The sequence below is a fragment of the Candidatus Binatia bacterium genome (assembly GCA_029243485.1).
Classification (GTDB): Bacteria; Desulfobacterota; Binatia; order UBA12015; family UBA12015; genus VGTG01.
Genome location: JAQWRY010000047.1, coordinates 1 through 57,671 on the forward strand (window position 1 = coordinate 1; position 57,671 = coordinate 57,671).

At 65.8% G+C, this 57,671-nt stretch carries 46 protein-coding genes, 1 tRNA gene and 2 pseudogenes (1 of these 49 running past the window's edge); 34 read left to right on the forward strand and 15 right to left on the reverse strand.

What is annotated here, in order from left to right; genetic code table 11:
- The first annotated feature begins 56 nt into the window (after positions 1–56).
- A complete protein-coding gene (locus tag P8R42_12960; GenBank protein ID MDG2305526.1) occupies positions 57–1,181 on the forward strand; it encodes a hypothetical protein in 1,125 nt (374 codons plus the stop codon).
- 18 nt (positions 1,182–1,199) lie between these two features.
- On the opposite strand, the gene P8R42_12965 is transcribed toward P8R42_12960, so the two are convergent.
- Both P8R42_12965 and P8R42_12970 read right to left on the reverse strand, forming a co-directional pair.
- Positions 1,200–1,811, reverse strand: coding sequence for a carboxymuconolactone decarboxylase family protein (locus P8R42_12965; protein MDG2305527.1), 612 nt, complete (start codon positions 1,809–1,811; stop codon positions 1,200–1,202).
- A complete protein-coding gene (locus P8R42_12970; protein ID MDG2305528.1) occupies positions 1,808–3,415 on the reverse strand; it encodes a FadD3 family acyl-CoA ligase in 1,608 nt (535 codons plus the stop codon). The genes P8R42_12965 and P8R42_12970 overlap by 4 nt, the downstream gene beginning before the upstream one ends.
- A 62-nt stretch (positions 3,416–3,477) precedes the next feature.
- On the opposite strand from P8R42_12970, the gene P8R42_12975 reads away from it, so the two are divergent.
- The 13 genes and pseudogenes from P8R42_12975 to P8R42_13035 all read left to right on the forward strand — a co-directional run bounded on the left by P8R42_12975 (position 3,478) and on the right by P8R42_13035 (position 17,379).
- Positions 3,478–4,665 carry an acyl-CoA dehydrogenase family protein gene (locus P8R42_12975; GenBank protein ID MDG2305529.1) on the forward strand — a complete coding sequence of 396 codons (1,188 nt, stop codon included), beginning with the start codon at positions 3,478–3,480 and terminating at the stop codon, positions 4,663–4,665.
- Between the two features lie 20 nt (positions 4,666–4,685).
- A complete protein-coding gene (locus tag P8R42_12980; GenBank protein ID MDG2305530.1) occupies positions 4,686–5,639 on the forward strand; it encodes an acyl-CoA dehydrogenase family protein in 954 nt (317 codons plus the stop codon).
- Between the two features lie 25 nt (positions 5,640–5,664).
- The gene (locus P8R42_12985; protein ID MDG2305531.1) at positions 5,665–6,681 is read left to right on the forward strand and encodes a ferredoxin--NADP reductase; all 1,017 of its coding nucleotides are present in this window, start codon (positions 5,665–5,667) and stop codon (positions 6,679–6,681) included.
- An 11-nt stretch (positions 6,682–6,692) separates the two neighbouring features.
- A pseudogene (locus P8R42_12990) lies at positions 6,693–7,955 on the forward strand (aromatic ring-hydroxylating dioxygenase subunit alpha).
- A complete protein-coding gene (locus P8R42_12995) occupies positions 7,952–8,296 on the forward strand; it encodes a hypothetical protein (protein ID MDG2305532.1) in 345 nt (114 codons plus the stop codon). The pseudogene P8R42_12990 and the gene P8R42_12995 overlap by 4 nt, the downstream one beginning before the upstream one ends.
- 45 nt (positions 8,297–8,341) lie before the next feature.
- Complete coding sequence (locus tag P8R42_13000; protein ID MDG2305533.1) at positions 8,342–9,082, forward strand: 3-oxoacyl-ACP reductase FabG; 741 nt, start codon at positions 8,342–8,344, stop codon at positions 9,080–9,082.
- Positions 9,083–9,202: 120 nt separating this feature from the next.
- Entirely contained in the window at positions 9,203–9,871 is a 669-nt protein-coding gene (locus tag P8R42_13005; protein MDG2305534.1) for a TetR/AcrR family transcriptional regulator, read from the forward strand.
- A gap of 31 nt (positions 9,872–9,902) precedes the next feature.
- Positions 9,903–10,337 (forward strand): nuclear transport factor 2 family protein, encoded by a 435-nt coding sequence (locus tag P8R42_13010; GenBank protein ID MDG2305535.1) that lies wholly within the window; start codon positions 9,903–9,905, stop codon positions 10,335–10,337.
- A gap of 28 nt (positions 10,338–10,365) precedes the next feature.
- Positions 10,366–12,681 carry a TonB-dependent receptor gene (locus P8R42_13015; protein MDG2305536.1) on the forward strand — a complete coding sequence of 772 codons (2,316 nt, stop codon included), beginning with the start codon at positions 10,366–10,368 and terminating at the stop codon, positions 12,679–12,681.
- A 301-nt stretch (positions 12,682–12,982) separates the two neighbouring features.
- Positions 12,983–13,936, forward strand: a complete 954-nt coding sequence (locus P8R42_13020; protein ID MDG2305537.1) for a TIGR03564 family F420-dependent LLM class oxidoreductase — start codon at positions 12,983–12,985, stop codon at positions 13,934–13,936.
- A 28-nt stretch (positions 13,937–13,964) separates the two neighbouring features.
- Complete coding sequence (locus P8R42_13025) at positions 13,965–15,182, forward strand: amidohydrolase family protein (protein MDG2305538.1); 1,218 nt, start codon at positions 13,965–13,967, stop codon at positions 15,180–15,182.
- A 70-nt stretch (positions 15,183–15,252) separates the two neighbouring features.
- Positions 15,253–16,590, forward strand: a complete 1,338-nt coding sequence (locus tag P8R42_13030; GenBank protein MDG2305539.1) for an amidohydrolase family protein — start codon at positions 15,253–15,255, stop codon at positions 16,588–16,590.
- 21 nt (positions 16,591–16,611) lie between these two features.
- Positions 16,612–17,379, forward strand: a complete 768-nt coding sequence (locus P8R42_13035) for an SDR family NAD(P)-dependent oxidoreductase (GenBank protein ID MDG2305540.1) — start codon at positions 16,612–16,614, stop codon at positions 17,377–17,379.
- A gap of 62 nt (positions 17,380–17,441) precedes the next feature.
- Here the strand turns inward: P8R42_13035 and P8R42_13040 are convergent, their stop codons facing one another.
- Entirely contained in the window at positions 17,442–18,620 is a 1,179-nt protein-coding gene (locus P8R42_13040) for an epoxide hydrolase (GenBank protein ID MDG2305541.1), read from the reverse strand.
- Positions 18,617–20,026: an MFS transporter gene (locus P8R42_13045; GenBank protein MDG2305542.1), complete on the reverse strand. Its 1,410-nt coding sequence runs from the start codon at positions 20,024–20,026 to the stop codon at positions 18,617–18,619. Before P8R42_13045 ends, P8R42_13040 begins: the two co-directional genes overlap by 4 nt.
- Here P8R42_13045 and P8R42_13050 point away from each other — a divergent pair.
- Positions 20,007–20,486 (forward strand): VOC family protein, encoded by a 480-nt coding sequence (locus P8R42_13050; protein MDG2305543.1) that lies wholly within the window; start codon positions 20,007–20,009, stop codon positions 20,484–20,486. The genes P8R42_13045 and P8R42_13050 overlap by 20 nt on opposite strands.
- Here P8R42_13050 and P8R42_13055 read toward each other — a convergent pair.
- From P8R42_13055 to P8R42_13065, 3 genes are all read right to left on the reverse strand, one after another.
- Positions 20,473–21,549: a Zn-dependent alcohol dehydrogenase gene (locus P8R42_13055; protein MDG2305544.1), complete on the reverse strand. Its 1,077-nt coding sequence runs from the start codon at positions 21,547–21,549 to the stop codon at positions 20,473–20,475. The genes P8R42_13050 and P8R42_13055 overlap by 14 nt on opposite strands.
- A 261-nt stretch (positions 21,550–21,810) precedes the next feature.
- On the reverse strand, positions 21,811–22,593 hold the full coding sequence (locus P8R42_13060) for an iron-containing redox enzyme family protein (GenBank protein ID MDG2305545.1): 783 nt from the start codon (positions 22,591–22,593) through the stop codon (positions 21,811–21,813).
- A gap of 17 nt (positions 22,594–22,610) precedes the next feature.
- Entirely contained in the window at positions 22,611–24,095 is a 1,485-nt protein-coding gene (locus tag P8R42_13065; GenBank protein MDG2305546.1) for an aldehyde dehydrogenase, read from the reverse strand.
- Between the two features lie 230 nt (positions 24,096–24,325).
- On the opposite strand from P8R42_13065, the gene P8R42_13070 reads away from it, so the two are divergent.
- Genes P8R42_13070 through P8R42_13080 form a run of 3 tightly spaced genes read left to right on the forward strand, consistent with a single transcriptional unit; the run spans position 24,326 to position 27,787 of the window.
- Entirely contained in the window at positions 24,326–25,705 is a 1,380-nt protein-coding gene (locus P8R42_13070; protein MDG2305547.1) for an alpha/beta hydrolase domain-containing protein, read from the forward strand.
- Between the two features lie 55 nt (positions 25,706–25,760).
- The gene (locus tag P8R42_13075) at positions 25,761–27,047 is read left to right on the forward strand and encodes a cytochrome P450 (protein ID MDG2305548.1); all 1,287 of its coding nucleotides are present in this window, start codon (positions 25,761–25,763) and stop codon (positions 27,045–27,047) included.
- Complete coding sequence (locus P8R42_13080) at positions 27,044–27,787, forward strand: SDR family NAD(P)-dependent oxidoreductase (GenBank protein MDG2305549.1); 744 nt, start codon at positions 27,044–27,046, stop codon at positions 27,785–27,787. The genes P8R42_13075 and P8R42_13080 overlap by 4 nt, the downstream gene beginning before the upstream one ends.
- A 59-nt stretch (positions 27,788–27,846) precedes the next feature.
- Here the strand turns inward: P8R42_13080 and P8R42_13085 are convergent, their stop codons facing one another.
- From P8R42_13085 to P8R42_13100, 4 genes are read right to left on the reverse strand one after another with little or no spacing between them, the layout of a single operon-like run.
- On the reverse strand, positions 27,847–28,245 hold the full coding sequence (locus P8R42_13085; protein ID MDG2305550.1) for a nuclear transport factor 2 family protein: 399 nt from the start codon (positions 28,243–28,245) through the stop codon (positions 27,847–27,849).
- On the reverse strand, positions 28,242–29,618 hold the full coding sequence (locus P8R42_13090; protein MDG2305551.1) for an SRPBCC family protein: 1,377 nt from the start codon (positions 29,616–29,618) through the stop codon (positions 28,242–28,244). Before P8R42_13090 ends, P8R42_13085 begins: the two co-directional genes overlap by 4 nt.
- Positions 29,619–29,624: 6 nt before the next feature.
- The gene (locus P8R42_13095; protein ID MDG2305552.1) at positions 29,625–31,283 is read right to left on the reverse strand and encodes an NAD(P)/FAD-dependent oxidoreductase; all 1,659 of its coding nucleotides are present in this window, start codon (positions 31,281–31,283) and stop codon (positions 29,625–29,627) included.
- 20 nt (positions 31,284–31,303) lie between these two features.
- On the reverse strand, positions 31,304–32,359 hold the full coding sequence (locus P8R42_13100) for a cyclase family protein (protein ID MDG2305553.1): 1,056 nt from the start codon (positions 32,357–32,359) through the stop codon (positions 31,304–31,306).
- Between the two features lie 194 nt (positions 32,360–32,553).
- Here P8R42_13100 and P8R42_13105 point away from each other — a divergent pair, with 194 nt between their 5' ends.
- The 7 genes from P8R42_13105 to P8R42_13135 all read left to right on the forward strand — a co-directional run bounded on the left by P8R42_13105 (position 32,554) and on the right by P8R42_13135 (position 43,620).
- Positions 32,554–33,795 (forward strand): amidohydrolase family protein, encoded by a 1,242-nt coding sequence (locus tag P8R42_13105; protein MDG2305554.1) that lies wholly within the window; start codon positions 32,554–32,556, stop codon positions 33,793–33,795.
- 28 nt (positions 33,796–33,823) lie between these two features.
- Positions 33,824–34,726, forward strand: a complete 903-nt coding sequence (locus tag P8R42_13110) for an SDR family NAD(P)-dependent oxidoreductase (GenBank protein MDG2305555.1) — start codon at positions 33,824–33,826, stop codon at positions 34,724–34,726.
- A 65-nt stretch (positions 34,727–34,791) separates the two neighbouring features.
- A complete protein-coding gene (locus P8R42_13115) occupies positions 34,792–37,254 on the forward strand; it encodes a TonB-dependent receptor (GenBank protein MDG2305556.1) in 2,463 nt (820 codons plus the stop codon).
- Positions 37,251–38,453: a cytochrome P450 gene (locus P8R42_13120; protein ID MDG2305557.1), complete on the forward strand. Its 1,203-nt coding sequence runs from the start codon at positions 37,251–37,253 to the stop codon at positions 38,451–38,453. Before P8R42_13115 ends, P8R42_13120 begins: the two co-directional genes overlap by 4 nt.
- Positions 38,454–38,466: 13 nt before the next feature.
- Positions 38,467–40,203 (forward strand): hypothetical protein, encoded by a 1,737-nt coding sequence (locus P8R42_13125; GenBank protein MDG2305558.1) that lies wholly within the window; start codon positions 38,467–38,469, stop codon positions 40,201–40,203.
- 6 nt (positions 40,204–40,209) lie between these two features.
- Positions 40,210–41,373 carry a hypothetical protein gene (locus tag P8R42_13130; GenBank protein ID MDG2305559.1) on the forward strand — a complete coding sequence of 388 codons (1,164 nt, stop codon included), beginning with the start codon at positions 40,210–40,212 and terminating at the stop codon, positions 41,371–41,373.
- Positions 41,374–41,409: 36 nt separating this feature from the next.
- Positions 41,410–43,620: an acyl-CoA dehydrogenase gene (locus P8R42_13135; GenBank protein MDG2305560.1), complete on the forward strand. Its 2,211-nt coding sequence runs from the start codon at positions 41,410–41,412 to the stop codon at positions 43,618–43,620.
- A gap of 22 nt (positions 43,621–43,642) precedes the next feature.
- Here the strand turns inward: P8R42_13135 and P8R42_13140 are convergent.
- The 3 genes and pseudogenes from P8R42_13140 to P8R42_13150 all read right to left on the reverse strand — a co-directional run bounded on the left by P8R42_13140 (position 43,643) and on the right by P8R42_13150 (position 47,596).
- Positions 43,643–45,973: pseudogene (locus P8R42_13140) on the reverse strand (xanthine dehydrogenase family protein molybdopterin-binding subunit).
- A 15-nt stretch (positions 45,974–45,988) separates the two neighbouring features.
- On the reverse strand, positions 45,989–46,822 hold the full coding sequence (locus P8R42_13145; protein MDG2305561.1) for an SDR family oxidoreductase: 834 nt from the start codon (positions 46,820–46,822) through the stop codon (positions 45,989–45,991).
- A gap of 33 nt (positions 46,823–46,855) precedes the next feature.
- Complete coding sequence (locus P8R42_13150) at positions 46,856–47,596, reverse strand: TetR/AcrR family transcriptional regulator (GenBank protein ID MDG2305562.1); 741 nt, start codon at positions 47,594–47,596, stop codon at positions 46,856–46,858.
- A 147-nt stretch (positions 47,597–47,743) separates the two neighbouring features.
- On the opposite strand from P8R42_13150, the gene P8R42_13155 reads away from it, so the two are divergent.
- The 8 genes from P8R42_13155 (at position 47,744) to P8R42_13190 (ending at position 56,571) form a co-directional block, all read left to right on the forward strand.
- Positions 47,744–48,628, forward strand: coding sequence for a TauD/TfdA family dioxygenase (locus P8R42_13155; GenBank protein MDG2305563.1), 885 nt, complete (start codon positions 47,744–47,746; stop codon positions 48,626–48,628).
- Positions 48,629–48,631: 3 nt separating this feature from the next.
- A complete protein-coding gene (locus P8R42_13160) occupies positions 48,632–49,426 on the forward strand; it encodes a glucose 1-dehydrogenase (protein MDG2305564.1) in 795 nt (264 codons plus the stop codon).
- Positions 49,427–49,435: 9 nt separating this feature from the next.
- Positions 49,436–51,091 (forward strand): amidohydrolase family protein, encoded by a 1,656-nt coding sequence (locus tag P8R42_13165; GenBank protein ID MDG2305565.1) that lies wholly within the window; start codon positions 49,436–49,438, stop codon positions 51,089–51,091.
- A 10-nt stretch (positions 51,092–51,101) separates the two neighbouring features.
- Entirely contained in the window at positions 51,102–51,845 is a 744-nt protein-coding gene (locus tag P8R42_13170) for an SDR family oxidoreductase (protein MDG2305566.1), read from the forward strand.
- Positions 51,846–51,875: 30 nt separating this feature from the next.
- Positions 51,876–53,102, forward strand: a complete 1,227-nt coding sequence (locus P8R42_13175) for a cytochrome P450 (GenBank protein ID MDG2305567.1) — start codon at positions 51,876–51,878, stop codon at positions 53,100–53,102.
- A 505-nt stretch (positions 53,103–53,607) separates the two neighbouring features.
- Positions 53,608–54,483, forward strand: coding sequence for a hypothetical protein (locus P8R42_13180; protein MDG2305568.1), 876 nt, complete (start codon positions 53,608–53,610; stop codon positions 54,481–54,483).
- A 134-nt stretch (positions 54,484–54,617) separates the two neighbouring features.
- On the forward strand, positions 54,618–55,577 hold the full coding sequence (locus P8R42_13185) for a hypothetical protein (GenBank protein ID MDG2305569.1): 960 nt from the start codon (positions 54,618–54,620) through the stop codon (positions 55,575–55,577).
- 908 nt (positions 55,578–56,485) lie between these two features.
- Positions 56,486–56,571: transfer RNA gene (locus tag P8R42_13190), tRNA-Leu, on the forward strand.
- A 14-nt stretch (positions 56,572–56,585) separates the two neighbouring features.
- Here P8R42_13190 and P8R42_13195 read toward each other — a convergent pair.
- Positions 56,586–57,335, reverse strand: a complete 750-nt coding sequence (locus P8R42_13195; GenBank protein MDG2305570.1) for a lysophospholipid acyltransferase family protein — start codon at positions 57,333–57,335, stop codon at positions 56,586–56,588.
- Positions 57,336–57,411: 76 nt separating this feature from the next.
- Here P8R42_13195 and P8R42_13200 point away from each other — a divergent pair, with 76 nt between their 5' ends.
- Positions 57,412–57,671 carry the start of a hypothetical protein gene (locus P8R42_13200; GenBank protein ID MDG2305571.1) on the forward strand. 301 nt of this gene lie beyond the right edge of the window, so 260 of the gene's 561 nt are visible here — the first part of the coding sequence; its start codon is at positions 57,412–57,414; its stop codon lies off the right edge, out of view.

The following is a 57,671-nucleotide window of genomic DNA, read 5'->3' on the forward strand; positions in this document are numbered from 1 at the left end:
AGCTCGTCGATCGCGTATCGGTCGGACCGCCCAGCGACCCGCGGAGGAGGAGAACCATGTCCGAAAAGGATGACGAGAAGTTCGACGAGTTCCTGAAGATTCGCAAGCCGGGGGCCCACCTCGAGGAAGAGGTCGTGGAGGACGAGTTCGTCAGTCAGCTCGGGGTCGATCTGAACAACTACCCCAAGTTTCCTCGCGTCGACGACGACGTCACGTACCCGAAGACGAACCTGGACATCCGCGACGACGTCGACACCGACTCGGGGGCCGAACTTCCGGACTACGCCGGGCCGTACAAGGCGGACCTTCGCTTCACCGACTTCTCGAAGGAGGCACTGGCGTCGAGGTTCCTACCGTGGAGCGAGGCGTACATGGTGCTCTGCGTCGACGGCTGGGCGGACGAGGTCGCGAAGCGATACGGGGCCGAGACGATGGCCGAGATCGAGTGGGAGGCATGGACCTCGCAGGTGTTCCCTGAGATCGAGCGGATGACGAAGGAGTTCCTGCCGCCCGGAACGGTCTACAACGATCCCAACCTGGGCGTCCCGGAAGGGGCGCGGCCGACGACGCGCGTCCGGTATACGGGATTGTTCACGCCCGATCCGAGTACGAACGATTGCTCCAAGCCCGAGTTGGTCCGATGGTTCCTCGGAAGCCACGAGTACTTGCTGCAGTGCATCGAGGCGTGGGCCACCCAGATCACCGTTCGCTACGGCCTCGACGAGATGTTCGCGATTCAGTGGGCGCTCTGGGGCGAGTCCGTCCTGCCGGGCGTGAAGAAGCTGAAGGAGAGTTACCTGGGCATCACGGGCAACACCGTCGCCGACTGGATGAAGGATCTGCAACTCGATGCGACCGCTCTGCCGGGGAAGGCGTTCGATCTCACCTTCGACATGCCCGAACCCGACGTGGGCACCATGCAGTTCAACCGCTGCGTGGCCGTCGACCAATGGGAGTCCATGGGGCGACCCGACATCTTGGAGAAGAACTGCCACTCGACGTGCCCGAAGTCGATGATCGTGACGACCAAGATGTACAACCCGAACATGAAGGTCGACATCCTCGCCATCCCGCCTCGCAAGGATCCCGGCGACGTCTGCTGCAAGTGGCAATTCAGCATGCGAACGCCGGACGATCCGGAATACGTACCGACCGATCCGGCCAAGAAGCAGACGAAGTAGGACGCGGAGTCCGCGCCGTCACTTCCTTTCGAGGGGAACCGGCATCACCGGGGACATGGCAGGATCGAGATCTGGGTCGAGTTCGAGGCCGAAGCTGTTGAACGCCATCGCGAGGCACGTGTAGCTGCCGACGACGAATACGAGTTCCATGAGTTGCGCCGGCTTCAGCTCTTCGGCCAGGCGAGCCCAGGTGCTGTCGTCGATGCAGTGGTGGTCCATCAGCTGATCGGTCGCGGCCATGAGGTCCGTTTCGAAGGACGTCCACGACGGGGCGGGCTCACCGCGGGAAATCGCCTCGATCTCTTCGTCGGTGATTCCGAGGGGCTTTCCGACGCGGACGTGCTGCAACCACTCGTAGTTGGCGCGGGCGCGCCAGGCGACGCGGAGGATCATGAGCTCGCGGTGTCGCGGGTCGAGGGTGGGCGCGCCCAGGAGCACGCTGTTGTAGCGGAGCCAAGGCCCGGTGAGGGCCGGATTGTGCATCAGCGTGGCGAGCACGTTCGGAATTCGGGGGGCGTCTGGGTTTTCGGACAGAAAGACGTCGGCGGCACCCGGCATGCCGTCGCGAAGCGCGGCGCGCGCGTCGTCGTTCCACTCTTCCACGGGAAGGGGTTCCAATCTCGGCTTCATCGTTCCTCCGTGCCTCGGTCGGGCCGGCCCGCCGCAGCGGCGCGGGCTCGCAGGATCTCTTTTTCGATCTTCCCGGTCGCGTTCGTCGGAAGATCGTCGACGATCTCGACCGCGCGGGGGACTTTGTAGTTCGCCATCTCGTCGCGCGCCCACGCGATGAGAGTCTCCGGCTTCAGATCGGAATCGGGCGTGGTGACGACGAAGGCCATGCCGACCTCTCCGAGTCGTTCGTCCGGCATGCCCACGACGGCCGCGCGCGCGACGGCGGGGTGGCCGAGCAACAGGTTCTCGATCTCGGCGGGATATGCGTTGAAGCCGCCCACGATGAACATGTCTTTGATCCGCCCGACGATGCGCAGGTTCCCCTCTTCGTCGAGGACGCCGAGATCGCCGGTGTGGAGCCAGCCCTCGGGGTCGACCGCACGCTTCGTTTCCTCGGGGTCGTCGAGGTAGCCGCGCGTCACGCTGTAGCCCCGAACGAGCACCTCACCGGCCTCGCCCATTGGTTGGGGTTCGCCCGCGTCGTTCGCGATGGTCACTTCGAGGCCGGGGCGGGCGCGTCCGACGGTCGTGGCGACGGTCGCGGGATCGTCGTCGGTCGACGTGCCGCTCACGGTGCCTGCTTCGCTCAAGCCGTAGCCCGTGATGATCGTGCGGAACGGCAACTCTTCCCGTATCCGGCGGATGAGCTCGACGGGAATGTCGGCGGCACCGGTGACGGCGACCCGAAGCGAGCGTAGGTCGAAGCGGTCGCGTTCGCTGTGGTCGAGGAACGACTGATACAACGTCGGAGGCCCGGGGAGGACCGTCACGGACTCGGTGGCGACGGTCTCGAGAACGTCGTCCACGTCGAACACCGCCTTCGGCAGGATCGTCGCGCCGGCCATGAGTGAGGCGAGGCAGCCGGCTTTGTAGCCGAACATGTGGAAGAAGGGATTCACGATCAGGTAGCGGTCGCCGGTCACCAGGCCGGCCATGTCGCACCAGTCGGAGAACTGCCGAAGCGTCTGCGCGTGCGTCATGAGTACGCCCTTGGGCGCGCCAGTGGTGCCGGACGTGAACAGAACGTCGCAGATGTCGTTGGCCGTCGTTTTGCCAATGCGGGCATCGACGCCGTCATCGCTCAGCGCATCCCCGAGGTGCCGGAACGAGTCGAACGAGTGGTCGGCGTCCGAGGCGTCGTCGAAGCCGACCACCATGCGGAGATTCGGGAGCAGAGGGCGGAGCTCGGAAACCGTCGCGGCGTAGTTCGTTCCGAGGAACTCGCCGGCCGTGAACACGACGCGAGCCCCACTGCGCTCGAGGACGTGCCGGACTTCGCTGCCCTTGAAGCGTGTGTTCACCGGCACGACGGCGGCGCCGGAACCGAGGATGCCTAGAGCGGCGACCAGCCACTCGTATCGGTTGGGTGCCCAGATCGCGACGCGATCGCCGCGCTCGATTCCGGAGGTGGCGAGTGCGGCCGTCACTCGCCGGAAATCGCCGGCCAACTCGATGAAGCTCACGCGGCGCGGGCCGTCGACCACGGCTTCGGCGTCGCCGAAACGGGTCGCCGCGTCGATGGCCATCTCGGGGATGGTCGACCACAGCAGGTCGCCTCTCATTTTTTCAAAGCCTCGTCGTTTTCGCTGGTGCCGTGCGGAGAATGGCGTTACATCACAAGAGAATGCCTTTATCAAATTCGAGCATCCTCGATTCTCGCGAGGTCGAGGGCATCGCGGAGTACCGAAGCCAACTCCACGCTTGGCTCGACGCTCATGCCGACGAGCTCGAACCGCGGTATGCGCCGCCGGCGACGCTCGACGACCAGATCGCTCAGATGCAGCGCGTAAAGTCGATCCTGTTCGAGGCGGGCTGGATGCGATTCGGCTGGCCGGAGCGGGTGGGCGGGTGGGGCGGCGCGCCGGTGCTCCGAACCGAGCTGGGCGCGGCCATCTCGGAGCGGGACCTGGTGAATCCGGGGCTCTTCTCCCTGGTCGAGGTGCTCGCGCCGACCCTCATCGACTTCGCGTCCCCCGAGCTCGCGGCCGAGGTCGTGCCGCGGCTGCTCGCGGGCACGGAGATGTGGTGTCAGGGCTTCTCGGAGCCGAACAGTGGGAGTGATCTCGCGTCGCTCGGCTGCCGGGCGACACCGGACGGCGACGCGGAGACGGCTTCGCGCTGGGTGATCAACGGCCAAAAGGTCTGGACGAGTCTCGCGCAGTACTCGGAACGATGCGTTCTGCTCACGCGGACCGGCCCGGGTGACTCGCGCCACCGGGGCATCACCGCGTTCTTCGTCGATATGAATACGCCGGGCATTACCGTGAGGCCGCTCGAGATGATCAACGGCATGCACGAGTTCGCAGAGGTCTTCTTCGACGACGTCGCGGTTCCCGCGGGCCGGATGCTCGGACCTCTGAATGGCGGTTGGGGCGTCGCGATGAGCATCCTGCCCTACGAGCGCTCCTCGTGCTTCTGGCAGCGGATCGCGTACCTGTATGCGCGGCTTCAGAAGCTGCTCGACGTCGCTCCCGACGACGATCGTACCGCCGAGGTGGTCGGCGAGGTTTTCGTGCAGCTCCACGCGCTTCGCGCTCGCTCGCGCGCTACCCAGCGCCGCCTCGCGGCCGGAGAGACGCTGGGCGCCGAGACGTCGATCGAGAAGGTGCTCTTGTCGACGGTCGAGCAGGCGTTGTACGACGCTGCCCGCCGGCTCCTTCCCGGTGTGCTCGAGATGGACGACGGCGCGGCGGCCGAGGAGTGGCGGACCGAATACCTGTACTCGCGCGCGGCCACGATCTACGGGGGGACCGCCGAAGTGCAGCGGGGGATCATTGCGCGTCGCCTTCTCGACCTCGGGAGTGATCAGTGATTGCTGCCGCGGAGCGAGCGATGCTCGAAGACAGCGTGCGCACCGCCCTGACCCGCGCGCGCGAACGCGCGAAAGGGAGCGGCGTGATCGACGCGGCCCTCGCGGAGCTCGGCTGGCTCGAGCTGCTCCGCGCAGAGCCGAGCGACGCTGTCGACATCGTCTTCCGCGCGCTCGGTACCGCCGATGCGACGGCGACCGCGCTCGACGACGTGGTCGTCTCGGCGCTCGGTGAGACGCCTCGCTCCGACCTGGCCGTGCTGCTCCCGGGGTTTGGTGCTTCCGACCCGCCGGGTCGCCGCACGGGGGAACGGGTTCAGGCGGCCGGCGTCGCCACCGCACGCGCGGACGGGGCGCAGGAGATGCTGGTGGTTTGTCGGACGGACGGGGCGCCGTGTCTCGCCACCGTCCCGATTGCGGCCACGCAGGTGCGCGCGGTCCGCGGCATCGATCCCGACGGAGAGCTCCGGACCGTCTCGCTCGAGGCGGACGTAGGCACGGCGATCCCGCTCGACCCCGCCGCATGGGAGTCCGCCCTGGCGCTCGGCCGACGGGCGGTGGCGCAGCAGACGGCCGGCGCCTGCCGGGAGATGCTCGAGTTCGCGCGCAGTCACGCCTTGGAGCGAGTGCAATTCGGCAATCCCATCGCTCGGTTCCAGGCGGTGCGTACCCGGCTCGCCGACGCGCTGGTCGCGGTCGAAGCACTCGACGCGAGCCTTGCCGTGGCATCGGAAGAGCCGGGGGCCGAAACAGCGGCGCTCGCCAAGGCCGTGGCGGGGCGGACGGCGCGTACCGTGGCGAAGCACGCTCAGCAGGTCCTCGCCGGGATCGGCTTCACGACGGAGCACGCGTTCCACCGGTACCTCAAGCGCACCATGGCGCTCGAAGGTCTTTTCGGTTCCGCGGACGGCATCGTCCTCGCGTTTGGTCGCCATCTGCTTGCAACCCGAAGCGTTCCGAGGCTCATCGAGTTGTAATGGCCCGGCGATGGACACTCGGTCGATGAACCAGGCCCGCGATTATCAACCGCTCGCTGTGCTCGAGGTCATCGAGGAGACCGCCGACACGAGGTCGTTCGTCCTCGAGATTCCAAGCGCGCTCCAGGAAGCGTTCGCATACGTCGCCGGGCAGTTCTGTACGTTTCGAGCCACGATCGACGGCGAGGAGGTCGTGCGCTGCTACTCGATGTCCAGCTCGCCGGACACCGACGAGCGCTTCATGGCTACGGTGAAGCGCGTTCCGGACGGGAAGATGTCGAACTGGATGATCGACTCGCTTGCCGCCGGCGACACGCTCGACGTGATGCGTCCGGCGGGGTTGTTCGTACTGCGGGAGACGGAGGCTCCGATCGTCGCGTTCGCGGGGGGGAGTGGAATCACGCCGATCCTCTCGATCGTGAAGAGCGCTCTCGCCACGTCGAAGCGCGAGATCGCACTCGTGTATGCCAACCGCGACGCAGACAGCATCATCTTTCGAGACGAACTCGAGCGCCTCCGCGCATCGTCCCAGGGGCGGCTCTCGGTGCATCATCACCTCGACGCGGAGCGCGGGTTCCTCGATGCTGCGGCCTGCGCCTCGCTCATCGGAGAGCGGACGGGCCGTGATTTCTACGTCTGCGGTCCGGGTCCCTACATGGAGGTCGTCGAAGCAGGCCTCGACGATCTGGGGATCGCGCGAACCGAGCTCTTCATCGAGCGCTTCGTCGTGCCCGACGAGACACACGACCTCGACGAGGGCTCGGCCACCGAATCGGTCACGATCAAGATCGAAGGCGGCGAGCGCACGGTCTCGTACCGATCTGGGGACACGATCCTCGAGGCCGCCCGCCGCGGAGGACTTGGCCCCCCCTCGTCGTGCCTGTCCGGGAACTGCGCGACCTGCATGGCCCACCTCGAGAAGGGAACTGCGACGATGCGGATGAACAACGCCCTCTCTGCGGACGAGGTGGACGACGGCTGGGTGCTGACGTGCCAGGCGGTCCCGTCGAGCCGCGAGGTGGTCGTCGACTACGACGCTTGAGGGAGTGATCGGTGGCCAAGCGCGAGAAGCCGGCACACGGGAAATGGACGGAGCTCTACCCCGAGCTCGGCACGGGCTTCGTGTCGTTCGAGGATTCGGTCTCGCCAGAGTTCTACGGGCTCGAGCGCGAGGCGATCTTCAAGCGAGCGTGGCTCAACGTGGGGCGCGTCGAGCAGTTGCCGAAGCGCGGCAGCTACTTCACGAAAGAGATCTCGATCGCCAAGTCCTCCGTCGTGGTCGTGCGCGGGGCGGGGGGTGAGGTGCGCGCGTTTCACAACGTTTGCCGACATCGCGGCAACAAGCTGGTTTGGCAGGGCACGCCACGCGAGGAGACGTGTGGCGTCGCTCGCCAGTTCGTCTGCAATTACCACGGCTGGCGCTACGGCCTCGACGGCACGTGCAACTACGTCCACCAAGAAGATCAGTTCTTCGACCTCGATAGGACCGAGCTGGGACTCGTCGCCGTGCCTTGCGAGACCTGGGCCGGTTTCATCTTCGTGAACTTGGACCGCTCGCCGCGGCAGACCCTGAAGGAGTTTTTGGGGCCGATGGTGGGTGCCCTCGAGAGCTACCCGTTCGACCGAATGACCGAGCGCTATTCGTTCCGAGCGGAGAACGACAGCAACTGAAAGATCTTCATGGATGCGTTCCAGGAGTACTACCACGTGCCTCCGTTGCACACGCAGCAACTCGGGCCCGGTCGGTTGCAGAATCCCGAGGCCGAGTTCGAGGCGGCGTACTACCAGATCGACGGCCCGCATCGCGTGGTGAGTACGAGCGGCGCCCACAAACACGAGATGCCGGCGAAGTATCTGTATCCGACCGAGGTTCTGAGCCGCAGTGGGAACACCGGTCCGTGGGACGCACCCGACCTCGGCTCGGACCTGCCCGGCGTGAACCCGGGAGGGGTCGACGGCTGGGGTATCGACAACTTCCAGATCTTCCCGAACTTGGAGATCCTCGTCTACGAGCGGGGTTGGTATCTCACCTACCGCTTCTGGCCGACGTCGCATGACACGCACGTGTTCGAGGCAGACCTGTGCTTCGTTCCCGCTCGCAGTGCGCGCGCGCGCGTCGCGCAGGAGTATGCGGCCGTGCTGCTCAAGGAGTACGCGCTCCAGGACGCTGGAACCCTCGACGGAACGCAGATGGGACTCGAGTCGGGTGCGTGCAGCGAGTTCCCGCTCAGTGACCAGGAGATCCTGGTTCGGCACTTCCACAAGACGGTCGGCAGCTGGGTCGAAGCGTACCAGCGCGAGCGGGCGGAGCGATGAAGCCACTGGCCGAAACGCTCCTTCCGCCGCAGTTCGCTGCACTCGAGCCTTATGCCGGCACCTGGTGCCTGGCAACGGAGCCCGAGCGCTGGCGACAGCGGCAGCGCAGTTCCATGGAGGAGATGCAGAAGTTCTACGATGCGTTCCTTCCTCGGGTCGAGCAGGCGATCGCCCATTGCGACGCGTTTCCGCTCGAGGAGATGCCCGCCGATGCAGACCGACTGCTTCGGCTGGTGTACTCGCTACTGCTGGTGTCGTTCGCGGTCGAGGTCTGGCGGCAACCCGACGTCCTTCATTGTGGGCCGGCGCGAATCGACCGAGTCGTGGACCCCGCTGACTGAACTGGATCGAATGTACGGAACAAACATGGATGGAAGGAGCGAGCGATGTCTCTGAACGGGAAGGTGGCCGTCGTGACCGGCGGCGGAAGCGGCATTGGCAGGGCGTGCAGCCTGCAACTGGCGAGGGATGGTGCCGGTGTAGCCGTGTGGGATCTGAACCCCGACGGTGCCGGCGAGACGGTCGCGGCGATCGAGAAGGCGGGGGGGCGTGCACTCGCCTGCGTCGGTGACGCGGCCGATGCGACGCAGATCGCCGAGTCGGTGGCACGCACGCGCTCCGAACTTGGTCCGGTGACGATCCTCGTGAACAACGCCGGGATCACCGCGTTTTGCGGCTTCCGGAACATTGACGAGGAGGCGTGGGACCGCATGATGCGGATCAACTTGAAGGGGCCGTTCTTGTGCACGCAGGCGGTCATCGGCGACATGCTCGACGCCGGCTGGGGGCGCGTCATCAACATCTCCTCCTCCTCCGCCCAGACCGGCGCGCCGGCCATGGGCCACTACGCCGCCTCGAAGGGTGGTGTGATCGGCTTCACGAAGGCCCTCGCGATGGAGTACGCCGCGACCGGCATCACGGTGAACAACATCCCGCCCGGCTTCGTCGACACGCCGATGTTGCGTAGTTCGCCGGTCGACGTCGACGCCGCGGCTGCGGTCGCACCGATGAAGCGCGCAGGGCAGCCCGAGGACATCGCCACCGCGTGCGCCTACCTCGCGTCGGAAGCCGCCGGCTACGTGACGGGCCAGACCTTGAGCGTGAACGGTGGGCGCTATCTCGTCTGATCGCAGAGGGCGGAAATCTGATTCTCTCGAGGGGAGAATTGGCTTGCGATCCCGACCCGAATGGTCCATATTGCTCGCGATGAACGGCCATCGGATCCGACACCGCAGTAGGTGGTGGAGATGAAGCGCTCGGAAGGCGATCCCCAACCTGCTTGGCGTCAGCGCGCCGTCGTTCGCGGCCTGAGCGCTGCTCGTTCGCGCGCCGAGCAGCGTGTCCAGAAGTACATGGACGCGGCGTTCGAGCTGATGGACGAGAAGGGCACGAGCGACTTTACGATCCAGGAGGTCATCGACCGCTCGAAACAATCGCTGCGCGGATTCTATCAGTACTTCGATGGGAAGGACGAGCTGCTGCTCGCGCTCTTCGAAGAGAGCATGCGCGAGGCGGTGACGGACATCGAAAAGGCACTCAAGCCGAAGGACGAGCCGGTCGAGCGGCTACGCGCCTTCACGATCCGTCTTCATGAGTGGTGTGATCCCGTCGAGTCCCCGAGGAAGCGGGGGAAGCACAATCGCGTTCCCACCTCGGAGTTCGCGCTGCAATTCGCGGGCAAGGACCCGGAGAGAGTTCGAGAGGCGATGGCGCCGATCTTCCGGATGCTGGTTGAGCTCATCGAGGCTGCAGTCGCCGCGAAGGCCATCAAGGTGGCAGATGCGCGGCGCGCGGCCACGCTCGTCCAGCAAACGGTGATGTGCGGTTGGCTCTCGAATCGCCTCGTTCGAAGTCCAGGAGACCGGATCACGGCCGACGAGGCCTGGCAGTTTTGTCTGCGCGGCCTCTCTGGCTGACGCCTGCGACAGTCGGGGAGTGGGAGAGCGAATGGCGAACGAGACGCACCAGCAGGATGCGGACCTGGTCGAGCTGCATGCGTTGTGCGCCCGGTACATGGCGTACACGAGCCAGTTCGTTCAGGATCGCTGGCTCGACGTGTTCACGGAAGACGTGGAGTACAACGCCTTCGGCACGCCGTACACACTCGAGCGCTTCCCGGAATTGCTCGCCGCGGCGCCGCGCGGTCAGTTCATCGGCAACATGCCCGTCGTCGAGTTCGATGGCGATCGAGCGACGGGCATGCAGCACTTCGTCTTCATCGACCAGCGCACCCACGACATGCGCCTCGGTTGGTACAAGGATGAGTACGTTCGAACGACGGATGGATGGCGCATTCGGCGGCGCGCCACGACGTTCATGCGCAAGAGCGGCAGTTTCGATTCGGGGAGGCAGCACGATCCGCTCTCAGACGAAGCGGGTTGACGACTTCGACACGACCTAGGGGGAGCTCATGTTTCGACACACCATCTTGTTGGCCGTACTCGGCGCAGGGCTGGTATTTGCGGACCTCGCACCCGCACAGGATCTACCTCCCGGAGGAGAGGAGTTGCCGGACAAGGGCCGTAGTCTCTCGAAGATCGAGGAGATCGTCGTTCAAGCGCGAAAGCGTACGGAATTCATCGAAGATACGCCGATCTCGGTCACGGCGATCAGCGAGTACACGATGGACGAGATCGGGGCGTTCCGCATCGACGATGTGACGCAGTTGGTCCCGAACCTCACGATGATCACCGGGCGTAACGACGCGGAGGCCGCCATCTTCATCCGTGGCGTCGGTACGAGCTCGACGGAGATCGCGTTCGACCCCGGCGTCGGCGTCTACGTCGACGGGGTGTTCCTACCTCGCGCCTTCGGCACGATTGTCAACATCGTCGACATCCAGCAGATCGAAGTTCTGCGTGGCCCGCAGGGGACGCTGTTCGGCAAGAACACGATCGGCGGCGCCATCAACATCACGACCATCAAGCCGCAGATGAACGAGTTCGAAGGCACGGCCGCGGTGTGGGCGGGTAATCTCAGTACGGCGAACACGCGGGCGACCCTGAACATTCCCATCATCGAGGACCAGTTGGCTATGCGAGTCGCGTTCGGATCCACGTACGACACGGGCTACGCCACGAACACGTATCTCAATCGCGATGCCTCCAACTCGGGTTCGCTGACGTTCCTGGGTTCGCTGCGCTATCAGCCGATCGAGAACCTGACGGTCGACGTCAGTGGGTCGTGGGCCAAGAACCACAGCAACGGTCTCGCTGGAGAGTGTCTTGTCATCCGGCCGTCTCCCCTTGCTGGCGAGAACCTGCAGAAGGCGTGTGGAGAGACCACGCCGCGCGAGATGACCGCGGATTTCCCGGGTCTCGCGGACGTCGAGAGCTACGGTGCGTGGGGCAATATTCAGTACGATGTCGGGCCGGTGGGTGTGCTGGACGACCTCCTCGTAAAATCGATCACGTCCTGGCGGGAGCAGATCCCACGCATTGGGGACGACCTGGATCAGACCCTCGTTCCGCGCGTGTCCTTCGCGCACATGGGAGGCAGCCCCCAGAACGGCGAGCCGAATTTTCAGCGCCAGATTCAACAGGAGTTTCAGGTCAACGGATCGGCTTGGGACGAGCGCATCAACGTCGTGACCGGCGCGTTCCTGTTCTGGGAGTGGGCCGACGACCACACGTCGACGACTTCGGAGCTGCCGTCGCCCTTCCCGAGCAACATCTCCGGCAACGATACGTCGACCGACAACTTTACCTGGGCGCTCTTCGGACAGGCTTCCGTCGACGTGACGGACTGGCTGAGTCTCACGGGTGGCATTCGCTACACGCAGGACGAAAAGAACGTTCACAAGGTCGGCTTCGACTTCCTCGACGATTCCGGCCACCAGATCGAGTACACGGTGGACGACAAGAACGGCACGACGTTCGATGCGTGGACGCCGATGGGGAGCATCGCGGCCACGCTGCCCGACGACTGGATCGACGATACGCCCATCGATCACCTGATGGGCTACTTCACGTACAGCCGCGGCTTCAAGGGCGGTGGGTTCAACGCGACGCTCTCCGGGGCGAGCGAGGAGTTCCAGCCGGAGTTTCTCGATTCGTTCGAGATCGGACTCAAGACCATCATGTTCGATCAGCGTTTGGTCCTGAATGTGTCGCCGTTCTACGGCAAGTACGACGACCTCCAGGTGACGACGTTCGTGGCCGACCCGGTCGATCCGCTGATCGTCAATCGGGTGACGCTGAACGCGGCGAAGGCGACCACGAAGGGGATCGAGGCCGAGCTCACTGCGATCCCGATCGACGGGCTTCTGCTGCGGGCAACGGGAGGCGTTCTCGATGCGACCTACGACGAGTTCACCGGCGTGAATTCGGCGGATAGCCAGCCGATCAACCGCGAGGGTGAGCACTTCAACAACGTGCCGGAGTACCAGGCCTACCTTTCTGCGCAGTACGCGATTCCGCTGACGTCGCCCGGGCCCGCGTGGCTCGAAGGGGCCGTCACGCCGCGGGTGTCTTGGGCCTATCGCAGCAGTGTGAGTTACGCCGGTCCGGAGCTTCCGGAGGCCACGCAGGGTGGGTTCGGCCTCCTCGACGCGCGGCTCTCGTACGAGTTCCTCGATGGCCGCGCGCTGGTCGCGCTATGGGGCAAGAACCTCACGGACGAGGAGTACTTCATCAATACGAACGCCCTCGTGCCGATCTTCGGATTCTTGACGCGATTCTATGGGGCACCCCGAACGTACGGCGGGGAGCTCCGATACAGGTTCTGACATGAGCCGGTCTGCAAGAGCGAGCCGCCTTCTGGTTGCGCCCCGTTCTTGCAGGCCGCTCTGCTCGGTTGCGTCACCGGCCCGGGAGGACGGCCGCACGACGGCGGCCGCGCACGTTTGTCAGCCCGCGCTAGGAAGCGCCGTTCCCCTTCACGGGCAGGCTCGAGAAGGTGACGTTCGACCTGCTCCTAGGGGAACCTCGTTTGGAGGGGCTCGCCAAAACGTGCTAGCCCTCTTGGTGAAAGTGTCATTATCGTTTCAAAAGAAGTGCATTCTCGCAGGGTTCTGAAGGGGGTTCTCGATGCGAGTCGGGGTCATGATGGGTCCGGAGCGGGGCCGCTACGCGAGGAAGGTCGAGCGTCTCCGGGCCGACGCCCAGTGGGCCGAGGAGGCGGGTCTCTCCTCGGCGTGGATTCCGCAGATCCCCGACGACTTCGACGCGCTGACCGCTGTGGCCGTGGCGGGTGCCGCGACGTCCCGCATCGAGATCGGTACGGCGGTCGTGCCCGTGCAACCCCGTCATCCGGTGGCGCTGGCGCATCAGGCTCTTTCGGTCCAGGCCATCTGTGAGGGCCGTCTCGCGTTGGGCCTCGGTGTTTCTCACCACTGGATCATCGAAGACATGCTCGGACTCACGTACGACCGGCCGGTTGCGCGCCTTCGTGCGTACCTCGACGTGCTGGACCAGGCGCTTGCGGGCCCGACCACGGTGAAGGTCGAGAACGACTTCTTCAAGATCGACCAACCCCTCGACGTCACCGACGTCGGACCGACGCCGGTACTGATCGCGGCACTCGCTCCCAGGATGCTGCGGCTCGCCGGCGAGCGCGCGGACGGAACGATTCTTTGGATGGCCGACGAACGGGCGATCGGAGATCACGTGGCGCCTTCGATCGGCAAAGCGGCCGAGGCGGCAGGCCGGCCCGCGCCGCGCATCGTGGCGGGCATCCCGATGTGCGTGTGCGCCGACAGCGAGGTCGATGCCGCGGTCGAGCGCACGAATCGTATCCTCTCCGAGGCCGAGGTGTCGCCGAACTACCAAAAGCTGCTCGAACGCGGAGACGCCCGTCAGGTGGGCGACATTCTCGCGGCCGGGAGTGAGGCGAGCATCGAGAAACGGCTCGGCTCGTTCGCCGACGCCGGCGTGACCGACATCTCCATTCGGGTCGTGCCGATCGGGAGTGGCCGGGAAGAACTCATCGCCTCCGTCGGGCGTACGCGCCAGTATCTCGCGTCTCTCGGCGGAGCGTTCTGAAGAAGGATCAGGCATGTCTGAGCCCAAGATCACCGTGCTTCACGCCGCTGGCGTCCTCGACGTCGACAGTGGCGCCGTCCTCGAGTCGGGCTACGTCCGCGTGGAAGGAAACCGCATCACGGCGGTAACGGCTGATGCGAGCGTGGCCGGCAACGCGAACGAGGTGATCGAGCTACCCGACCTGACTCTTCTTCCGGGGCTGATGGACATGGAGGTCGATCTGGTCTTGGGCGGCCCGGGCGCCGGGCTTTCGGATCCGGTGCGCGTCGATCCGATCAAGATGGCCCTGCGTGCGGTCGCCAACGGCCGCCGGACGCTACGGGCGGGCTTTACCACGGTCCGGAACCTCGGGTTGTTCGTGAAGAGTGGGGGGTATCTGATCGACGTCGCACTCTCGGAGGCCATCGATGCCGGTTGGGTCGACGGGCCTCGCATCGTGCCGGCAGGCCACGCGATCGTGCCGACCGGCGGGCACCTCGATCCGAGCGCGCAGTCGGGTGTGGCGCCGCACATCATGCCGCTCTCGGTCGAGGAGGGCATCGCCGACGGCATCGATCAGGTGCGGCGCGCGGTTCGTTACCAGATCAAGCACGGCGCAAAGCTCATCAAGTGCTGCGCGTCGGGCGGGGTGATGACGGCGACGGGCCCGCCGGGAGCGCAGCAGTATTCGGCCGAAGAGCTTGCGGCCATCGCCGACGAGGCACATCGCCGCGGTCTCAAGGTGGCGACCCACTGCCACGGCGACACTGCCGTCGGCGCGGCTCTCGATGCCGGCATCGACTGCATCGAGCACGGCTTCATGATCGGCGACGAGACGATTCAGCGGATGGTCGACACGGGTACGTTTCTCGTGAGCACCAATGCTCTGACCGAGAACTGGGACGTCACCCAGCATCCTCCCGCGCTCCAGGCGAAGGCGGCCGAGGTCTTTCCGCGAGCGAAGGAGTCGCTCTCGAAGGCAATCGCGGCCGGCGTCAAGATCGCGTGCGGGAGCGACGCGCCAGCGATCTGGCACGGGCGGAACGCGGAGGAGGTCGTGGTGCTGGTGAAGCGCGGCATGACTCCGATCCAGGCGATCCGCGCGGCGACCACGGTCGCCGCGGAACTCATCGACGCTCCGGAGCTGGGGCGTATCGCCGAGGGCAAGCTTGCCGACATCATCGGCGTGCCTGGCGATCCTCTCACCGACATCACGGTCACGCAGGCCGTCAAGTTCGTGATGAAGGACGGCAAGGTCTACGCGTGAGCCTGTTGCACGCATCGAGGACGAACGACGGACATGCATCTGCGCCGCGCGTCCAGAACGGAGGAACGAAATGGGCATGAAAATGGAAGACATGATCCTCGTTAGTGTTGATGATCACGTCTGCGAGCCACCGGACATGTTCGAGAATCACGTGCCCGAGGAATGGAAGGACCGGGCGCCGCGGATGCAGCGCAAGGCGGACGGGGCCGACGTCTGGGTCTTCGACGGGGATCAGATCCCCAACGTCGGACTGAACGCGGTCGCCGGACGCCCACCCGAGGAATACGGCATGGAGCCGACGGCACTCGCCCAACTTCGGAAGGGCTGCTTCGACATCGATGCGCGCATCGGCGACATGAACGCGAACGGGGTGCTGGGCTCGCTCTGCTTCCCGTCGGTCCCGGGCTTTTGCGGGGAGCTGTTTGCGAGGCGAGTGAGGGACAAGAACGAACACGAGCTCGCGCGGGTGATGCTGCAAGCGTACAACGACTGGCACATCGACGAGTGGTGCGCCAAATATCCCGGACGGTTCATTCCCCTTGCGCTCCCGACAATGTGGGATCCGGAGCTGATGGCCGACGAAGTGCGTCGCGTCGCGAAAAAGGGATGTCACGCGATGACGTTCCCGGACGTGCCCACGGGCCATGGGTACCCCTCGATCCACAGCGAGCACTGGGATCCGTTCTGGAAGGCGTGTCAGGACGAAGGGACCGTCGTGTGCATTCACATCGGCTCGGGCACAGGCATGAGCCTGCAGGACACGATTGCCCCGATCGAAGTCATGATCTCGAGCACCCCGATCACGCTCTACAATTGTGCGGTCGAGCTCGTGTACAGCCGAGCGTTCCGGAACTTTCCGGGCCTACAGGTTGCACTGTCCGAAGGGGGTACCGGCTGGATCGCGTACTGCCTCGAGCGCATGGACTACGTGCACGAGCATCACAATCCGTGGACGCACCACACCTTCGCCGGAGGCAAGAAGCCGAGCGATGTCTTCCGCGAGCACGTCATCACGTGCTTCATCGACGACGCGGCGGGCATTGCGACGCGCGACCGGATCGGCATCGACACGATGACGTGGGAGTGCGACTACCCGCATTCCGACACCACATGGCCCCAGTCGCCCGAGAAACTGTGGAAGTTAGTCGAGGGGCTGCCTGACCAGGACATCGACAAGATCACCCATGGGAACGCGATGCGCCATTTTCAATACGACCCGTTCCGACACATTCCGCGTGAGCAGTGCACGGTAGGTGCGCTCCGAGCCCGGGCGAAGGACGTTGATCTGACGCCGATCGGAGGGAAGGGTGGCAAGGCGCCTTCCGACTACGAGCACGGCTACGCGACGGTCGGCGACATCATCAACCAGATGGCAGGTGCGTTCGCGACGCCATTCGCCGACGACTGATTTAGATTCAAGGAGACAGAAATGAGAGTTGAAGGAGCACGAGCGATCGTGGTGGGTGGCGCTTCGGGCATGGCCCGGGCCACGGCCGAGGACCTGAAGGCGGGTGGCGCGCGCGTAGCGATCTTCGATTTGCCGACGTCGAAGGGAGAAGAGGTCGCCGGGGAGATCGGCGGAGACACTGTGTTCCTTCCGGTTGACATCACCGACGAGAACGCGACCGAGGCGGCGATCGATCAGGTGGTCGAGAAGTTCGGGGGGCTCGAGATCGGCGTGAACGTGGCGGGTGGCGGCATCGCCAAGCGCACATTGACGAAGAGTGGGCCGCACCCGCTCGACGACTTCCGCAAGGTGATCGATTTGAACCTGATCGGGACGTTCAACCTGGTGCGGCTGCAGGCGGATCGCATGAGCCGCAACGAGCCGAACGAGGACGGCGAGCGCGGCGTCATCATCAATACGGCGTCGATCGCGGCGTTCGAAGGTCAGATCGGTCAGGTTGCGTACACGGCCGCGAAGGCGGGCGTCGCCGGCATGTCGCTCACCGTGGCGCGCGATCTCGGTGGCCTCGGTATCCGCTGCATGGCGATCGCCCCGAGTCTCTTTCTGACCGGCCTCACGGCGATGGTCCCGGAGGAAATGGCAGCGGGGCTCACCGCAGGCGCGGCCTTCCCCAAGCGAATGGGGAAGCCGGACGAATACGCCCGTCTCGCCCGCGCGATCATCGAGACGCCCATGCTGAATGGCTCGACGATTCGCCTGGACGCCGGGCAGAGGTTCCAGCCGCGGTAACTCCGGTCGGTGTAGCCGTTTCGATGTTCTGGCGGACGCTGTCCGGCGACGCGGCTCGACACTCAGGTGGCAGTAGGGGCGGGTGTGCGAAAGCGACGGAAGAACGTACGGATGTCGTTGAGCAGGAGCTCCGGCTGCTCCAACGCCGGGAAGTGGCCGCCCCGTGGCATGTCGGTCCAGTGGACGACGTTGAACGCGGTTTCGCACCAGGGGCGCGGCGCCGCCAGGATCTCCTTGGGGAAGCACGCGTGTCCGACCGGTGTCTCGAGACGCGGCTGCGGTGCGAGAGCACCGGAGCGCATCGCCTCGTAGTAGAACCGGGCCGACGACGCGCCCGTATTGGTGATCCAGTAGATCATGACGTTCGTGAGCAGGTCGTCGCGGGAGACGACGTTCTCGATGCTGCCGTCGCAGTCGGTCCAGCTGCGGAACTTCTCGGCGATCCAGCCGAGTTGGGCTACGGGCGAATCCGCGAGTCCGAGTCCGAGTGTCTCCGGCTTCGTGGACTGGATGTTCGCGTACCCCGACTCCCCGCCGCTGTAGGCTTGGAAGCGCTCCCACTTCTCGCGTTCCGAAGCGGGCAGCTCGCTGAGCTTCGCGACGGCTTCTTTCGAGGGCGGCATGGCGAACAGCAGGTTGAGATGAATCGCGAAGCAGTGATCCGGATCCTCGCGCGCGAGCCAGTGGCTCACGAACCAACCCCAGTCACCGCCCTGTGCGCCGTAGTGGTCGTAGCCGAGTCGGGCCATCAGCTCGGCCCAGGCGCGGCCGGTGCGCTTCGGTTCCCAGCCCTTTGCGTCGTTGGGCTGAGAGAAGGCGTAGCCGGGCAGAGAGGGGACGACGACGTGAAACGCGTCCCGCGGGTCCCCGCCGTGCGCGGCGGGGTCGGTCAGGGGGCCGATCAGATTCAGAAACTCCACGACTGACCCCGGCCATCCGTGCGTGAGGATCAAGGGCGTCGCGTCCGGGACGACGGACGGCACGTGGTAGAAGTGGATGTTCTGCCCGTCGATCTCCGTGCGGTACTGAGGCCACGAGTTGAGGCGCGCTTCGTGCGTGCGCCAGTCGTACGCGTCGAGCCAATGCTGCGCCAAGTCGCGGAGGTACGTCTGCTCGATGCCGTACGCCCAGGTGGGATCTTCGAGCGCCGCGGGCCAGCGTGTGTTGCGGAGGCGCGCGCGTAGGTCGTCGAGCACGGCGTCGTCGACGCGGACCTCGAAGGGGTCGATCGGTTTCGTCATTGGGCTGCCGCTCCTTCGATGTCGGCGCGAACGCTGCGCGCAGCGATCAGAGAATGCACCATGCCCCAGATGTTCAACAGCGACACGAACAACAGGGAGTAGCGAATCGCCTCGTCGCCGAAGCGCGGAGCGAGCGCGTCGTTGAGGATGCCGACCACCGTGGGCCCGAGGCCCAGGCCGATCAGGTTCAACGCAAAGAGGAGTACGGCGGACGCCGTCGCGCGCATGCGGAGGGGGGCGAGGGCTTGCACGAGCGCGTACGTGGGCGCTGCGAAACTCGCGCCGAAGAAGACCGAGGCGGCGTAGAAGGGCATGCCGAACGCGAAGCTGGGTGCGAGGAGCGTCACCGCGATGAACGGGACGCTCACCGCGCTGCCGATTGCCGGGATCCAGACGAGCCAGCGGACGTCCCGCCGCAGAAGTCGGTCGCAGAGAGTTCCGGCGAGGTAGGTTCCGGCCGCGCCCACGAACCCGAGAACCATGCCGAGGGTGAGACCGATCTCCGCGTACCCGACACCGAAGACGCGGATGAGGAACGTCGGCATCCATGCGATGGTCCCGTAGTTGGGCATGGCGTAGAGGCCGGCCGCGATCGCGATGTGGATGTAGGTTCGGAGGCCACCGAGCAAGCGAAGGCTCTCGCCGAGACTCGGGGCCTCCTCGGCTGCGTCGCGTCCCTCCGAGAGGCCGCGCGGCGGCTCGGTGATGAAGGCGGCAACCAGCAAGGCCACCAACAACCCCGGCAACCCGACGACGAGAAAGGCCACCCGCCAGCCAAACGTCTGCTGGAGCCATCCGCCGAGCACGAGTCCGACGAGGATCCCGCCGTTCGCCCCCGTGTTGTAGATGGCGATCGCGCGGGTCCGTTGCTCGGGTGGAAAGTAATCGGAGATGAGAGAGTGCGCAGCCGGCGTGGCCGAGGCTTCGCCGACGCCGACCGCGATGCGGGCGAGCGCGAGCTGGCTGAAGCTCTGCACGAATCCGGACGCCGCGGTGGCGAGACTCCAGAACGCGACGCCGATGGACATCACGACGCGTCGCGATCTGCGGTCCGCGAGTCGTGCGATCGGGATTCCGGCGACCGTATAGAACACCGCGAATGCGAACCCGGTGAGAAAGCCCATCGCCGTGTCGCTCACTCCGAGTTCCTGCTTGATCGGCTCGAGGAGGATGGAGAGGATGTTCCGGTCGACGAAGTTGAAGACGTAGACGATCCACAGGATCAGGAGCACGCGGCGCCCCGCGGAGGAGGTCGTGGGCGCGGCTGCGGCTTCGTTGCGGTTCAAGGACACGGGCTCACCGCGACCGTTGCGGAAAACGGCGCACGAGGAAAGCGAACGGGCCGGGTCGTCGAGATGCCCGCCGCACACGTGGTAGCGTCGGCCCATGGCGATTCGACGACTCACGCACATGGGAATCTGCGTTTCGGACCTCGAGCGCTCGCTGCTCTTCTATCGCGACGTGCTCGGGTGCCAGGAGGTCGGGCGCCTCGATCTGAAGGGCGAGCCCACCGCCACGTTGAACGGGATGTCCGACGTGGACGTGCGCACGATCTACCTGGAGCGAGATGGATGGCGCCTCGAGCTGATCGAGTTCATCGTGCCGGAGCCGGTCGGCTCCAGGGAGGCGAGGCCGATGAACCAGCTTGGCCTCACCCACGTGGCGTTCCGCGTGGACGACCTCGATGACGCGTGCGCCAAGATCGAAGCCGCCGGCGGGAGCCTGCTCGCCGGGACCCGCCTCGATCTCCCGGGGCCCACGCGCGTAATCATGGCTCTCGACCCCGACGGCGTGCGGCTCGAGCTTCTGGAGAAGTCGGGTGATCCTGATTCTCTTCCCGGTGGTGGTGGCGTCACTCGAACATGATCACGTTGCGGGCGGCGGAACCCTCGCGCATCTCGTCGAAGCAGACGTTGATCTCCTCGAGGGGACGGCGCGCTGAAATGATCTCGTCGAGCAGGAGCTGCCCGTTCAGGTAGAGATCCACGAATCGCGGCATGGCGATGCGGAATCCAACGGAGCCCATCGTGGAGCCGATGAGCTGTTTTTCGTTCATGACGACGTCGAAGCCGGGGAGGGCGAGAGGCTCGCGCTCGGTGATGACACCGACGAGGACCGCTGTTCCTCCCCGCTTGGCCATGTCGTACGCCTGGCGGGCGGTAGCGTTCGTACCGACCGCTTCGAAGCTGTAATCCACGCCCCCGCCCGTGAGTTCTTTCACCTGCTTCGCGGCCTTGCCTTCCGAGGCGTTTACGCCATCGGTCGCGCCAATCTTCTTGGCGAGATCGAGCTTCCACTCCTGTGTGTCGATCGCGATGATCCGCGTGGCGCCGGCGATACGGCACCCTTGGATGATGCTGAGACCGACGCCGCCGCAACCCACGACGGCGCACGTGGAGCCTGCTTCGATACGTGCTCGGTAGAGTGCCGCCCCGAGTCCGGTCGTCACGCCGCAGCCGATGAGGGCCGCGCAGTCGAGAGGCATCTCTTCGCGGATCTTCACGAGCGAGTTCTCCGGCACGAGCATCTGCTCGGCGAAGGACGAGAGCTGCGCCATCTGCGCCACCGGCGTCCCGTCGAGAGAGAGTCGCGACGGTTCTCCATCCTGTCGATCGAACATGAGGCCGCCGCAGAGGTGCGTTCGGCCACTCGTGCAAAAGTCGCAGATCCCGCAGAAGATCGAGAGGCACGCGATGACCCGATCACCGGGCTTTACGTACGTGACGTCATCACCCACCTGCTCGACGATGCCCGCGGGTTCGTGCCCGGGGACGATGGGCCCGCGTCGACGCCGGATGAGGTGCAAGTCACTGTGACACACGCCCGACGCCACGGTGCGGAGCAAGACCTCGCGGGGGCCCGGCTTGTCGATCTGGATGTTCGTGATGTCGAGGGGCTGATCCGGTTCGTTGAGTACTGCGGCTTTCACCGTGTCTCCTCCATCTTCCTAGGCGAAGCCGTAGAGCCGCGCGCAGTTGCTGGCCGTGATTTTCCTGCGGTCCGCCTCCGGTAGAGCGCCCAGGGCCTCCTCGATGGCCCGCAGAGAGTTCGGGAACGTGCTGTCCGTATGCGGGTAGTCTGACGCCCACATACACGAGTCGGCACCGCCGCCATGTCGAGGTGATCGTCGCAGGAGTAGATGCGGGTCCCGGAATCCATGCGTCTCCTCGCCCGAGACTGCGCCTCGCCGTCAGGCCACGCTGCGCCGGAGCGCGCCGGGTTCGTCCAGCCACCGATTCAGCGCCTCGGTGCGAGCGTTCCGGCCAATGAGAACGTGCTCGATCGCGCGCCGGATGCGGCGCTGCTGCCCCGCCGTGATCGCGACCTGGCGAAGCAGGAAGTCCGCCTGCCGCCCGTGGTCTTCTTCCGCGTAGGCGTGGACCTTGAAGTTCTCGACTTCGAGGCCGTAGTGCTCCCGCATCCCCTCGTACATCATCTTCGCGTAGTTCGTGGACGCAGCGAACCGCTCACCGGCCCAGCCGAACGCCGCGAGACCCTCCTCGTAGCTCCGACGCATGTAGTAGAGGCTCGTGAAGACCGAGCCGATGGTTTCCGGCATGGGGCGGTAGTTCATGAGATCGTCGTCCGAGATGCCGAGCATCCGTGCCCACTCGACCTTCATGTCGACGTGGTTGGCGTCGCCCGCGAAGCCGAGCTCGTCGGCCACGTTCTGCGACCAATGCAGAAAGTGCTCGCTCGATCCCAGCGTGAGCGCATCGACGTCCGGCGCGCTGGCGACGAGCGACGCGAACTCGGACGTGTACCACTTTCCGAGGAAGTAGTATTCCTTGCAGAAGCGCTTGAGGAGGTCCTCCGAGAGCGTGCCGTCGGCGACGCGTGGCCACACCGCGTTCTTGGCTGTCGCGACCTCGGCTTGGAGTGCTCCCAGACTCGCCATGTACTCGTCGACGGGTAGGGCGCCGGTGTGTTCTGCTCCGGCGCCGCGGACGTCTTTGAATTCTCTCTGGCTCACCTTGGCCTCCGTTTCGATCAGGACTCCGCCTTGGCGGGCTCGTCGAAGATCATCGTCTTCGCTTCCAAGAAGGGGTGCAGCCCCTCGGTGCCGCCTTCGCGGCCAATGCCGGACTGCTTGAAGCCGCCGAACGAGATGCTGAAGTCCGTCTTGAAGGCGTTGTGCCCCACGGTTCCCGCGCGGATCCGCCGACCGACGGCGTACGCGCGCTCGGGGTCGTTCGTGAACACGGACGAATTGAGTCCGTAATTCGTGTCGTTCGCGATCTCGATCGCGTGCTCTTCGCTTTCCGCCGGAATGACGGTGAGCACCGGTCCGAAGATCTCTTCGCGCGCGACCGTCGAGTCGTTGTCGGCGCCGGCGAATACCGTCGGTTCGACGTAGTAGCCGCGGTCGAGGTGCGCGGGGCGAGCACCCCCGGTTGCGATGCGTACGCCTTCCTCACGCCCTTTGGCGATGTACCCCTCGACGGTGTCGCGTTGACGCGCCATCGCAAGGGGGCCGACCCGGGAAGACTCGTCGAACGGATCCCCGACCTTCATCCTGCCGAGCCGGGCGGCCAGGGCGTCGACGAAGTCGTCGTGGCGCTCCTTGCTGACGATGAGCCGGGTGAGCGAGGAGCAGACCTGGCCATTCATCATGAGGGCACTCTGTGCGAGCGACTTCGCGGCGGTGTCGAGGTCGTAGTCGTCCAGAATGATTGCAGGCGACTTGCCGCCCAGTTCGAGCGTGCAGCGGGCGATGCGCTCGCCGCAGATCGACGCGATGCGGCGACCGGCCGCCGTCGATCCGGTGAAGCTGATCTTGTCGACCCCGGGGTTCGTGACCAGCCGTTCCGAAACCTCCCGCTCGGCGGTGAGGACGTTGTAGACGCCGTCGGGCAGACCGATTTCCTCACAAATCTCTGCGAGGAGGTAGGGCGCGGAGGGCGCTTCCGGGGAGCCCTTCACGATGACTGTGCAGCCGGAGATGAGTGCGGCAGCCGTCTTCTGCGCGACCAGAGAGTTCGGAGCATTCCAAGGAATGATTGCGCCGACGACGCCGACGGGCTCCCGTACGAGGAGCGATCGCTTTCCGTCCTGCGAGACGTGCGGTTCGGTCCACGGGAACGTTTCCGCGAACCCGGCGTGGACGCGGAAGGTGTTGGGTGGACCGTGCTTGACCGCGCGCTGGGCGAGGGTGTGTAGAACCCCGGACTCGCGTGTCCACGTCTGTGCGAACGCATCGACCTTCGTCGCCCACGCGGTCGCGATCTTTTCCAGCCACTCCGCGCGCTCTGCGTGGGTCATCCGCGGCCACGGGCCATCGTCGAATGCCTCGCGCGCCGCCCTGACCGCGCGGTCGACGTCATCGACCTGCGCTTCTGCGACGGAAAGGAAGACCTCTTCGGTCGCGCTGTCGCGGACGTCGATGCGCGCGGTGGAAGACGGCTCGACCCACCGTCCCCCGATGAAGAAACGGTCGGGATGTCGAAGGTATGCCTGGCCGGCGCCGCTGGGCATCGGTTCTCCTTTTGCACCGTGAGAACGGTGAATCGCGATGAGAGGTTGACCCTCGAAAAGGGAGAAGCGTATTCTACCCTTCGCGCGCATGTCAACTTGGAATGGAGGACGCAGTGATCGTGGCGGGTGAGAACGATGAAGGTTTCCGAGGCATTTCACGAGCAGCGATCGCATGTGTTGTGGTTCTCGCGTTCGGCTGTGGGGACGGGGCGACCGGAGGAAGCGGGGACGTGAACGAACCGACCGGCCCGGTGGCGGACGTATCGGAGGAGCTGACCGGCGGAAGCGGTCTCTTCCTGGGCTCGCCGGACGGGTTTGCGCGGCCGGAAGGCTACATCGATCAGGAGTTCGTCGCGTCGGGCACGGCCACGGCGTACGAGCCGGCCGAGCCGCTCACCAATGACGGTCGATGGACCTTCGAACCGAGCACGAGCGCGAGCTACCGCACGCGCATCTTGGTGCGCCGCCCGTCCCGGGCCAGCGACGCGAGCGGCGTGGTCGTCCTCGAATGGCTGAACGTGAGCGGGGGCGCCGACGCCAACCCGGAATACTTCACCCTTCAAGAGGAGATCGTGCGCCGTCGTCACACATGGGTCGGCGTATCGGCCCAACTCATCGGTGTGGAGGGCGGTCCTGTCCTCGTGACCACGCCAACCGGCGAAGGGGTCGCTGGCGTGGGCATCAAGCATCTCGACCCGGCTCGGTACGGGACGCTGGACCATCCAGGCGACGGATACTCCTTCGACATCTTCTCTCAGGTGGCGCGTGCGGTGGGGCAGGGGGGCTCGCTTCTCGGCGGGGTGACGCCCGAGATCCTTATCGCCTCTGGGGAATCGCAATCGGCCATCGCGCTCACGACCTACTACAACGGGGTGCAGCCGCTCAGCCGCGTGTTCGACGGGTTCTACGTGCACAGTCGTGGCGGCGCGAGCCTGCCGCTGGTCGGGCCCGGTGAGTTCGCGGATCTCGCCGGCTCCATCGGGAGCTCCGTTCGGCCGGTCTTTCGCGACGATCTCGACGCTCCCGTCCTCGACATCCAGGCCGAGGGCGATGTGGCAGGGCTTCTGAACTCGAGCGCCGCTCGCCAGCCGGACAACGACGGCTTCCGGCTTTGGGAGGTCGCCGGTACGGCGCATGCCGACGCGCGGCTGGTCGGAGATCTGGTGAATCACGTCGATTGCGGTGTCGGGGTCAACGACGGCCCGTTCCACGTCGTGGCCAAGGCGGCGCTTCGGGGTCTCGAAACCTGGCTACGAACCGGGGCGCAGCCGCCGACGGTGCCGCGCCTCGAGCTCGTGGACAGTGCCGCACCGCAGATTCTCCGCGACGGCGACGGCATCGGCCTCGGCGGGATTCGGACTCCACCGGTCGATGTGCCCGTGGACGCACTCTCGGGAGACCCGGGACCGAGCGCCGACGTCATCTGTTTGCTCCTGGGGTCGACGACGCCGCTCTCCGACGCCCGGCTCGCGGAGCTTTATTCGACGCGCGCCGACTACGTGCAGAAGTACGCCTCGGCTACCGACCGGGCCATCGACGCGGGGTTCGTTCTCGAAGAAGACCGCGATGCGATGCTCGCCTACGCCCAACCGTCCCGGATCGCCCCTTGATGTCGTCCGCGTGCGAAGCCGTGCGGCCCCGCTCGAACCACCGAAGGAGACTCGTGTGAAGGACTGGAAGACGATCGATTTCTTCAGCGACGAGTCGCTCCTCGAGGACCCGTATCCGTACTTCGAGGAACTGCGATCGGAGTGCCCCGTGCTCCGATTGCCGCATCTGGGTGTCGTCGCGGTCACGGGTTACGACGAGGCGAGCGACGTCTACCGGCGCTCCGACGAGTTCTCGTCGTGCAACGCGGTCGTCGGCCCGTTCGCGACCTTCCCGGTACCGCTCGAGGGCGACGACGTCGGCGACGTCATCGATCGCTACCGCGACCAGCTGCCGATGCACGAGCACATGGTCACGATGGATCCCCCGGCGCACACCCGGGAGCGGGCCCTTTTGATGAAGCTCCTCACCCCGAGGAGGCTCAAGGACAATGAGGAGTTCATGGCCGGCCTTGCCGAACGCCAGCTCGACGAGCTTCTACCGGCAGGTCGATGCGAGTTCATCAGCGCGTACGCGCAGCCGTTCGCGATGCTCGTCGTCGCGGACGTGCTCGGCGTGCCGGAATCCGACCACGCTCGATTTCGCGAAGGGTTCGGGCTTTCCGGACCACCAGGAGAGCTCGGCGAAACGGATCGGCAGGAGGGAGAGCTCAACCCGCTCGCTTGGCTCGACGAGTGTTTTAGCGACTACATTGAGGATCGCCGGCGTTCACCGCGGAAGGATATCCTGACCGACTTGGCGTTGGCGACCTATCCGGGGGGAGAGACCCCCGAGGTCATCTCGGTCGTGCGCAGCGCGACCTTCCTCTTCGCCGCCGGCCAGGAGACGACGGCCCGTCTTCTCGCCACCGCGCTCCGTCATCTCGGCGAACACCCCGAGCTGCAGGACGAGCTGCGCGAGCACAAGGATCGGATCCCGAACTTCATCGAAGAGGCACTCCGGATGGAGAGCCCGGTGAAGACGGATTTCCGGCTCGCACGCCGCACGACGACCATCGGAGATGTCGACGTGCCCGCCGGTACGCCTGTGATGTTGCTGAACGGCGCTGCCAACCGCGACCCGCGTCGCTTCGAGTGTCCGCACGAGTTTCGGACCGACCGCCCGAACGCCGGAGCGCACATCGCGTTCGGTCGCGGAGTACACTCTTGCCCGGGCGGCCCTCTGGCCCGCGCCGAAGCGCGGGTGAGCCTGGAGCGCATCCTCGACCGCATGCGCGACATCCGACTCTCCGAGGAGCACCACGGACCGCCCGGCGCGCGTCGCTTCACGTACGAGCCAACCTGGATTCTGCGCGGGCTCACGAAGGTGCACCTCGAGTTCACGCCGGTCGAGGTCGGTCGATGAGCCGCGTCGCGGTCGTAACCGGGGGCGCCTCCGGCATTGGGCTCGGTGTCTGTCAGCAACTCGCCGCTGATGGTCATCTCGTCGCCGTGCTCGACCGAAACGGAGCTGCGGCCGAGGCGGCGGCCGACGAGTTACGTGGGGGAGGCGCGAGGGCGATTGCCCTCGAGATCGATGTGACCGACCGCGTTTCCGTCCTCGAGGGCTTTGCGAAGGCCCGGAGCGAGCTCGGGCCCGTGGCGATTCTCGTCACGAGTGCCGGCGTCGAGTCGTTTGATGCGTTGCTCGAGATCACGCCCGAAAAGTGGGACCAGATCCTCGGGGTCAACCTGACCGGTACGTTCCACTGCGTGCAGGCTGCGGTGCCCGACATGATTGACGCGAAGTGGGGGCGGATTGTCACGATTGCATCATCGAGCGCGCAATCGGGTGCTCCCAACATGGCTCACTACGCGGCATCGAAGGGCGGCGTCCTTTCCCTGACCAAGGCCCTCGCGGTGGAACTGGCGCGCAGCGGGATCACCGCCAACGCCATCACCCCGAGCCTCGTCGATACGCCCATGGCGCGTGCCGCCGAAGCGGCCGGCGATTTCCCGGGGGTCGACATCGTGGGGCCCATGGTTCCGCTCGGGCGAGCGGGTACTCCCGAAGACATCGCCGCCGCGTGCAGCTTCCTTTGCGCCGAGAGTGGCAGCTACATCACGGGCCAGGTAATCGGTGTCAACGGCGGCATGTACATCTGAGCGCGCGCACTCGTCATCGGGGCCGACCACAGGGGCCGTCACAGGGAAGGGAGTCGCGGCTAATCGAGGAACTCAGCCGCGCGGTGGCGGAACTGCCACGTCCCGTTCTCGTAGCGGAGGGTGTCGCGGTAGCGGCCGACGACCTGGATCGCCCAGCCGGACTTCCCCTTGAGGAGGAGAACCACGTCGCTCGACGCCGTGGCCTCGTGGTCGTCCCAGTCGGTGACGAGGGTGTTTACGACGAGGTGTCGCTGGGGGCGTCGCGGCTTCCACTTGGCGTAGGCTTGGTGGAGGGCTTCATGTCCCTGATGGCTTCCCAGTCCGGGAATGTCGCAGCTCCCGTCGGCGCGGAACGTGGCCACGACGTCTTCGGTGCGGCCATCGTCCAGGGCCTGGGTGTAGGCGGCGATCGTCGCCCGGACACCTTCCACGACTTCGGCGTAGGACGCGGTGCTCATTTCGCTCCTTCTTCGAACGCGATCTCCACGATCGGCCGCTCGAGCGGGTTTACGTTGACCTCGCGGAGTGCCGGAAGCAGGCTTTCGTGAGGAAGCCCTGCGAGGAAGCCGTCGATCATCCGGTGCACGTTCGAGATGTGCCCTTCGGCCTTCTCCGATAGGCGCATGTACTCGAACCCCTTTGCGTGAAGGCCACGCTGCTGCCGCGGCAAGTTCGAGAAGTCTTCGGTTGGGATCGGCGGGGTTCGTGGGTCGTCGCACTCCCATGGCTCGGGCGGGGACGGTCGCTCCGGAGCTTGGTCGTCGGGAAAGCGCGTGAGCGACCAGACCTCCATGAGCGTTTCTTCCGGACCCAACGGGCGGAACCGGTACGAGGAGGCGCTGCTGTACATCGGCAGTACGAACCAGTGTGGGAAGCAGTAGCCCATCGGCTCGTTGAGGCCGTGAGCCTCGAGGTCGTTCAGGTCCGGCATGTCGGAGCCTCGGTCTCGGTGCCAGCGCACGACCGCGTCGTTCAGCGTGCGGTGCCAGGTGGGGATTGCCACGGCCGGGTCGGCGGGCAACTCGAGGCCTTGGAGGCCTTCCGCGATGCGAACGTCGTTCGCGTGGACCATGCCGGCCATGCCTTCGCTCATGACGCGCAGGTAGTGGAGTTCGGCCTCGACGAAGGCGCGCGGGTCGAACGTTCCCGCTCTCGGGGGGAATCGTCCCGGAATGACGAGGCGGGGGTGGGTCGTGACGACGTGGTACTGCTCTTGGAACGCTTCCTGCGCGAGCTTCCAGTTCACCGGAAGTCGGAAGGAGGACCACCACTCGGTGCGCATCGACTCGACCTTCCACGCATCCAGAATGGTCGCCGCCGGCTCGATGCACTGTCGAAGCGGCGGAGCGTCGTCGTCGAGATTGATCCACGCACACCCGCCCCACGGCTCGCAGCGCACGGGCACGAGGTCGAGATCTCCCGGCCGCAGGTTGTGCTCCGCGAAGGTCCGCGACTGCGTGACGCGCGTGTTCTTACCGTCGGCGCCGTAGCACCACCCGTGGAACGGGCAGGTGAACCCGTGCTCACAGTTCCCGCGCCCCTCGGCGAATCGAACGCCGCGATGCCGGCAGGCATTCTGGAAGGCCCGGACGCCCATGTCGTCGGTGCGCATGACGATGATCGACTGATCGAGGATTTCGTACTCGGCGAAATCGTGGGGCTCCGGGATCTCTTCGAGTCGGCACGCCATCTGCCAAACGCGAGGCCAGAGTCGCTCGTTCTCCATGGCGTAGAACCCGGGGTCGAAGTAGCGCTCCTTGGGGACCCGGTCCGGGTACTCCATCGGGTGCGGTACCGGGAGCGCCTTCCACTTCTGATCCCCGATCGTCATGCCGGTCTACCTCTTGGTTCCCGCGAGGGCGGGTGATCGTGACAGCCGAAACGCGGCGTAGTCCTTCTCGACGACGTCGGCGATGATCGAGAACAGCTTTGGCCTCCCGCCCGAGTTGAGGAGGTACTTTCGCGGCTTGCCGGGGATGTTCGAGCCGAAGAAGTAGCTGTTCTCCCCGAACGAGGACTTCGCAGCACCTCGGTCGACCATGCTCGTCCAGCGGTCTTGCGAAATCGGCTCGGCCTCGACGACGTCGTAGCCCTTGTCGCGTGCATGAATGAGGGTCTCGGTCACGAAATCCACCTGATCGCCGTTGTACCGCGGATTGTTGCCCGCTGCTGCGTGCGGCCCTCCGGGGAAGAACAGGTTGGGAAAGCCTGTCGTTTGGACGCCCAGGAAGGTCTTCGGGCCGTCCGCCCACGCCTCGACGAGCGCGAGGCCGTCCTTGCCGCGAAGTCCCATGCGCGAGAGCGCGCCCGTTCCAAAGTCGAAGCCCGTCGCCCATACGACGAGATCGATCTCGCGCGCGCCGTCGCGGGTTTCGACACCGGTCGGGGTCATTCTCGTGATCGGGGTCTCCCCGAGGTCGACCAGCGATACGTTCGGACCGTTGAAGGTCTCGTAGTAGCCCGACACGAAGGGCGGGCGCTTCTCGCCGAACCCATGATCGTTGGGGATCAGTCGGTCCGCCGTCTCTGGATCCTTCACGGCATCTCGAATCTTCGTAGCCAAGAACGCACACCACTCCGCGTTCGCGTCCTCGTTGAACAGCAGGTCGATGTAGTTGCTGGTCAGCTTGGTGAACCCGGGGCTATTCCACATCGCTTCGAAGAAGGCGAGGCGCTCCTCTTTCGAATCATCGAAGGCGCCGCGATCACACGCGGGGTGATGGAAGCCATGGATGGATGTGTTGAGCGTCTCGCGCAGCGATTCGAACTCGACCCGTAGGCGTTCTTGTTCTTCTCGTGTGATCGGCGCGTTGTTGAGCGGGGTGCACCAGTTGGCGGTGCGCTGATACACCGTCAATGACGCGACCTTGCCGGCGATCTCCGGGATGATTTGCACTCCACTCGAACCAGTGCCGATGACCGCAACGTGCTTGCCGGCGAAGTCGACCGGCGCCGCCGGCCAGCGCCCCGTGTGGTACGACTCGCCACGGAACTCTTTTCGGCCGGGAACCTCGGGGAAGTACGGCACGGAGAGAACGCCGGTGGCGGCGATCAGGAACCGTGCGCGAAGCTCGGTGCCGTCGTCGCTTCGCACGAGCCACGTTCCCGACGACTCTTGGAACGAGGCCGCGGTGACCCGCGTGCCAAAGCGCATGAGTCGTCGAAGGTCGAACCGGTCCACTACGTGATTCAGGTAGCGCTCGGTTTCCGGCTGGCCGGCGAAGTGCTCCTGCCATTCCCAATCCTCGAAGAGCTCCTTCGAGAAAAGATACCCGTAGGAGTAGCTCTCCGAGTCGAATCGGGCGCCGGGGTAGCGATTCCAGAACCACGTGCCGCCGACGCCGTCGCCCGCTTCCAGGAGCCGCGCCGAGAACCCCGCTTCACGCGCACGGTACAGCTGGTAGATCCCGGTGATGCCGGCGCCGACCACCAGAACCTCGGCATCGACTGCGGTGGAGTCCGACGTCTGCTCGTCCATGGGTTCGTTGCTGGGCATCGGTCGTTGCGATTCCGGAATCAGACGGTTGCGATCGGGGTCGTGGGCGACCCGACGGCGCCGGGCAAGCGTAGAGGCGGCGCCGTGAGGAGGAAGCGGCTTCGTCCGTGTTCGCGCAACCAGGACGCGAGCTCGTGTAGGTACCACATCTCGCCGAGCGGGACGCCGAGCTTGAACAGGCAGAGGTGGTGGAGCGGGAGAAACGAATGCCGCTCCGGGTTGCGAGACTTCCCGAGCAGGCCTTCGACCGCATAGTTGTCCGCCACGAGGGCGGAGATCTGCGAGTCGGCAACCCACTCGAGCAGAGCCTCGTCGCGTGCGTCGAGATAGCTGCACATCATGTGGATCTTCACGGGATCCGGATTCCGGTTCCACTCGAGGACCTTCGTCGCGAACCCAGTGTGGAGCAGCAGCATGTCTCCCGGTTCGACGACGACGTTGTCGGCGGCCATGATCTCCTTCAGCGTCTTCAAGTCGACCCCGCGCCACTCGTGGCCGAGGTGGTGTGCCACGTCGACGAGGACCCCTCGGCCCTGCACGCCGTGGAAGGCCATGTGCTCCAGGCCGAGGTGGCGTGCGAAGCAGGCATGCTCGCCGCCATCTCCGGACGCGTCTCGCTTCGGGCCGACGAGATCCGCGCCCGCGCGATATCCGTTGTAGTAGACCGATTCCTCGACACCGTCGCCGTTGGCATCGAACTCTGCGCCGACGTGGGCAAGGGAGTCCCACTGGGTCGAGTACTGGAGCGACAGTGTCACGACATCGTCGGCCCAGACGTCGATGTGGCGGTCGTCGCCCTCGTCCATGTCCTTCATGCGGACGTTGTAGAACTGTTCGGGGGCTCCCTTCATGTCTTCGGTTGGTGCGAGCCGGGGCGGGTGACGCCGCTGGTTCAGCGCGGTGCCTCCCGGGAAGTCGAGGGGCAGGCTCAGCGAGAAGCTGATGCCGGCTTCGATCTCGCGGGCGCCTTCGAGGATCTTCTCTGGGGTCAGCAGGTTGATGCGGCCGAGCTCGTCGTCGTCGCCAAAGTCGCCCCAGGTCGAGCCGGGGGGGCGTTGCTTCCACCGCTTCGTCACAGTTTTCCTCCCTCGTAGCCGGCTGGATAGGGCCGTTCCCGGAATCGGAAATGGCATACTCCTATATCGTGAGTGAGCTTTACATCGATTGGGGCACGGGTCTATACTTGGATCGAACGCTCCGGAAGCCAAGCCTCCGCAGCGGTATTCCGAGCCTCATACGCCAATTCAATCAGAAGGGTGGCAACGCGATGATCGGTGAGAACTTCGTCTGCTCCGCAGATGGGCACATTCTCGAGCCCAACGATCTGTTCTCGACTCGACTCCCCAAGCACCTGCGCGACAAGGCGGTGTGGGAGGAGGACTTCGAGATCGAACCGCTCGCCGAGGGTGGGGTTCGAGATTTCCGACGCCTTCACACGCCGGGTTTCGAAGGCTGGACGGTGTCGCGCTATCGGCATTACGACGGCTCGGCAAATACCGGTGATCCGGATCGAATCATCGAGGATCTGGACCACGACGGCATCGATACGCAGGTGATGCACCCGAACCTATCCCTGTTTGGGCTCTACTCGGACCACCATGAGCTCTCGATGGCCCACGCGCGCGTCTACAACGACTACCTCATCGAGAGATTCACGCCGTACTTCGGCCGGATCGCACCGACCGCGCCCATCCCGATGAGTGACGTCGACGATGCGGTCGCTGAGATCGAGCGCGTTGCCGCCGCGGGGTTCCGCGGCGTTCTGCTGCCGGCCATCGCGCCGAAGCCGTACTTCTCTCCCGAGTACGATCGCGTGTGGGCCGCGACGCAGGCGGCAGGCATGCACGTCTTCATGCACTGCGCGACCGGCGGGGTGAAGATCGACGACCCGGAATCCACGACGCTCAAGACCGTCATGGGCGTCGCGGCCGAGGTGAACGAGCCGATGACGGGCAGAGTGGCCGCGCGGCGGATGCAGACGCAGTGCCTCTACGGGCCGATGGCCCCGCAGAAGATCATGATCGATCTGATCGGCGCCGGCGTTCCCGAGCGCTTCCCGGGCCTGCACTTCGCCATGATCGAGTTCGATGCCTACTGGCTCGTGTCGCTGGTGGGGGCCATGGACAAGGCGTGGACCGCGAGCATCGGGCAGGATCTCGACTGGTGGCTCGGCTACTGGGATTCGAAGCGTGCCGACGACGACCAGCCCCACATGGCGCGTATCCTCCGCGTTGGCGAGAAGTGGCCTTGGCCGCTCCGTCCGAGCGAGTATGTGCGGCGCCAGTTCCACGTCTCCTTCCAGGACGATCCGGTCGCCGTCGCCGCTCGTCACATCACGGGGCTGTCGACCGTGATTTGGGGCGCGGACTATCCGCATGCGGAAGGCACGTTCCGGGGGAGCAAAGCGCTGGTGAGAAGCATGTTCGCTGAGGTCCCCCAGAACGAGCAGGCCGCGATGCTGGGGGGCACTCTCGCAGGCCTGATGGGCTTCGCGGGCCCGTCGGCCGCGTGACGCCCGTGGCGGCGCGGGGACGTCGGCCATGAAGGAACTCGGGTTCGAAGGTCGCGTTGCCGTCGTCAGCGGGGCGGGGCGCGGGATCGGCCGAGCGTACGCGAAACTGCTCGGGGCGCGCAGCGCTCGCGTCGTCGTGAATGATCTTGGTGGATCGATCCGTGGGGAGGGGACGGCTTCGGAACCGGCCTCGTCCGTCGCCGCCGAGATCATCGCGAGTGGCGGGGAGGCGATCGCGGACCACAGCGACGTTTCCACGCAGGTAGGTGCCGAAGCGCTCGTCGATGCGGCCGTCGGACAGTTCGGTCGCATCGACATCGTTCTCAACAACGCGGGGATCGTACGGTGGGCCGGATTCCCGGAAGCGGATGCCGACAACCTCGAGCGGCATCTCGCGGTCCACGTCGGCGGTTCGTTCCACACGGCGCGCGCCGCCTGGCCGCATATGGCCGAACAAAGTTACGGCCGCATCATCATGACGACGTCGTCCGGATTGTTCGGGCTTCCGAACAATCTCTCCTACGCAACGGCCAAAGCGGGGGTCGTCGGACTCACGCGGAGTCTCGCGACTGCGGGCGGCGCGCACGGCATCAAGATCAACGCCATCGCTCCGGCGGCGATGACTCGCATGGCCGGCCGCGCGAAGGACGAGGCTGAGGATGCCGGCGAGATGTCGCCCGACCTCGTTGCCCCGATGGCGGCGTTCCTCGCCCACGAGACATGCCCGGTGAACGGCGAGATCTACGCCGCGGGGGCAGGGCGCTTCGCGCGGATCTTCATCGCACAAGCGGCGGGTTACGTTGCCGAGAGTTCCGGGCCGACGATCGAAGACGTGGCGCAGAACTGGGCGGCGATCAACGACGCCGCGGCCTCCGCGATCCCCGCCAGTCTCCAGGATTGGTCGACGTTCTTCCTGGCGCACCTCCGCTGATCCGTGTGGGAAATGTTGACTACCTTTTTGATAAAGGCAAATTCTACCCCGCCTACCCAACAGTGATGCGGACTCGAATTGCCCTGGCGCCGACGCGCAGCTGGATCTGGTGGTTCGTCATGGTGACGATCCTCTTCGTCGCCTCTGCGAGTAGCGCTTCGGCCGAGCCCACGGGTGGTCCCGAAGCACCCGCCGAGTACCAGCGCGGGGTGGACGGGCAGGACGGCCCGAGCGGGACGACCGACGAGATCGACGCAGCCGAGGCTCAGGCGCAGCAAGCAGCGGAGGGCCGCGCCAGCGGGCTCAGCCGCCGGACGGCCGCGCACGTCGAGGAGATCGTCGTGAGCGCGCGGAAGCGCCAGGAAGCGCTCGAGGACACGCCGGTTGCGGTCACGGCGCTCGGTGCGGAAGCTCTTCGCGAATCCAGTGTGCAACGGATCGACCAAGTGGGGGAACTCGTTCCCAACTTGAATGTGTCGACGGAGCGCCAGGGGAACATTGCACTGTTCAGCATCCGCGGTGTCGGCACGGGGAGCGCCGACATCCAGTTCGATCCGGGTGTGGCGCTCTATCTCGACGGCGTGTTCTTTCCGCGCGCGCCGGGTTCGCTGCTGAACATCGTCGACGTGCAGCAGATGGAAGTACTTCGCGGGCCGCAGGGCACCCTCTTCGGCAAGAATAGCGTCGGCGGTGCGATCAACATCACGACCGTAAAGCCGCAGCCCGAAATGCAGGGCTTTGCCATGCTCCGCCCCGGAAACTGGAACGGGTTCGATTCCCAGATCATGCTCAATGTCCCGATCGTCGAGGACGTGCTCCTGAGCCGCGTCGCGTTCTTCACTTCGCGTCGCGATGGCTACGTCTACAACACCTTCCGGGACGAGTATGCGAGCGACGCGAACGAGCTGGCCTTCCTAGGCAGCTTGCGTCTCCTTGCCACCGACGAGCTGACGTTCGATGTCTCGGGAACGTGGAGTCGATCGAGCACCAAGGGGCTCGGCGGGCAGTGCATCGTAGTGCGCGAGGACGGCCCCGTCGCACCGTTGACGCCGCAACTGTTTCCCGCGTGTCGCGAGACGACCTTGTTCACCTGGTCGTCGGACTCCGCTGGCATCTCCGACATCGAGAGCGCTGGGACATGGGGGGTGATGAACTACGATATTGGCGACGCCTGGGTCTTGGAGGACCTGGCGGTCAAGGCGCTGGGCTCGTGGCAACACCAGACGACGCGCCTGCGCTTCGATGTCGACGGAACGTACCCGCACCAAGCGGTGCTCTCGACGGCGGGCGGCTCGTTCCTCGATGGCGCTCCGGGGCCGGCGGAGCAGACGCAGGGCGAGTTGCAGATCAACGGAGGGGCGCTCGACGGCCGCCTCGTCTTCGTCACCGGGTTCTTCGCGCAGTGGGAGAATGCGGAAGACAACCGAACCACGTCGGTGGGCTCTCCGCTCGAGACCGCGTCGACGACGGCCAACGGCAACATCAAGAACTGGACATGGGCTCCCTACCTGCAGGCCACGGGCGAACTGACCGAGTGGCTGAGCCTCACGGCTGGAGTCCGCTACACCGAGGACCACAAGGAGCTCACGCTCACCCAGACGCAGCCCTTCACTGGCGACATTCTTTTCCCCACCACGACGGGGGCGAAGCTCTTCACGAAGTGGACGCCGATGGCGAGCCTCGCCTCGACGCTGCCGGTCGATCTCTTGCCCGCTTGGGCCGATCACTTCATGGGCTACTTCACGTACTCTGAGGGCTTCAAAGGCGGCGGCTTCAACGCGCTTCCGGGTGCGCAGGGGAGTGCGGAAGACGCGTCGCTCGCCGCGCCGTTCGGTCCGGAGACGCTGGACAGTTACGAGGTCGGCTTCAAGACGATTCTGTTCGAGAGCCGGCTCAGCTTCAACGCGGCGTTCTTCTACGCGATCTATGACGACATCCAGAAGATCTCGATCCAGACCGAGGGCACGGGTGATCAGATCGCCGTGCAGCGCATCACCGAGAACGCAGCGAAGGCGACGACGAAGGGCTTCGAACTCGAGATGATGGCACTCCCGATCGACGGGCTGCGGATCACGGGCAATATCGGCGTCACCGACGCGACCTACGACGAGTTCGCGAACGCGATCAGCGACTTCGACAACGAATTGATCGACCGCTCAGGCGAGGGCTTCAACAACGTGCCCGAGTTCACGAGCTTCCTTGCCATACAGTACTCCCTTCCCATCGAGGGCGACGCGCAGATCCTGCAAGGATGGCTGACTCCGCGCCTCGAGTGGTACTACCAGAGCGAGGTCCACCTGAACGGCCCGGAGATCGGGGCGTCGGTGCAGCACGGCTACAATCGCTTGAACGCCCGGCTCTCGTACGACTTCTGGGATGATCGTGCGCAGGTCGCCCTCTGGGGCAAGAACCTGGCCGATGAGGAGTACATCGTCTTCTCGACACCAACCGTCTCGACGTTCGGAACCGTGGTGAACTATACCGGGCTCCCGCGCACATGGGGCGCCGAGATTGCGTACCGGTTTTGACGATGGCAAGCCCGGGCGACGTCTACTTCGACCCGTACGACGTCGAGATCAACGCCGATCCCTATCCGACGTTCCAGCGTCTGCGTGAGGAGGCGCCTCTCTACCACAACGACAAGCACGGCTTCTTCGCGCTGAGCCGGTTCGAGGACGTTCAGTCGGCGTTGGCGGATCACGAGACCTACATCTCGGGGCGGGGCGCGATCGTCGAGTTCATTCAAGCGAACGTTCCCGTGCCGCCGGGCGTCATCATCTTCGAGGATCCGCCCATCCACACGGTCCACCGCGGGTTGCTGTCGCGGGTGTTCACTCCGAGAAAGATGAACGCTCTCGAGGGAAAGGTCCGCGAGTTCTGCGCGCGGAGTCTCGACCCGCTGGTCGGAACCGGGGGCTTCGACTTCATCGCAGATCTGGGCGCTCAGATGCCGATGCGGGTCATCGGCATGCTGCTCGGGATTCCGGAGTCCGATCAGGAGGCGGTGCGCGATCGCGCGGACAGCAGCCTCCGCACCAAGCCGGGCGAGCCCATGAAGTACGAAGACAAAGGACTCCCTACGGGCGAGGAGTTTGGCGAGTACATCGACTGGCGCGCCGATCACCCCTCGGACGACTTGATGACCGAGCTTCTGACCGCCGAGTTCGAGGACGAGACGGGCACGACCCGTCGGCTTCGTCGAGAGGAAATCCTCACCTACGTGAACGTCGTTGCGGGTGCGGGGAACGAGACGACGACGCGCCTGATTGGGTGGGCGGGGAAGGTGTTGGCCGATCATCCCGACCAACGCAGGGAGCTCGTCCGGGATCCTTCTCTCATTCCGAACGCCATCGAAGAGCTGCTCCGCTACGAGCCCCCCGCGCCGCACGTGGCGCGGTGCCTCAGTCGAGACGTCGAGCACCATGGCCAGGCGGTGCCGGCGGGCAGCATCGTGGTGCTTCTGGTGGGTGCCGCGAATCGCGACGAGCGACGCTTTCCGGACGGGGACCGGTTCGACATTCACCGCGAAGTCGGACAACACCTGGCGCTTGGCTACGGCATCCACTTCTGCCTCGGCGCGGCGCTCGCTCGGGTCGAGGGGCGCGTGGCGCTCGAAGAAGTCCTGAAGCGCTTTCCCGAATGGGAAGTCGATCGGGAGCACGCCAAGCTGTCTCCCACCTCGACGGTGCGGGGATGGCAAACCCTGCCCGTGTTTACGCAGGCCTGAAGGAGAACAGACGATGATCGATTCGATGAAGCAGAGGGCCGTCCTCATCCTGCCCCTGGTACTTGCCTGCGGCCTCGCTCTCGGGTGTGGGTCGGAGTCGACGCCTGGGACGACCACGTCGCCACCTTCAGAAACGCCGCCGGACCCGGTTCCAGAGCCGGAGCCAGAGCCGGACGACTGCGACGCGTCCTTCGACGGCGCCTACGACGCGATCCAGAGCCTCGTCTTCGAACGCCGCGGGTGTACGACCGACGTTTGTCACGGGAGCAGCGCCTCGGGCGGGCTCGATCTGCGTGCCGACGTGTCCTACGACAGCCTGGTGCGCGCCGATTCCGTCGGAAGTGAGTTTCGTCGCGTCGAGCCGACGAAGGTGAACGAGAGCTATCTCTTCCACAAGCTCGCGGCCGCGACTGATCCGTCGTTCCTGACGGTCGGAATCGCCGGGAGCGCGATGCCGCTCTCGGGTACGGCCCTGACTCCCGACGAGCTCGAGGCGATCCGTCTGTGGATCGAAGGGGCTGCACCCCGTGAAGGCTCGCTCGGTGACGAGTTCGGTGGCAATCGGATCGCCGACCTGCTGGGCGCCTGCCTGCCGGACCCCGATCCGGTGCAGATTCAGCCGCTGGAGGTGCCCGCGCGCGACGAGGGCGTGCAGTTGGCGATGCCGCCGCACGCGATTTCGGCGGCGAGCGAGTTCGAGATCTGCTTCGCGGAGTACCTCGATCTACGGGACCAGATCCCCGAGCGCTTCCTGACGCCGGACGGCAACGCCTTCTACGCGAACGGCCAGAAGCTGCTGGCCGATCCGAATACCCATCACCTGACGCTCAGCTACTCGGGCTTCGGAGCAGAAGCGGTGGACGCTCCCGAGTTCGGACGATGGGAGTGCGCGGATGGGCCGCGTCTGGGCGAGGAGTGCGATCCGCTCGACCGAGAGTCGTGCGCGGGCGCGCAGTGCCGGTCCGCGATCAGCAACAGCGTCGCGTGCATCGGATTCGGTCCACCCGGTGGGGCAAACGGCGCGTCGCCGGCGGGCCGGGTGAGCACCTCGAATGGGCTAGGCGGCTTCTTTGCCGAATTCCCGTCTCATGGGATCTTCTATTGGAACTCCCACGCCTTCAATCTCACGCCAACGGACCTGCTGCACCACCACTACACCAACGTTTACTTCACGGACGACCTACGGTTCCATGACGTCGTCTGGCAGAACACGTCCGGCCTCACCATCGCAGCCGGCACGCCGCCCTTCACGAAGGCCGAGTACTGTAGGGAGCACGTTCTCCCCAAGGGCACTCTCCTTCTCAGCCTGACGTCGCACACCCACAAGCGCGGCGAGCGGTTCACGATCGACCTGAAGAGCACGGGAGAGCGCCTGTACGACAACCCGTTCTGGGACGATCCCGTTTGGGACTACTACGATCCGCCTCTCGAGTTCGATGCGGACGATCCGGATGAGCGGACGCTCGTGTACTGCGCCGTGTACAACAACGGTGTTGCGTCAGATGGGTCACCCGATCCGGCTTCCGTGACACGGAAGTCGTTCAAGCCCGATCGCTCAGACTGTCGTCCCGTTGCCTGCGCGGAGGGGATGATTGGCGAGCCGTGCACCGGGCCCAATGATCATGCGACGTGCGACACGTCGCCCGGTGCGGGAGATGGTCTGTGTGACGCGTGTCCGATCACGTCGGGGCTGACGAGCGACGACGAGATGTTCATCATCATCGGGTCGACACTGGAGGTCGTGGAGTAGCGCCCCGTGCTCCGTGTCCTCGGTCTTCTGACCGGCGCTCTTGCTCTCGGGCTTGCGGTGGCCTTCCTGGTCATGGGTCCCGAGCCTCCGCCCGATGGGAGCGAGAGCGCAGAGCGCCTGGCTCCCGGCCCGTTCCGGGTTGGGAGCAGCGACCACGTGTTCGTCGACGAGGCGCGGCCGACTGCGGCGAACGGCGACTTCGCCGGCGCGCCGAACCGCACGCTCGAGGCGACGCTCTGGTACCCGGAGGACGCCACCGGGCCGCACGCCCTCCTGGTTTACAGCCACGGCTTCATGTCGTGGCGGACGGAGCACGCGGCGCTTGCCGAGCTCGCCGCGAGCCATGGATACGTCGTGGTCTCCGTCGACTTTCCGCTCACGAATCTCAGCGCTCCGGGTGGGCCGAATGCGACGGACGTCGTGAACCAGCCCGGAGATCTGTCGTTCGTGATCGACGAGATGCTCGGATGGGGCCCGGGCGAGCGCCCCTTCGAGGGGGGCATCGATCCGGAGCGGATCGGCACGCTCGGTGTGTCGCTCGGTGGTCTCACGACGATCCTCGTCACGTATCACCCGCGGCTTCGTGATCCTCGGATCCGGGCGTCCCTTTCGATCGCCGGTCTCGCTTCGTTCTTCGACGAGCGGTTCTTCGCCCATGCGGATCCCCCGTTCCTGATGCTCGCTGGGACGGCGGACGCTCTCGTGCCCTACGAGACCAACGCCGAACCGATCCCGCGCTTGGTTTCCAATGCTGCATTGCTCTCGGTCGGAAACGGAACGCACACCGGATTCGTGGCCGCGTCCGATCGCTTCCCCAACCGATTGATCCCTCAGCCCGATGCGATGGGTTGTTTCATGCTTCGCCGGAACCTCGACCCGGAGGCCGAGCCACCGGAGGGCTACTTCGCGAGCCTCGGCGACCCCGAGGACGGAGTGATATCTGGTTCGCGACCGCCCCCGTGCGCAAGCGGGTTGCCGGACGCCCCGCTCGCGCCCGGCCGCCAGCTCATGATCACCCGTCTCGCTGCTCTCGCATTCTTTGGAAGTCACTTCGCGTCGGATGCCGAAGAGCGCGCGGCCCACGGCCGGTACCTTCGCGACGGCCTGGCGAACGACTTTCCCGAAACGAGATACGAGGGTCAGGAGCGGGACCGGTCGGCCGCGCGGTAGTGGCCCGAGCCGTATTCGCGTATCCCGAGACCTGACATGAATCTCGCATTTACCCAGGAGCAGGATCTGCTCCGCGATACCCTTGCCGATCTCTTCGCGGCCGAGTCGAGTTCGGAGCGCATCCGCCGCGCAGAGGAGGCCGGCTTCGATCCCGAGCTCTGGCGACGTCTGGCGGAGACCGGCGCGTTCGGGATTCGTGTGCCGGAGGCCAAGGGCGGGAGCGCGTTGGGGGTCCTCGAGGCGACGATTCTTCTCTACGAGGCCGGGCGCCGGCTCGCGACCGGTCCGGTCGCGGAGAGCGTGGTGGCGTGTCGGCTTCTCTCCGAGTTCGGCCCCCCGCAGCTTCTCGCCGCGGCGTTGTCGGGCGAGGCGGTCGTGTCGCTCGCGCTCCGTCCGTTGGCGGACGGGGACGACCTCGTTCTGGCGGGAGGCACGCACGCCACGGCGGCCGTCGCGCGTCGCGGAAGTGAGATTGTTCTCGTCCGCCGCCCGCCGGCCGCGACCCAGGCTCGTAACCTGGGCGCCCCCGGACTCGGGCGTTGGCCCGGAGGGGAGGGCCGAGAGGTCGAGGTGCTGGCGACAGGCGAACGGGCGACGGTTGCATTCGCCGCGGCGCTCGAAGAATGGAAGCTGCTCACTGCGTCCTACGTGACGGGCATGGGGCGCGAGGCACTGCAGATCGCCGCGGCGTACGCGACCGAACGCATCCAGTTCGATCGGCCGATCGGCACGTTCCAGGCGGTCGCTCACCCGCTCGCGGACGCCGTCGCGGACGTGGAGGCGGCTCGTCTCCTCGTGCACGAGGCACTGTGGGCGATCGACCGCGGGCGGCCAGAGGCGGCGGCGTTGGTTTCGATGGCCTTCGCCTGGGCCTGCACTTCAGCGACGGGCGCGGCGCGACGTGGTGTGCAGACGCACGGAGGATACGGACTCTCCCTCGAGTACGATCCCCAACTCTACTACCGGCGGGTGAAGGCGGTCCCGTTGTTGGCGGGCGACCCCAACGACGAGTTGCTCCGGGCGGCCGACCGGTTGTGGAACGGCGAGCGCGTCTCGCTGCCCGACGTGGGCGAGGTGCCCTTCGACTTCGAGCTCGGGGAGCAGGCCGAGATCTTTCGAGCGGAGGTGCGGCGGTTCTTCGACGAGAACTTGACGGACGAGTTGCGCGCGCACGCGCACTTTTCGTGGGGCGGCCATGACGCCGCGTTCAATCGAAAGCTCGCGGCGGCCGGTCTCGCGTTCCCGTCCTGGCCTCGAGAGTACGGCGGCCAGGAGCGTGGAGTCTACGAGCAGATGGCGCTCGAGGAGGAGTTTTTCCGCGCGGGTTGGACGCGGCACGCCTTGGGTACGACTCGGATGGTGGGCGCGACGCTCATGCAGTACGCGACCGACGAGCTGAAACAGGAAGTGCTGCCGCGCATCGTCTCAGGCGATGCGGTGACGTCCCTGGGATACACGGAGCCCGCATCCGGCTCGGACGTCGCTGCGGCGCAGACCCGCGCCGTGCGCGAGGGCGACGATTGGGTGATCAACGGACAGAAGATGTTCACGAGCGGAGCCGACGTCGCCCAGTACGTGTTCCTCCTCACGCGCACGGACCCGGAGGCAAAGAAGCACCGGGGTCTGACGATGTTCTTGGTGCCGCTGGACGCTCCGGGCATCGAGATTCAGGCCGTCCATACCGTGGGCGACGAGCGGACGAACATCACCTATTACGCGGACGTGCGTGTCCCCGACCGCTATCGTATCGGTGACGTGAACGGTGGCTGGGGCGTGCTCAGTTACGCGCTCGAACTCGAGCATGGGGGTAGTTACCCCGACCACCACGTCGACCTCATCGACGGGGCCGCGCGATGGGCCCGCGCGGCACGCCGGGGCGGACGGCCGGCGATCGAAGACGCTCGTGTGAAGGAGCGGCTCGCGCGCGCGGCCACGCACTTCGAGGCGGCGCGCGTTCTGGCGCGCCAGTCGATGTTCGTCGCGGCCGAAGGTCTCCCCGCTCGTGGGCAGGGCCCGATGTCGAAGTTGTTCCAGACGGAGATTCTCGTCGAGGACGCGCAGGATCTTCTCGACCTCGCAGCGCCGGAGTCGTTGTTCGCCCGGGGAGACCCGGGCGCGGTGTCGGAAGGCGAATTCGAGTCGTGCTACCGATTCTGTCCCGCGGCCACGATCTACGCGGGAACGAGCGAGATCATGCGAAGCATCATCGCGCAGGTGGCGCTCGGGATGCCCCGCAGTCGCAGTTGATCTCGTTCGATACGTCGGGGGCTCAGTCGCGCGACGACCGGATTGCGGAGAGGACGCGCGGCGGTGACATGGGCAGCTCGGCGAGCCGGACGCCCACGGCTCGGTGGATCGCGTTCGCGATCGCGCCGGGCGGTGGCACGATCGGCACCTCTCCGACGCCGCGCACTCCCAACGGATGGGCGGGGTTCGGGATCTCGAGGATTACGGCGTCGATCATCGGGAGGTCGTTCGCGATCGGCATGCGGTAGTCGAGGAAGCCGTCGTTCTGGAGCTTGCCGTCCTCGTCGCAGACGTACTCTTCGTTCAAGGCCCAGCCGATGCCCTGAACCGTACCGCCTTGCAACTGGCCTTCGACGTACGCGGGGTGGATCGCCTTGCCGGCATCCTGCAGTACGGTTGCGCGGACGACATCGACGCGGCCGGTCTCGACGTCCACCTCGACGTCCGCGATCAGCCCCGCGACCGAACCTCCGACGACCTTGCTCGCGTTGATCGAGGCCCGACCGACGATCGGTCCGCCCGTGCGGCCGGCCTTCGCGGTGATCTCGCCGAAGGTCTTTCGGGCTCCCTCGGGCCCGACGACCGCGTCTCCCTCGAGCCCGACCTCGTCCACCGGGACGCGCCACGAACGTGCGGCATGCTCGCACAGCTGGCGCTTGACGTCCTGGGCGGCCTCGTACACGGCGAGGCCAGTCGCCAGAGTGACGCGGCTGCCGCCGGTTCCGTCGGTGAACCCGATCGAGTCGGTGTCGGCGACGTGCGGCCGTACCTGCTCGATCGCCAGCCCGAGCTCTTCGGCCGCGACCATCGCGCACGCCGTGCGTGTGCCGCCGATGTCAGGGGAGCCCGTGACGACGTTGGCCGTGCCATCGGGGTTCAGGTTGATCGTTGCGCTCGACTGCATGCCGCCGTTGAACCAGAAGCCGCAGGCGAACCCGCGACCGCGCCGCTTCGCGCTGGTTGCGCCGGTCTCGGGTTCGCCCAGAGGGTCGGTCCAATGCGGGTGGGCCTTGGCCGCTTCCAGCAATTCGACGAGGCCGAGTCGCTTGAACTTCGGGCCGGCGGGTTGCGGAGAGCCTTCGCGGGAGGCGTTGCGAAGCCGAAAATCGATTGGATCCATCCCGATCTCGCCTGCGAGCTCGTCGACGACCGACTCGACGGCGAACGCCGCATTCGTGGCGCCGGGAGCGCGGTAGGCCGAGACCTTCGGGCGATTGACGACCACGTCGCGCCCCTCGATGCGGAGCGCTTCCATGTCGTACGGCGAGAGGCAGGCCATCGCGCCCGGTCCTACGGGCGAACCGGAGAACGCGCCGGCCTCGTAAGCGAACCAACAGTCGGCCGCGGTGATGCGCCCCTCACGCGTCGCCCCCATCTTGATGCGGATGTGCGATCCCGACGTCGGTCCGGACGCCTGCAGCACCTCGGCTCGGCTCATCACCATCTTGACCGGACGAGCGGACTTCTTCGCCAGGAGGATCGCGATGGGCTCCAGGTAGACCGTCGTCTTTCCGCCGAAGCCCCCGCCGATCTCGGTTGGGAACACGCGAATCTTCGACAGCGGCATGTCCAGGATCCGGGCCGACAGGCCCCGGACGTCGAACGGTCCCTGAGTCGAGCACCAGACGGTGACTTGTTCGTCGGCGTCGACCTTGGCGACCGCGTTGGGTGGCTCGATGTAGCCCTAGTGCACCGCGGACGTGCGGAACTCTCGCTCGACGATCACGTCGGCGGCCTCGAACCCCGCAGCGACGTCTCCCCGCCCGAACTCGAAGATGGTCGCGACGTTGCTCGGTTCATCCTCTGCCTTGGGGGCGTCCGGGCGCATGTCGCGCGTACGCATGTCGGGATGGAGGATCGGCGCGCCGGGTGCGGTCGCGGCGGCGAGATCGATCGCTGGGGGCAGGGTCTCGTACTCGACGTCGATCAAGCCGACGGCTTGCTCCGCCACGTGTGGGCTGGTCGCCGCCACGGCGGCGATCGCGTGCCCGTAGAACAGCGCTTTGGTCTTGGCGAGGACACTGTCGCTCAAATCTTTGAAGCTGAGCGGCATCTCGCCGACCTGCTCGAAGCCGGGAGCGATCTCCGGCATGTCGGCGCCCGTGATGACCGCCTTCACGCCTGGCAAGGCCTCTGCACGAGACGTGTCGATGCTTCGAATGTGCGCGTGGGCGTGCGGGCTCCGAAGCACCTTGCCGTGGAGCATTCCGGGGAGCTGGATGTCCGCCCCGTATCGCGCTCGGCCTGTCACCTTGTCGATGCCGTCGTGACGCACCGGGGTCGTGCCAATGATCCGGAAGCTTCGTTCTTCGGTCAGGCCATCCGGCCTGGCGGGCGGCTCGGTTCGCTCCATGGCGTTGCCCCGAGGCTACTCGGTCGTTCGGTTGAGGAGGATGTCGGCGATCCACTTTCCGTCCGGGAACGATCCTGTCGTCGACGAGCTGAGCCATCCGGCGTCCGAGAGGAGTGTGATGCCGGTGATCGCCGCGGCGGCATCGCTACACAGGAAGAGGACCGGGTTCGCCTGCTCCATCGGGGTGAACGGTTCGAGGCCCACCTCCTCGCGGTAGTCGGCTGCGAAGCCGAGCCACATGTCCTTGTTCGCTTGGGCCAAGGGGGTGTCTGTCGGCCCTGGGCACACCGCGTTGATTCGGATGCCTTCCTTGAGAAGCTCGAATGAGGAACGTGCGACATAGGCGCAGACCGCTTGTTTCGTCGTGAGGTAGTCGCTCTTCTCGTGGTCTTCGAACCACTTGGCGGCGGCGTCGAAGTCCGGGATGTCCAACACCTCCGAGAGTTCCTCGAGGTTGGTTTCCCACCCGAGGCCGGCTGACGACGAGATGAGGCAGATGGCGCTCCCGCGCGGGAGCATCGCTTTGGACCGCAGGCGGTCTATCAAGTGCCGGTGTCCGACGAAGTTGATTCGCTCGATCCCCGGTGTCCCGTCGGCGACGCCGGCGCAGGAGAAGAGGGCGTCGACCCGCCCGCCGCATTCGTCCACGGCCGCGTCGATCGAGGCGCGATCGGCCAGGTTCAGCTGAATCTTGCCGACGCCGTCGAGCGGGATGTCGGCGAAATCCATCACGACCACCTCAGCACCGGCGTCCTTCGCCAGCGCGGCGGCCGCGGCGCCCATTCCCGTGGCGCCTCCCACGACCAACACTCGCTTGCCATCGTATCGGAACTTGTCGAACAGGTTCACGTCGTCCTTCTCCTGCGTCGGTGGGTCGGACGATCAGTCCGTCTTGGTGGAGGGTCGTCGGCTGCGCGGAACGGTCTTCTTTGCGTTCTCGGTATCGAACCCCATGCCGGCTGCGCAGTACTGCCAGATCGTTTGGGCTGGGAGGTCCGCTGCGCCGGCCGCGCCGAACAAGCGGCTGTGGACAGCCGTACGCACGAGGTAGTGCGTCAATCGTGCCGCGGCTGGGGGTGTGAGGCCGCGCCGTAAAGGCTGGACGGCAGCTGCGTCTCGGACCAACTCCGTCAGTAGGTCGAACTGAGGCTTCATCGCTAGTTCGAGGTCGTCGGGTCGGCTCTCGGCGAGCCTGTTCTGGTAGCTTGCAAGGGTTCTCGCGACGGGTTTCGTCGTTCCGGTCGAGAGCCCGACGAGGCCCTCGATGAAGGCGCGGAGCCGCCGCAGCGGGGCCTTGTGTTTCGCGACGAGTTCTTCGAGCCGCGGCACGGCTTCCCGCGCGACCACAGTCTCGGAGACCGCCAAGAGCAGGTCTTCTTTGCTGGCGAAGTACTTGTAGAAGGTTCGGATCGACATCCCGGAGCGCTCGACCACGTCTTGGACTGTGAAGTCGGTCGTTCCCTGTTCTCGCATCAGGTCTGTCGCGGCAGCGACGAACCGGTCGCTTCGCTCGTGCGCGCGGGCGCGCGCGGCCCGCAGCGAGCGATCCACGCTCTGCTGTTGCCACGCAGGGACCGACTCGTCGTCGAGATCCGTTGCCTTCGTCGCGCGTTTCGCTGTCATCGTCGTCCCTCGCCCGCTGCGTCTCTTCCGGTCGGCCACCCCGGGGTTCGACCCGGAATGAGAACGCCATTGTACCTAGAGAGCAGTGGTGATACTACGTTCCTTTACCGGAAAAGGCCATCCTTCGCAGGCGTAGGAGACCAGCCGATGAGTGAGTCCTTTGTTCCTTTGACGGCCCGCATTGGCGCCAAGGCAATCGTGTCGCGAGAGCGGGTGCTCGACCCCTCCTTTGCCAACGAGTGCCTCGGTGCACTCGAGCGCTACGGGGTTCTTGTTTTCCCACAGATTGGGTTCGATGACGAGGAGCAGGTCACCTTCACCCGAAACCTCGGCGATGTGATCCCCCAAGGGCGTCCGCGTCCCGATGGCACGCAGGAGGTGGTGTTCAAGATCACTCTCGACCCGCGGGAGAACCCTTCGGCGGAATACCTGAAGGCTACCGTAGATTGGCACATAGACGGTCTCTTCGAGGATGGTCCGCCGCCGCGGGCGACGATGCTCTCGGGACGTCGCCTCTCGGCGACCGGTGGTCAGACCGAGTTCTGCAACACCTACGCCGCCTACGAGGACCTGCCCGCGGAGCAACGTGGTCAGTATGAATCGTTGCGGGTCGTGCATAGCCTCGAGGCGTCCAACCGCGTGACGAACCCGAATCCGACCCCGGAGCAGGAGGCGAGTTGGCGCAAAGCGGAGGAGTTCCGAGCGAGCGCCGGTCGGATCGGAGAGAAGGAGCATCCGCTCGTCTGGCGACACCGAAGCGGGCGCAGCTCCCTCGTGCTTGGCATGACGGTCGACCACGTTTCCGATCTGAAGGGGGCGGAGGGCGGAGCCCTCGTGGAGAAGCTGACCAGCCACGCGACCCGGAGCGAGAACGTCTACCGGCACGAGTGGGACGTTGGTGATCTCCTCATTTGGGACAACTGTGGCGTCATGCATCGCGCCGTCCCGTATCCAGCCGACTCCGGGAGGATGATGCATCGGACCGTTCTGGTCGGAACCGAGACCATCGCCGGGGTCGACGCGGGCGGTTGAGCCATGGGCGACGAGCTTTTGGGGAAGGTCGCGATCGTCACGGGTGGATCGAGCGGCATCGGTCGCGCGACTGCGGAACTCTTCGTGGAGGAGGGGGCAAAGGTGGTCGTCGCGGACGTGGACGTCCAGCAGGGTGAGCGCGTCGTGGCCGGGCTCGGTGACGCCGCCGTCTTCCAGCGGACCGACGTGAGCGACGCGGACGACGTTCGGGCGCTCGTCGACTTCGCCGTCGGCAGGTTTGGTGGGTTGAACGTCATGTTCAACAACGCCGGCGTCTCGGGGGCCAAGCCCACCGCTTTCCTCGACGACGACCTGCAGGACTTCGAGCACGTGATCGGGGTGAACCTCCTCGGCGTCATGGTGGGCAGCCAGGCGGCCGCGCAGCACATGGCGCAGAACGGTGGCGGATCCATCATCAACACCGCGTCGATCGCGGCGCTCATGGCCGGGGGCGCATTCTTGACCTACCGCGCCTCGAAGGCTGCCGTCATCCACTTCAGTCGCTCGATCGCCGTCGAGTTGGGCGAGCATGGGATCCGCGTGAACTGCATCGCACCTGGCCACATCCCCACGGGCATGACCTCGTACGACATGAACGTGGTCATCGAGTTGACGCAGCCCGTGCAGAAGCAGGGGACGGCGCGCGACGTGGCGCAGGCCGCGCTGTACCTGGCGAGCGAGCGGGCCGCGCTCGTCACCGGGATGGTCCTGCCAGTTGACGGCGGAACGAACGTGGGTGCGCCGCCGGGCCCTTTCCGTGAGCTCGCGGCCGCACGGATGAAGGCGCGAGCGCGGTGAGGCGAGCACGTGGCGGCTGAGATCGTCATCCGCGGCGGCACGGTTTTCGACGGGACCGGTGGTCCTGGCCGCGTAGCCGACGTGGCGATCGACAGAGGCGTGATCCGCGAGATCGGGCCGAAGCTGAGCGGTGCGCGTGAACTCGACGCGTCGGGGTGTGCCGTTGCCCCGGGCTTCATCGACATCCACACGCACTACGACGCCCAGGTCTTTTGGGATCCGGCCCTCCAGCCGTCTTGCTTTCATGGCGTCACCACCGTGGTTGCCGGGAACTGCGGCTTCACCATCGCGCCCACCCGCCCCGAACATCACGACGTGATCGTGGGCACACTCGAGAACGTCGAGGACATGGATCCTGCGACGCTGAACGCGGGCATCGCGTGGGAGTTCGAGACGTTCGCGGAGTACAAGGACCTCGTCCGCCGGCGCGGCACGGTTCTGAACTTCACGACGTACTTCGGGCACTCCGCGCTTCGACTGTACGTGATGGGCGACGCGGCGTATGAGCGCGCCGCCACCCCGGAGGAGATCGAGCGGATGTGCCGCCTCGTCGGTGAGGCGATCGCCGCGGGTGCCGCAGGATTCTCGACGAGCTTCTCTTTCGCGCACAGAGGCGTGGACGGGAAGCCCGTTCCGAGCCGGTTCGCCGAGCGCGCCGAGGTCGAGGCGCTGTTTCTGGCGGCGGGGCGGGCGGGGAAAGGCGTTGTGCTGGCCACGCCGGGCAAGCAGTGCACGTACCCGGATTTCTACGAGCTGCAGGCACGAATCGGTCGTCCCGTTACCTGGCCGCTGTTCGCTGCGCCGGAGCACAAGCACCACCCGCAGCTCGAGATTCATCGAAACAGCCTTTCCGGAGAGGGCCGCGTGTGGCCGCAGGTCACCCCGCGGCCGCTCACGATGCAGTTCACGATGGCCGACGCGTACAACCTGAACGTCGGTGCGGTGTTCGGGGCACTTCTGGAGCGGAGTCGGGAGGAGCGCATCGCCGCCTATCGTGATCCGGAATGGCGGGAGCGAGCCGCGCTGGATCTGGACCAAGCGCAGATGAAGCCCCGATGGGAAACCTTCGAGGTGTCCGAGTCCGAACGGTTCCCCGACTTGATCGGCCGACGCGTGCTCGAGCTGGCGGACGAGCGTGGTTGCCGCCCGTTCGACGTGATGTGCGAGCTCGCGGTGGCCGAGGACCTGAAGACGCGGTTCCGCGCCTACATCGCGAACGACGACGTCGAGGCCGTGCGCGACTTGCTCACCGAAGATCGGGTCATCCTCGGCCTCTCCGATGCCGGGGCGCACGTGGATCAGCTGTGCGACGCGCCACTGTACACGGATTTTCTGAGCAAGTGGGTCCGCGAACGCGAGCTGATGCCGCTCGAGCGAGCCGTCCGTAAGCTCTCGGGTGAGGCCGCCGACCTGTTTGGGTTCGTGCGACGGGGCTACCTGCGCGAAGGGTACTGGGCGGACGTCTGTGTGTTCGACCCAGACACCGTCGACCCCGGGCCGTTGCGGCGTGTTCGCGACTTCCCGGCGGACGGGGAGCGTCTGACGGCCGACGCACCGACAGGTGTCAGGCACGTGCTGGTGAACGGAACCCCGATCCGTACCGACGAACGACCACACGCGGACGCGCTCGAGCGAAGGCCCGGCGTGTGGCCGGAGATTTCCTGAAGGAGAATCGATGGGAACCTTGCAAGGCAAGATCGCCGTCATCACTGGTGCTGGGTCGGGGATGGCCAAGGAGTCGACGAAGATATTCGTCCGGGAGGGCGCACGGGTCGTCGCAGCCGACATCAGTGGCGCGGAGAAGGAGACGGCGAGCCTGTTCGGTGACGCCGTGCTGCCCGTCCATTGTGACGTGACGAAGGAGGCGGACGTCGAGGCTCTCATGGCGGCGGCCGTGAAGCAGTTCGGCCGGGTGGATGCGGTCTTGAACGTCGCCGGGATCGGCACGGGTGGTCCTATCACGAAGATCACGATGGAGGATTACGACAAGACGATGGACGTCGATGTCCGCGGTGTTCTCCTCGGGATGAAACACGGTATCCGGGCCATGCTCGACACGGGTGGCGGTGTGATCCTCAACTGGTCGTCGATCGGCGGGCTCAACGGCTCCCCCTTCGGAACGAGCGTCTACTCCGCGGCCAAAGCCGGCGTGATCGCCCTAACCAAGGCGGCCGCGATAGAGTACGGACGCAAGGGCGTGCGCGCGAACGCGATCTGTCCCGGCTTCATCCAGACGGAGATCATGGGGGCCGCGGGGGCCCAGCGTTTTCCGGAGATGGAGGAGAAGGCTGCACTGAAGCGCTCGGGGAAACCGTCGGAGGTCGCGGAGGTAGCCGCGTTCCTCGCGTCCGATCGAGCTTCGTACGTGACGGGCGCAGTGATCCCGGTCGATGGCGGTTGGTCCGCCTGTCTCGCCTGACACTGCGAGCACTGCACCGCGGAGCCACGAATGCCCCTGGATATTGACCCCCTCGAGCTCGTTGACCCTCGCCGCTTTGCGCGTCGCGGCTACCCGCACGATGTGTGGACGCGTCTCCGTGCGGAGGGGCCTGTCGCTCGCTTCGAGCCGCGCGACCTGGCTCCGTTTTGGGCAATCACGAAACACGCCGACATCGTGGAGATAGCGTCACAGCCGCTTCGGTTCTCGAGCGCGCAGGGGATCATCCTGATGAAACCCGATGCACCGAAGATCGCGTCGGAAATGGTCGTGATGCTCGACCCTCCGAGACACGGGCCGATGCGCCGCGTCGCGAGCCGCCGTTTCACGCCGAGAGCGGTACGCGGGCAGGCTGCGGACATCGAGAGGATCGTCATCGACACGCTCGACGAAGCGGCCACGAACGGCGAGCTGCGCGAGTGCGACTTCGTCGAGAGGATCGCGGCCCCGCTTCCGATCGCGGTCGTCTCGTGGGTTCTTGGCGTGGCGCGCGAAGACTGGGGCCTACTCTTCCGCTGGACCAACGAGATCATCGGCAAGGACGACCCGGAGTTCCGCCGCCCCGGCGAGACGCCCGGCCAGGCGATCAAGCGCGCTCGCGGTGAGCTGCACGCGTATCTCGGAGACTTGATCGAGAGGCGTCGGAACGATCCCCGCGACGATCTCCTGAGTGAGCTCATTCGCGCTCGAATCGACGACCAGCCACTCACCGTGACGCAGCTGCTGTCGTACTGCGAGCTTCTGGTCGAGGCGGGAAACGAAACGACCCGCAACGCGATCAGTGGGGGATTGCTCGCTTTCTCCGAACACCGAGACCAGTGGGAGAGGCTCCAGAAGCACCCTGAGCTGTTGCCAGAGGCCGTGGAGGAGATCCTCCGCTGGGTCTCGCCGATCATCCATTTCACCCGAACCGCAACCGAGGACTGCGAGGTGCGTGGGCGGACGATACGCGAGGGAGATCAGCTAGCGTTGTTCTTCGCGTCTGCAAACCGCGACGAGGAGGTTTTCGAGGACCCCTTCACGTTTCGCGTGGATCGCAGCCCGAACCAGCACCTCGCGTTCGGTGTCGGTGAGCACTTCTGCCTCGGCGCCCATGTTGCGCGGGTGGAGATCGAGGCTGTGTTCCGCCATCTGATCCAGCGACTGGAGTCGTTCGAGGTCGCGGGGGCCGTTGAGCGTCTGAGTTCCGCGGTCAATGGCGGCATCAAGCACCTACCGTTGCGCTACCGCCTCACGTAGCGCCGCCGGCGCTTCAGCGTTGTGAGGGGCGGCCTCGGACCACGGAGGTTCGGATGAAAAGCGAGTTCTTTCGCTGAGTCGGTGGGGAGGCCGGGCGTGGGATCGTCGCCGTCCAAAGGAGGGCGGACATGCCGAACTGGGAGCGAGAGGACGTCCTGAGTGAGATTCAGAAGAAGCTGCCGTGGGCCGTGGTACTGGACATTTTCTCGGGCGAAGGGTGGTTGGCGATCCCGGCGATGGGGCAGCCTCCCGCAGAGCCGGTCCCGGTCAGGTACTTCGTCAAGGTCGAGCCGTTGCCGGCGAGACGGAAGCGCCAGTCGCCACAATTGGCTGTGGCGATCGAGGACCCGAATGGCCAGCTGGTCGTCCACGAAGGCTCGAGGATCGCTCTGCTCGGGTTGATGGATCGTGAAGGGTCCCGGCCTGCGCCGGGGGATGGACGAGCAATCCGAACCGCTCGAGAATCGGGGGGACGCGGGGGCCGGCGCGCTGGTACAATCGAAGTATGAGTCACCGACCCGGCAACGAGGGAAGTCCTAAGGAGGCGGCTGTCCCGGCATCGGGTGTCGACGAAACCGCCGAACCTGTTCTCCCTGTGTTCGGGTTGGACCTCCCGAGGCTTCCATCGCCTGAGCGGACGCGTGACGAGCAGGAGTTCATGTCCCAGGGGCTGGAGAGCTTTCCACGGAGAGATCCGAGCTGGGCCGAGATTGGTGAGAAGGCGCGGTCCGTGCTCGAGCTCTTCAGCGATCGTCGGACATTCGAGGAGGCGCCGCTAGATGCTGTGCGCCTCCTTGGTCTGGCCGCGCTCAGGCCCGGAAGGTTCGAAGACCTGCCTCTCTGGCAGCCGCAACTGGGAAGCGACAGTCTGATGGATCGGATCCTACGGGATCTGTACATGGTCCGCGGCTTAGTCTGGGCGGGCGTCGCGCGATGGCAACAGAAGGCGAAGTGGGACGTCTCTCATGAGGCGCGTCGGGGAGCGTTGGAGCGGTTGCGGAAGTTCGGCCGTGCGCTCGTGCCCGATACAAGAGGGCGGAGAAAGGAGATCGGTCCGCCGCCGGAGATCCTGCTGCTCGCGTACCGACAGCTGCAGTTTCGTCTGGCTCTTGCCCGCAGGCTACTTGATGACGGCCGTGGCAAGCGGCGGGTGCCATATCCTAGGATCCAGCAGGTCGCCGAAGAGTGCGGGCTCAATGAGGATTGGATCCGGGAATGGTTGTTCTTTTCGGACCGATGGGAGCGCAAACCGCGCACGCTGACCATTGAGGAGATGGCACGGGAACTCCTTCACCGCATTTCAGGCATGGAACCCGGCAGTATCGAGACCTCGATCTCCCGCGGGCGTCGCGACGACGGTGGCGGAACGGGAGAGTCCTGAGGGTCGACGGGACGGAATCAAAGAACGCGTTTTTCGTTGAGTCGGCGCACACGGATCGAGCCGTATCCTGGTCGCTGAACGATCGCGTGCCCGGCGTCTTGCCGGACTGCGACCCAGCGAAGAGGAACCGAGACATGGACGACGATCGAAGGCGGGAGGCTAACCGCGCCAACGCGCAGAAGAGCACGGGGCCGCGCACGGTCGCGGGCAAGGCCCGCTCGGCAAGGAACTCGACGCGACACGGGTTGCTGGCGCAACGCGTGCTTCTAGCCGGGGAGAACGAGAAGGAGCTGAAGGCGCTCCGCGGGGGTATGCGCAGTAGTCTTCGTCCCATTGGCGAGCTCGAAGAGGAGCTGGTCGAACGTATGATCGCTTCCGTGTGGCGCAAGCGTCGCGGCGAGCGCGTGGAGCTGGGGTTGTGGGATTGGCGGGGAACGGTCTCGGGCGGTCAGAGCACGCTGGCGAACGTGTTCTTCATGGACTCCCAGCACGATCAGTCCCTGCAGAAGCTGACGCGTTACATGACGGCCGCGAGTGGAGAGTTCCGTCGCGCCTTTCAGATGCTGAAGGAGGCGCAAGAGGCGCGGAAGGCGCATGGGGAAGAGGAGTGGGTGGATGGGGAAGCCAATGAGGTCGAAGTCGGAGAGGCGGGTGAGGACGGGGGCGACGACCAAGACGGCGGCGCGAACGTGAGCGGCGCGTCGCCGCCGGGCCAAACCACCGAGGCCCAGGCGACCGAGTTCTCAATGGGGCCGGATTGGGTCACGCGAGCCGAATCCGCCGCGACCAAGCGTGACGTCGCAGCGCGGGACCCACTTGGCCAGGCGCGACCGGCTGCGCCACCTCAGCGCTGGGAGCAGATGACCGACCCGGAGCGGGCGCTCTTCTCGGCGCGGAACAACGACCAGGTGATGGCCTTCGACGACATGCTCCAAGAAGCCTTGGGAAACCGGCAGTGGATGGAGCGGTTGGGGGTCCGTGATCTGTTGCGCGTACATGAGAGCTTCAACGCGACCATGTGGCAGACGATGCGGTCCATCGACGAGCTTCTCAAGGACGACGAGCCGGCGGCGGAGGCAAGCGACGGGCATTGAACGGTATTTCGAAACGAACCCACTTGATGCATTGCGTCGGGTGCCGCCCGGCCGGGGACACTGACCTCGCCCGCACAGCTGTCGATCGTGGCTAGTCATTCCCTTGCTCGCCAGAGCGCCTTGGGGACCGTTTTGTCCGTGACACCAAGCGAGCGCGCTATGGCCGAATCAGAGAGGCCGAACGTCTTGAGTTGGCCGGCTCGCTCAGCGACGCGCATATACGGAAAGGGCGAGGACGCGCGGCGCATCGGGAACCGAACGGCCAGGGTCGCGGCCGTTCGAATTGGTTGCGAGCGCGTCCGCCGCAGGAATCGAACTGTCCTCCGACGACTGAGCCAATCGGGTCCAAACCGCCGTAGAGGAAGAGAGGCTCTTGGTGACGGTCGTGGTGACGGTTGAGAGATGGTTCCTCGTATCTCACCGTGCCTCATGGAGATGCCGAATCGGAGAAACTCCCGACGCAACACCATGACTCGCAATGCGGCATCCCCGTCCCAGCCTTTCAAGACCGGCGCCCTCAACCTGACTCGGCCACCCTCTCCGGGGACGTAGCGCAGGGATTCAGCTGACTTTCCTCCTTTGGAGCTCATGCCAGGGCCTGCTTCCTGCAGCCAGTTGCTACCGCTCCGCTAACGGCCTCCGGCAAGCGGACGCAGGTCACGGAGCAGTGCAGGGCTCGCGCGAGGCGCCAAGCCGTAGGGGAGGCGAACATGCGTGCTGTCATGGCGGCGGGCTCGCTCGGGGGCACCAGCTCGGCAACTGGCTACGTCGAGCGAGCCCGCGATGAGTTGGCGGGGTCGAACACGTGGTGGCATCTGTAATAGTCTCTGTAATAGATGCGGCCGGCTGGCGTGGTGTATGCCCGGGTATAGGAGGATACGGCGCGAGTATGGAGCGCTTTTTCTTGTGCCGGGGTGGCGAAATAGGCAGACGCAGGGGACTTAAAATCCCCTGGGGGGTAACCCCCGTGCGGGTTCAAGTCCCGCCCCCGGCACTCTTCATTCGCACTCAGGACGTCTGCGCCGCTGCCTTCGCAGCCGTGCCGCGGTTGCGAGACGTTTCGAACCGCCCGCGCGTTCGACGGGCGAGATCGTCTGGGGTCTCGTCTGCGTCGGCTTCGATCGCCTCGAGTACACGGACCCGGATCTCGTGCGCCCCGTGGACCACGACGGTGCCCGGCCGCCACGCCTCGCCGGTTCCCTCCAGTACGACCGGGATCAGCGGGACGCGTGCTCGCGAGGCCAGAACGAACGCTCCGGGTTTGAACTCGCCCAGGTGGTCCGGGCACAGACGGCCCTCGGGGAAGATCGCCACGGGGGTTCCTTCCGCGAGCGCCTCCTCGGCGGTTTCGAGGGCTCGGTGTCCGGTCTCGCGGTCGCCGGGCTTCACGGGGATGTGGCGGCAGGCCCGGAACAGCCAGCCGGCCAGCGGGATCCGAAACATCCACGTCTCAGCGAGAAAGCGCACCGGCGCTCGGAGAAGCAGTAGGGCGAGGACGTCGAGCCCAGACTCGTGATTCGCAACCAATACGTACGGACCCGTGTTCGGAAGGTGCTGGATCCCGTTGAGCGTGAAACGATACAGCGGAGTAAGGCGGGCGTAGAACGAGACCCACTGCGCTGTGAATCGGCGGAACCGATCGCCAGACGGATCCGTGCGGTTCAAGATGGGGCGCAGTACGAACATCGCCGGGAAAAGCGGCAAGACGATGACCGAGAGCAGAACCCAAGCGTACGCGGTGCGAAGAGCAGACGACAAGGCATCGCCGTACCACAGGTGTGATCGATCTAGCTCACGATTTTTCGCAGTACTCCTCGGCGCAGGCCTCTTGCTCTTGGCGGGAACCGCGTCGTCCGCGGAAGAGCCGCCGCTCTTCGTCGAGGTCATCGGGAAGATTGATGCGCCGCTGGCCGCCGTGCGGAAGACGCTCCTCGATCTCGACGGGTTCGGGGCCTGGTTCCCGTCGACCGACGAATGGCGGGTTCTGGCGCGAACGCAGGAATCCGCCACGGTGCACGGCCGCCTCGGCCTCCCGTGGCCCGTCGACGATCGGGACTACGTCGCGCGGTACTCATGGGCGGACACCGAAGACCG

What these genes read in the sequence shown, in the direction of transcription:
- P8R42_12960 (MDG2305526.1), top strand. Translation starts at nt 57, where the DNA reads ATGTCCGAAAAGGATGACGAGAAGTTCGACGAGTTCCTGAAGATTCGC.
- P8R42_12965 (MDG2305527.1), bottom strand. Translation starts at nt 1,811, where the DNA reads ATGAAGCCGAGATTGGAACCCCTTCCCGTGGAAGAGTGGAACGACGAC.
- P8R42_12970 (MDG2305528.1), bottom strand. Translation starts at nt 3,415, where the DNA reads ATGAGAGGCGACCTGCTGTGGTCGACCATCCCCGAGATGGCCATCGAC.
- P8R42_12975 (MDG2305529.1), top strand. Translation starts at nt 3,478, where the DNA reads ATGCCTTTATCAAATTCGAGCATCCTCGATTCTCGCGAGGTCGAGGGC.
- P8R42_12980 (MDG2305530.1), top strand. Translation starts at nt 4,686, where the DNA reads ATGCTCGAAGACAGCGTGCGCACCGCCCTGACCCGCGCGCGCGAACGC.
- P8R42_12985 (MDG2305531.1), top strand. Translation starts at nt 5,665, where the DNA reads ATGAACCAGGCCCGCGATTATCAACCGCTCGCTGTGCTCGAGGTCATC.
- P8R42_12995 (MDG2305532.1), top strand. Translation starts at nt 7,952, where the DNA reads ATGAAGCCACTGGCCGAAACGCTCCTTCCGCCGCAGTTCGCTGCACTC.
- P8R42_13000 (MDG2305533.1), top strand. Translation starts at nt 8,342, where the DNA reads ATGTCTCTGAACGGGAAGGTGGCCGTCGTGACCGGCGGCGGAAGCGGC.
- P8R42_13005 (MDG2305534.1), top strand. Translation starts at nt 9,203, where the DNA reads ATGAAGCGCTCGGAAGGCGATCCCCAACCTGCTTGGCGTCAGCGCGCC.
- P8R42_13010 (MDG2305535.1), top strand. Translation starts at nt 9,903, where the DNA reads ATGGCGAACGAGACGCACCAGCAGGATGCGGACCTGGTCGAGCTGCAT.
- P8R42_13015 (MDG2305536.1), top strand. Translation starts at nt 10,366, where the DNA reads ATGTTTCGACACACCATCTTGTTGGCCGTACTCGGCGCAGGGCTGGTA.
- P8R42_13020 (MDG2305537.1), top strand. Translation starts at nt 12,983, where the DNA reads ATGCGAGTCGGGGTCATGATGGGTCCGGAGCGGGGCCGCTACGCGAGG.
- P8R42_13030 (MDG2305539.1), top strand. Translation starts at nt 15,253, where the DNA reads ATGGGCATGAAAATGGAAGACATGATCCTCGTTAGTGTTGATGATCAC.
- P8R42_13035 (MDG2305540.1), top strand. Translation starts at nt 16,612, where the DNA reads ATGAGAGTTGAAGGAGCACGAGCGATCGTGGTGGGTGGCGCTTCGGGC.
- P8R42_13040 (MDG2305541.1), bottom strand. Translation starts at nt 18,620, where the DNA reads ATGACGAAACCGATCGACCCCTTCGAGGTCCGCGTCGACGACGCCGTG.
- P8R42_13050 (MDG2305543.1), top strand. Translation starts at nt 20,007, where the DNA reads ATGGCGATTCGACGACTCACGCACATGGGAATCTGCGTTTCGGACCTC.
- P8R42_13065 (MDG2305546.1), bottom strand. Translation starts at nt 24,095, where the DNA reads ATGCCCAGCGGCGCCGGCCAGGCATACCTTCGACATCCCGACCGTTTC.
- P8R42_13080 (MDG2305549.1), top strand. Translation starts at nt 27,044, where the DNA reads ATGAGCCGCGTCGCGGTCGTAACCGGGGGCGCCTCCGGCATTGGGCTC.
- P8R42_13085 (MDG2305550.1), bottom strand. Translation starts at nt 28,245, where the DNA reads ATGAGCACCGCGTCCTACGCCGAAGTCGTGGAAGGTGTCCGGGCGACG.
- P8R42_13090 (MDG2305551.1), bottom strand. Translation starts at nt 29,618, where the DNA reads ATGACGATCGGGGATCAGAAGTGGAAGGCGCTCCCGGTACCGCACCCG.
- P8R42_13095 (MDG2305552.1), bottom strand. Translation starts at nt 31,283, where the DNA reads ATGCCCAGCAACGAACCCATGGACGAGCAGACGTCGGACTCCACCGCA.
- P8R42_13110 (MDG2305555.1), top strand. Translation starts at nt 33,824, where the DNA reads ATGAAGGAACTCGGGTTCGAAGGTCGCGTTGCCGTCGTCAGCGGGGCG.
- P8R42_13115 (MDG2305556.1), top strand. Translation starts at nt 34,792, where the DNA reads ATGCGGACTCGAATTGCCCTGGCGCCGACGCGCAGCTGGATCTGGTGG.
- P8R42_13125 (MDG2305558.1), top strand. Translation starts at nt 38,467, where the DNA reads ATGATCGATTCGATGAAGCAGAGGGCCGTCCTCATCCTGCCCCTGGTA.
- P8R42_13135 (MDG2305560.1), top strand. Translation starts at nt 41,410, where the DNA reads ATGAATCTCGCATTTACCCAGGAGCAGGATCTGCTCCGCGATACCCTT.
- P8R42_13150 (MDG2305562.1), bottom strand. Translation starts at nt 47,596, where the DNA reads ATGACAGCGAAACGCGCGACGAAGGCAACGGATCTCGACGACGAGTCG.
- P8R42_13155 (MDG2305563.1), top strand. Translation starts at nt 47,744, where the DNA reads ATGAGTGAGTCCTTTGTTCCTTTGACGGCCCGCATTGGCGCCAAGGCA.
- P8R42_13160 (MDG2305564.1), top strand. Translation starts at nt 48,632, where the DNA reads ATGGGCGACGAGCTTTTGGGGAAGGTCGCGATCGTCACGGGTGGATCG.
- P8R42_13170 (MDG2305566.1), top strand. Translation starts at nt 51,102, where the DNA reads ATGGGAACCTTGCAAGGCAAGATCGCCGTCATCACTGGTGCTGGGTCG.
- P8R42_13175 (MDG2305567.1), top strand. Translation starts at nt 51,876, where the DNA reads ATGCCCCTGGATATTGACCCCCTCGAGCTCGTTGACCCTCGCCGCTTT.
- P8R42_13180 (MDG2305568.1), top strand. Translation starts at nt 53,608, where the DNA reads ATGAGTCACCGACCCGGCAACGAGGGAAGTCCTAAGGAGGCGGCTGTC.
- P8R42_13185 (MDG2305569.1), top strand. Translation starts at nt 54,618, where the DNA reads ATGGACGACGATCGAAGGCGGGAGGCTAACCGCGCCAACGCGCAGAAG.